At 63.5% G+C, this 57,671-nt stretch carries 50 protein-coding genes, 1 other RNA gene and 1 riboswitch (1 of these 52 running past the window's edge); of the genes, 24 read left to right on the forward strand and 27 right to left on the reverse strand.

Annotated elements, in window-relative coordinates; genetic code table 11:
• The first annotated feature begins 163 nt into the window (after window positions 1-163).
• Complete coding sequence (locus tag BWR02_RS18990) at window positions 164-433, forward strand: hypothetical protein (RefSeq protein WP_139559487.1); 270 nt, start codon at window positions 164-166, stop codon at window positions 431-433.
• Window positions 434-1,131: 698 nt separating this feature from the next.
• On the opposite strand, the gene BWR02_RS18995 is transcribed toward BWR02_RS18990, so the two are convergent.
• Entirely contained in the window at window positions 1,132-2,538 is a 1,407-nt protein-coding gene (locus BWR02_RS18995; RefSeq protein WP_162560243.1) for a PQQ-dependent sugar dehydrogenase, read from the reverse strand.
• A 426-nt stretch (window positions 2,539-2,964) separates the two neighbouring features.
• Between BWR02_RS18995 and BWR02_RS19000 the strand changes: the two genes are divergently transcribed.
• The 13 genes from BWR02_RS19000 (at window position 2,965) to BWR02_RS19065 (ending at window position 17,237) form a co-directional block, all read left to right on the forward strand.
• Entirely contained in the window at window positions 2,965-3,660 is a 696-nt protein-coding gene (locus tag BWR02_RS19000; RefSeq protein WP_139559489.1) for a class I SAM-dependent methyltransferase, read from the forward strand.
• A gap of 47 nt (window positions 3,661-3,707) precedes the next feature.
• Window positions 3,708-5,003, forward strand: coding sequence for an APC family permease (locus BWR02_RS19005; RefSeq protein ID WP_139559490.1), 1,296 nt, complete (start codon window positions 3,708-3,710; stop codon window positions 5,001-5,003).
• 38 nt (window positions 5,004-5,041) lie between these two features.
• On the forward strand, window positions 5,042-6,520 hold the full coding sequence (locus BWR02_RS19010) for a cache domain-containing protein (RefSeq protein ID WP_139559491.1): 1,479 nt from the start codon (window positions 5,042-5,044) through the stop codon (window positions 6,518-6,520).
• A gap of 98 nt (window positions 6,521-6,618) precedes the next feature.
• Window positions 6,619-7,383 (forward strand): MinD/ParA family ATP-binding protein, encoded by a 765-nt coding sequence (locus BWR02_RS19015; protein WP_139559492.1) that lies wholly within the window; start codon window positions 6,619-6,621, stop codon window positions 7,381-7,383.
• Window positions 7,384-7,431: 48 nt separating this feature from the next.
• Entirely contained in the window at window positions 7,432-7,680 is a 249-nt protein-coding gene (locus tag BWR02_RS19020) for a MarR family transcriptional regulator (protein WP_139559493.1), read from the forward strand.
• Between the two features lie 394 nt (window positions 7,681-8,074).
• Window positions 8,075-8,272: a DUF2283 domain-containing protein gene (locus tag BWR02_RS19030; RefSeq protein WP_139559495.1), complete on the forward strand. Its 198-nt coding sequence runs from the start codon at window positions 8,075-8,077 to the stop codon at window positions 8,270-8,272.
• Window positions 8,273-8,485: 213 nt separating this feature from the next.
• On the forward strand, window positions 8,486-9,490 hold the full coding sequence (locus BWR02_RS19035; RefSeq protein ID WP_139559496.1) for a hypothetical protein: 1,005 nt from the start codon (window positions 8,486-8,488) through the stop codon (window positions 9,488-9,490).
• Window positions 9,491-9,964: 474 nt separating this feature from the next.
• Window positions 9,965-10,240 carry a CopG family ribbon-helix-helix protein gene (locus BWR02_RS19040; protein ID WP_139559497.1) on the forward strand — a complete coding sequence of 92 codons (276 nt, stop codon included), beginning with the start codon at window positions 9,965-9,967 and terminating at the stop codon, window positions 10,238-10,240.
• Window positions 10,228-10,521 carry a type II toxin-antitoxin system RelE/ParE family toxin gene (locus BWR02_RS19045; protein WP_139559498.1) on the forward strand — a complete coding sequence of 98 codons (294 nt, stop codon included), beginning with the start codon at window positions 10,228-10,230 and terminating at the stop codon, window positions 10,519-10,521. The genes BWR02_RS19040 and BWR02_RS19045 overlap by 13 nt, the downstream gene beginning before the upstream one ends.
• A gap of 89 nt (window positions 10,522-10,610) precedes the next feature.
• Window positions 10,611-12,632 (forward strand): heavy metal translocating P-type ATPase, encoded by a 2,022-nt coding sequence (locus tag BWR02_RS19050; protein ID WP_236102433.1) that lies wholly within the window; start codon window positions 10,611-10,613, stop codon window positions 12,630-12,632.
• Between the two features lie 425 nt (window positions 12,633-13,057).
• Window positions 13,058-15,901, forward strand: coding sequence for an adenosylcobalamin-dependent ribonucleoside-diphosphate reductase (locus BWR02_RS19055; RefSeq protein WP_139559500.1), 2,844 nt, complete (start codon window positions 13,058-13,060; stop codon window positions 15,899-15,901).
• Window positions 15,902-16,250: 349 nt separating this feature from the next.
• Window positions 16,251-16,613, forward strand: coding sequence for a helix-turn-helix transcriptional regulator (locus tag BWR02_RS19060; RefSeq protein ID WP_139559501.1), 363 nt, complete (start codon window positions 16,251-16,253; stop codon window positions 16,611-16,613).
• Window positions 16,614-16,628: 15 nt separating this feature from the next.
• Entirely contained in the window at window positions 16,629-17,237 is a 609-nt protein-coding gene (locus tag BWR02_RS19065) for an ImmA/IrrE family metallo-endopeptidase (RefSeq protein WP_139559502.1), read from the forward strand.
• A 1,036-nt stretch (window positions 17,238-18,273) separates the two neighbouring features.
• On the opposite strand, the gene BWR02_RS19070 is transcribed toward BWR02_RS19065, so the two are convergent.
• Window positions 18,274-19,986: a carboxylesterase/lipase family protein gene (locus BWR02_RS19070; protein WP_139559503.1), complete on the reverse strand. Its 1,713-nt coding sequence runs from the start codon at window positions 19,984-19,986 to the stop codon at window positions 18,274-18,276.
• A 739-nt stretch (window positions 19,987-20,725) separates the two neighbouring features.
• Here BWR02_RS19070 and BWR02_RS19075 point away from each other — a divergent pair.
• The gene (locus BWR02_RS19075) at window positions 20,726-21,163 is read left to right on the forward strand and encodes an EamA family transporter (RefSeq protein ID WP_139559504.1); all 438 of its coding nucleotides are present in this window, start codon (window positions 20,726-20,728) and stop codon (window positions 21,161-21,163) included.
• A 183-nt stretch (window positions 21,164-21,346) separates the two neighbouring features.
• On the forward strand, window positions 21,347-22,252 hold the full coding sequence (gene nhaR / locus BWR02_RS19080) for a transcriptional activator NhaR (RefSeq protein WP_139559505.1): 906 nt from the start codon (window positions 21,347-21,349) through the stop codon (window positions 22,250-22,252).
• 308 nt (window positions 22,253-22,560) lie between these two features.
• Here nhaR and BWR02_RS19085 read toward each other — a convergent pair whose 3' ends face one another.
• The 5 genes from BWR02_RS19085 to BWR02_RS19105 form a co-directional block, all read right to left on the reverse strand.
• The gene (locus tag BWR02_RS19085) at window positions 22,561-23,046 is read right to left on the reverse strand and encodes a PepSY domain-containing protein (protein WP_139559506.1); all 486 of its coding nucleotides are present in this window, start codon (window positions 23,044-23,046) and stop codon (window positions 22,561-22,563) included.
• Between the two features lie 575 nt (window positions 23,047-23,621).
• Window positions 23,622-25,739: a molybdopterin-containing oxidoreductase family protein gene (locus tag BWR02_RS19090; protein WP_236102435.1), complete on the reverse strand. Its 2,118-nt coding sequence runs from the start codon at window positions 25,737-25,739 to the stop codon at window positions 23,622-23,624.
• A gap of 186 nt (window positions 25,740-25,925) precedes the next feature.
• Window positions 25,926-26,684 carry a 4,5-DOPA-extradiol-dioxygenase gene (gene ygiD, locus BWR02_RS19095; protein ID WP_139559508.1) on the reverse strand — a complete coding sequence of 253 codons (759 nt, stop codon included), beginning with the start codon at window positions 26,682-26,684 and terminating at the stop codon, window positions 25,926-25,928.
• Window positions 26,685-26,751: 67 nt separating this feature from the next.
• Complete coding sequence (locus BWR02_RS19100; protein WP_139559509.1) at window positions 26,752-27,633, reverse strand: pirin family protein; 882 nt, start codon at window positions 27,631-27,633, stop codon at window positions 26,752-26,754.
• 60 nt (window positions 27,634-27,693) lie between these two features.
• Window positions 27,694-28,080: a DoxX family protein gene (locus BWR02_RS19105; protein ID WP_139559510.1), complete on the reverse strand. Its 387-nt coding sequence runs from the start codon at window positions 28,078-28,080 to the stop codon at window positions 27,694-27,696.
• Between the two features lie 103 nt (window positions 28,081-28,183).
• On the opposite strand from BWR02_RS19105, the gene BWR02_RS19110 reads away from it, so the two are divergent.
• Window positions 28,184-29,089, forward strand: a complete 906-nt coding sequence (locus BWR02_RS19110) for a LysR family transcriptional regulator (protein WP_139559511.1) — start codon at window positions 28,184-28,186, stop codon at window positions 29,087-29,089.
• A 181-nt stretch (window positions 29,090-29,270) separates the two neighbouring features.
• On the opposite strand, the gene BWR02_RS19115 is transcribed toward BWR02_RS19110, so the two are convergent.
• Entirely contained in the window at window positions 29,271-30,791 is a 1,521-nt protein-coding gene (locus tag BWR02_RS19115) for a hypothetical protein (RefSeq protein WP_139559512.1), read from the reverse strand.
• Between the two features lie 789 nt (window positions 30,792-31,580).
• Here BWR02_RS19115 and BWR02_RS19120 point away from each other — a divergent pair.
• A complete protein-coding gene (locus BWR02_RS19120; RefSeq protein WP_139559513.1) occupies window positions 31,581-32,687 on the forward strand; it encodes an L-threonylcarbamoyladenylate synthase in 1,107 nt (368 codons plus the stop codon).
• A gap of 137 nt (window positions 32,688-32,824) precedes the next feature.
• Here BWR02_RS19120 and BWR02_RS19125 read toward each other — a convergent pair whose 3' ends face one another.
• The 12 genes from BWR02_RS19125 to BWR02_RS19180 all read right to left on the reverse strand — a co-directional run bounded on the left by BWR02_RS19125 (window position 32,825) and on the right by BWR02_RS19180 (window position 44,821).
• Window positions 32,825-33,124, reverse strand: coding sequence for a formate dehydrogenase subunit delta (locus tag BWR02_RS19125; RefSeq protein WP_129883234.1), 300 nt, complete (start codon window positions 33,122-33,124; stop codon window positions 32,825-32,827).
• The gene (fdhF, locus tag BWR02_RS19130; protein ID WP_139559514.1) at window positions 33,124-35,268 is read right to left on the reverse strand and encodes a formate dehydrogenase subunit alpha; all 2,145 of its coding nucleotides are present in this window, start codon (window positions 35,266-35,268) and stop codon (window positions 33,124-33,126) included. Before fdhF ends, BWR02_RS19125 begins: the two co-directional genes overlap by 1 nt.
• Window positions 35,246-35,977 carry a 2Fe-2S iron-sulfur cluster-binding protein gene (locus BWR02_RS21560; RefSeq protein ID WP_139559515.1) on the reverse strand — a complete coding sequence of 244 codons (732 nt, stop codon included), beginning with the start codon at window positions 35,975-35,977 and terminating at the stop codon, window positions 35,246-35,248. The genes fdhF and BWR02_RS21560 overlap by 23 nt, the downstream gene beginning before the upstream one ends.
• A gap of 302 nt (window positions 35,978-36,279) precedes the next feature.
• Window positions 36,280-36,666 carry a c-type cytochrome gene (locus BWR02_RS19140; RefSeq protein WP_162560244.1) on the reverse strand — a complete coding sequence of 129 codons (387 nt, stop codon included), beginning with the start codon at window positions 36,664-36,666 and terminating at the stop codon, window positions 36,280-36,282.
• A 252-nt stretch (window positions 36,667-36,918) separates the two neighbouring features.
• A complete protein-coding gene (gene metF, locus BWR02_RS19145; RefSeq protein WP_139559517.1) occupies window positions 36,919-37,776 on the reverse strand; it encodes a methylenetetrahydrofolate reductase [NAD(P)H] in 858 nt (285 codons plus the stop codon).
• A gap of 183 nt (window positions 37,777-37,959) precedes the next feature.
• Window positions 37,960-39,378, reverse strand: coding sequence for an adenosylhomocysteinase (gene ahcY / locus BWR02_RS19150; RefSeq protein WP_129883229.1), 1,419 nt, complete (start codon window positions 39,376-39,378; stop codon window positions 37,960-37,962).
• A gap of 51 nt (window positions 39,379-39,429) precedes the next feature.
• Window positions 39,430-39,525: riboswitch (S-adenosyl-L-homocysteine riboswitch) on the reverse strand.
• Between the two features lie 118 nt (window positions 39,526-39,643).
• Window positions 39,644-40,804 carry a methionine adenosyltransferase gene (metK, locus tag BWR02_RS19155; protein ID WP_129883228.1) on the reverse strand — a complete coding sequence of 387 codons (1,161 nt, stop codon included), beginning with the start codon at window positions 40,802-40,804 and terminating at the stop codon, window positions 39,644-39,646.
• Window positions 40,805-40,961: 157 nt separating this feature from the next.
• The gene (locus BWR02_RS19160; RefSeq protein WP_139559518.1) at window positions 40,962-41,474 is read right to left on the reverse strand and encodes a hypothetical protein; all 513 of its coding nucleotides are present in this window, start codon (window positions 41,472-41,474) and stop codon (window positions 40,962-40,964) included.
• Window positions 41,475-41,617: 143 nt separating this feature from the next.
• Complete coding sequence (locus BWR02_RS19165; protein WP_139559519.1) at window positions 41,618-43,459, reverse strand: hypothetical protein; 1,842 nt, start codon at window positions 43,457-43,459, stop codon at window positions 41,618-41,620.
• An 18-nt stretch (window positions 43,460-43,477) separates the two neighbouring features.
• Window positions 43,478-43,897 carry a putative lipoprotein gene (locus BWR02_RS19170; RefSeq protein WP_139559520.1) on the reverse strand — a complete coding sequence of 140 codons (420 nt, stop codon included), beginning with the start codon at window positions 43,895-43,897 and terminating at the stop codon, window positions 43,478-43,480.
• A 29-nt stretch (window positions 43,898-43,926) separates the two neighbouring features.
• Window positions 43,927-44,529, reverse strand: coding sequence for an IMPACT family protein (locus BWR02_RS19175; protein ID WP_139559521.1), 603 nt, complete (start codon window positions 44,527-44,529; stop codon window positions 43,927-43,929).
• Between the two features lie 40 nt (window positions 44,530-44,569).
• On the reverse strand, window positions 44,570-44,821 hold the full coding sequence (locus BWR02_RS19180) for a hypothetical protein (protein WP_139559522.1): 252 nt from the start codon (window positions 44,819-44,821) through the stop codon (window positions 44,570-44,572).
• Between the two features lie 219 nt (window positions 44,822-45,040).
• On the opposite strand from BWR02_RS19180, the gene BWR02_RS19185 reads away from it, so the two are divergent.
• From BWR02_RS19185 to BWR02_RS19195, 3 genes are all read left to right on the forward strand, one after another.
• Window positions 45,041-46,906: an ABC transporter ATP-binding protein gene (locus BWR02_RS19185; RefSeq protein ID WP_328591534.1), complete on the forward strand. Its 1,866-nt coding sequence runs from the start codon at window positions 45,041-45,043 to the stop codon at window positions 46,904-46,906.
• A 3-nt stretch (window positions 46,907-46,909) separates the two neighbouring features.
• Window positions 46,910-47,737 (forward strand): PHP domain-containing protein, encoded by an 828-nt coding sequence (locus tag BWR02_RS19190; RefSeq protein ID WP_139559524.1) that lies wholly within the window; start codon window positions 46,910-46,912, stop codon window positions 47,735-47,737.
• 212 nt (window positions 47,738-47,949) lie between these two features.
• The gene (locus BWR02_RS19195; RefSeq protein WP_139559525.1) at window positions 47,950-48,801 is read left to right on the forward strand and encodes a transglycosylase SLT domain-containing protein; all 852 of its coding nucleotides are present in this window, start codon (window positions 47,950-47,952) and stop codon (window positions 48,799-48,801) included.
• 109 nt (window positions 48,802-48,910) lie between these two features.
• Here BWR02_RS19195 and BWR02_RS19200 read toward each other — a convergent pair whose 3' ends face one another.
• The 6 genes from BWR02_RS19200 to BWR02_RS19225 form a co-directional block, all read right to left on the reverse strand.
• The gene (locus BWR02_RS19200; RefSeq protein ID WP_328591535.1) at window positions 48,911-49,315 is read right to left on the reverse strand and encodes an ExbD/TolR family protein; all 405 of its coding nucleotides are present in this window, start codon (window positions 49,313-49,315) and stop codon (window positions 48,911-48,913) included.
• 7 nt (window positions 49,316-49,322) lie between these two features.
• A complete protein-coding gene (locus tag BWR02_RS19205) occupies window positions 49,323-49,988 on the reverse strand; it encodes a MotA/TolQ/ExbB proton channel family protein (RefSeq protein WP_139559527.1) in 666 nt (221 codons plus the stop codon).
• Window positions 49,989-50,016: 28 nt separating this feature from the next.
• Window positions 50,017-50,721, reverse strand: coding sequence for an energy transducer TonB (locus BWR02_RS19210; protein ID WP_139559528.1), 705 nt, complete (start codon window positions 50,719-50,721; stop codon window positions 50,017-50,019).
• 347 nt (window positions 50,722-51,068) lie between these two features.
• Window positions 51,069-52,322: a glycosyltransferase family 4 protein gene (locus BWR02_RS19215; protein WP_139559529.1), complete on the reverse strand. Its 1,254-nt coding sequence runs from the start codon at window positions 52,320-52,322 to the stop codon at window positions 51,069-51,071.
• 174 nt (window positions 52,323-52,496) lie between these two features.
• Window positions 52,497-52,682: non-coding RNA, 6S RNA (ssrS, locus tag BWR02_RS19220), on the reverse strand.
• Window positions 52,683-52,747: 65 nt separating this feature from the next.
• Window positions 52,748-53,047 carry a cell division protein ZapA gene (locus tag BWR02_RS19225; RefSeq protein ID WP_129883216.1) on the reverse strand — a complete coding sequence of 100 codons (300 nt, stop codon included), beginning with the start codon at window positions 53,045-53,047 and terminating at the stop codon, window positions 52,748-52,750.
• A gap of 223 nt (window positions 53,048-53,270) precedes the next feature.
• On the opposite strand from BWR02_RS19225, the gene BWR02_RS19230 reads away from it, so the two are divergent.
• The 3 genes from BWR02_RS19230 to ubiH are packed head-to-tail and all read left to right on the forward strand — an operon-like array spanning window position 53,271 to window position 56,327.
• Complete coding sequence (locus BWR02_RS19230) at window positions 53,271-53,804, forward strand: UPF0149 family protein (RefSeq protein ID WP_139559530.1); 534 nt, start codon at window positions 53,271-53,273, stop codon at window positions 53,802-53,804.
• A gap of 10 nt (window positions 53,805-53,814) precedes the next feature.
• On the forward strand, window positions 53,815-55,122 hold the full coding sequence (gene pepP, locus BWR02_RS19235) for a Xaa-Pro aminopeptidase (RefSeq protein ID WP_139559536.1): 1,308 nt from the start codon (window positions 53,815-53,817) through the stop codon (window positions 55,120-55,122).
• Window positions 55,119-56,327 (forward strand): 2-octaprenyl-6-methoxyphenyl hydroxylase, encoded by a 1,209-nt coding sequence (gene ubiH / locus BWR02_RS19240; protein WP_139559531.1) that lies wholly within the window; start codon window positions 55,119-55,121, stop codon window positions 56,325-56,327. Before pepP ends, ubiH begins: the two co-directional genes overlap by 4 nt.
• A 52-nt stretch (window positions 56,328-56,379) precedes the next feature.
• On the opposite strand, the gene BWR02_RS19245 is transcribed toward ubiH, so the two are convergent.
• Window positions 56,380-57,671: the 3' portion of a TonB-dependent receptor gene (locus tag BWR02_RS19245; protein ID WP_236102437.1), read on the reverse strand. The gene runs 1,126 nt beyond the window's last position; the window shows 1,292 of its 2,418 coding nt (coding positions 1,127-2,418); its start codon lies off the right edge, out of view — the gene reads right to left on this strand; its stop codon occupies window positions 56,380-56,382.

The following is a 57,671-nucleotide window of genomic DNA, read 5'->3' on the forward strand; positions in this document are numbered from 1 at the left end:
CCAACACACCATGACAGAGCACAGCGTCGGGATGGACCCATTACCCGGACTGACTGCAGACTGAAGAACTCATCTGAGCCGGAGTTCGCCCCCGAAAATTACACCACCTTGACGGACGCTACCTAACAGTCTCAATGGGCGTCTGCTCTCGCTGGGATTCGCGATGCTCATTCCAGCATACGACCTGAGGCCGTTCGAAGAGATGGATCGAAATGACCGGGTGCGGGCCTGCTACCAGCACTGTGCCCTGAAGTGGGTGATGTCCGAGCGGATGACCAACCAGTGGCTCCGTGATCGCTTCCGGCTTGCGGAGGACAAGGCGGCGATTGCCTCACAGGTAATCGCGGCGGCCATCGAGGCGGGGATGATCAAACTAGACGAGAGCCTAGGTACATCGCGAAAGTTCGCTCGTTACCTGCCCTTCTGGGCCTGATCGTCATTTAAGAGCAAACCGGACAGACCACTGCTGCCACGCAATATAGCTCTTACAATCAGTTGCTTGCTTATTTAAGCGTTTCCCAGAAAGGACCGACTGAATGACCTCTTTCACCGAATCCGTAGTCGAGCAGGCCGCGTTGGCGTGGCTGGAGAACGTCGGCTGGCAGGTCCGTAACGGCGCCGAGATCGCCCTCGGCGAACCCCGCCGCTAAGCGTGACGACTATGGACAGGTGTTCGGGGGCAGCGCCTGAGCGACGCATTGGCGCGTCTCAACTCCGCCTCGCCCGCGAAGGCGCGGATCTCATCGTGCGCACCGCGCGCCGCACAGGTTGTGAGTGGACGGCGTGATGGTCGAGTACCGCGACATCGACAGCGACAACCTGCCGCCACCCGCGTGATCGCGCTGGAGATCATGGACGACCTGGAGGCGGCGCTGGAACAGTTCCGTTTGATTGCAGGTGTTCTGAACGGCGGTGTGTCGGACACGCCGCCGGCATGAACCTGGGGATAGGACCTGACCGACGATAAGGCGGGGTCAGAAGAGATAGCTCGGGCCTAACGCGAGCCTATTCCTAACCCGGCCGATCGAGGTGGCTGCAGCGGGATGACCGCGCCCCCGCTCCGGACGCAACGCGGGGGCTTCCTTCCTGTCTCGCGAAAACCCGGCCTGGGCCGGCCCTGCGACGAGCGGGCTAGCGGGTCGACGGCGCCGACAATTTGAACACGACGCCGGTACGCCCAGCCTCGGTCAGCGCGGGAGAAGCGGTCTTGTTCGCCATCACATACAGTTCGCCCTGCGCATCCTGGCCAAAGCCGAAGATGAAGTGCCCTATCGAAAGCCTGCCCTGAATGCGCAGTTCACGAATGGTCCTGGGACTAGCCGGCGGGCCGTCGACCCCTCTGCTGTCGAAATAGAACAGTCGTCCGGCTCCGGTAGAGACACCGACCAGGTCGGCAAAGACATACCGCCCCTGCAGCGCGGGGATCTCGCTACCGCGATAGACAAAACCGCCGATGACCGACAGCCCCTCGCCATGGTCGTATTGGGCCACCGGATCGAGCAGGTCCGGCGCGGGCACGCCGAGACAATTGACGTCGCTGATATAGCTGGGCGTGCCTGGGCGCGGACGGAAAAAGAACGTCCCTTCCTTGAAGCGCCAGCCGTAGTTGCCCCCGCCACGCACGATATCGACCTCTTCGACGCTGCCCTGACCGACGTCGGCGGCGAATAGGCGCCCGTCGAGGCGATCGAAGGAAATCCGGTACGGATTGCGAAAGCCGTAGGCCCATATTTCATCGCAGAACCCGTCCGCACACCCCGCAACGCCCCCTGTCCTGCCCTGGTGCGGCGCATAGGGATTCGACAGGGGCACACTGTATTGCCCGTTGCGGGCTGTCGTTCCGCGCGGGTCGATGCGGAGTATCTTGCCGAGCACCCGGGCCCGGTCCTGACCATTGCCGATGAGCGGATTATGCCCGCGGCCTTGATCGCTCCCTGCCCCGCCATCGCCCAGGGCCACGTACAGCATCCCGTCCGGCCCGAACGCCAGGGCGCCAGCGTTGTGATTGGCCTGAGGCTGGTCGATGCGCAGCAGCACGCGCCGGCTGGCGGGATCGGCCAGCGGCTGCGCCGCGCCGGGGTCGGCCACCTTCCACTCGGTCACGACGCTGCGATGATCCGGCAGGACACTGGGCGCGAGTCCCGAGACGGGGAAATCCGCGGCGACCTCGGGCGCGTAGGGCTCCGACGTGTAGGTGTACAGCAGACCGTTCTGTTGATAATCCGGGTGAAACGTCGCGCCGAGCAGACCGCGCTCGTCGCGCGGATTGAGCGGCACGATCAGGCCGGTCACATCCAGGACGATGTGCTTGGCACCGCTACCGAGGTCAATGGCCCAGAGCTGCCCGACGACATCGGAAACGAACAGGTGGCTCGCATCGCCCGGGGCTGAACTACCGCCGTTGGGCGCAACGAGTTCGGACGCGACCCGTGACAACCTGACCTTCGCGACGGCATCGCGCCCGATCGGCGCCGGAATCGGATCCAGATTGACGGGGTCGGTCGGCAGGCAGACCGCGCCGGACTCGACGGTCACCATCGACGTCATGCACAGCAGTGCGAGCCGTGCCCAAGCGCCTGTTCGAGACCGGCACGATGTCGCCACCGACGTGAGACCGCGCAGCATAGACTGGCCTGATCCAAGCATCGGCATGACCTCCGTTTAGGTGTTGCTGATCCGGCACTCGCGGCACAGTGCCGACCGCGCTCCCGGCTGCCAGAGACCTTCCATCGTCCCGAACGGTGACAGGTTTCCGCGCCCTGCACAAGCCACGCAAGACGCAACGCAGTCCCGTCGGACCACAGGACGTATGCCCGCCTGATATGATGCCTCGATGAAATCGTGAGGACGTGAAGGCAGCCCGTGGCGTCTCGACGCGCGCCGTGCACCTCGCCCGGACCACGCGCTCGGGCGTGCGTGTTCCGATTATCCCCTCCTCCAGCCAGACGAACTTGGAGAACGACGATGTGCGCCAAATCGATGGTGAAGCTTTTGCTGTTGTCGTGTGCCGCGCTGTTGGCCCCGAGCGGACGGACCGAGACGCCCCCGATGCACATGCCCGGTCACGGCACAGCCAATGCCCACATGCATGCGATGGGCTTCGACACCCTGGTCGCTCGCTTCGAGGCGCCCGAGCGCGCCGCCTGGCAGAAGCCGGAAGCCGTGCTGGCGGCGCTGGGCGATGTCAGGGGCAAGACGGTGATCGACATCGGTGCCGGGACCGGTTACTTCAGCTTCCGCGCGGCGGCCGCCGGCGCCCGGGTCATCGCGGCCGATGTCGATCCACGGTTTCAGCACTACATTGAGCAACGCCTCGCGAAAGAGCCCCTCGCGGCGCCGGGTTCGCTAGTCACGCGCCAGCTCGCGTACGATTCCCCGGGCCTCGCGAAGGGCGAAGCCGACCGAGCCTTGATGGTCGACGTGTACCACCACATCGAGGGGCGCGATGCGTATCTCCGGAAATTGCGGGAAGGCCTGAAACCGGACGGTCAGTTGCTGGTCGTCGACTTCAAGAAGGTACCGACGCCCGACGGGCCGCCGGTCGAGATGCGGCTGGAACCCCGGCAGATCGAGCAGGAACTCTCCGCGGCCGGCTTTAGCGACATCACCGTGGACACGGCGACACTGCCCTACCAGTACCTGATCAGCGCGCGGCCTTAGACGGCCGTACCCGCGCCCGGCCGAAAACCCGTCCATTGCGCGAACCCATGCAACCGAGCACCCGCCGGATCGACCTGGCGACCGCGATCGCCGTCGTGATCGCGAACATGATCGGCACGGGTCTGTTCACCTCGCTCGGGTATCAGTTGCTCGAAACGCCCGCGGGCTTCCCGGTGCTCGCGATCTGGCTGCTCGGGGGCCTGCTGGCCTTCCTCGGCGCCGTCTGCTACGCCGAGATCGCCACGCGCTTACCCGCGGGCGGGGGCGAGTACCATTTCCTCACCGAGATCTACCATCCGGCGCTGGGCTTCATGGCCGGCTTCACCAGCGCGACGATCGGCTTCGCGGCGCCGATCGCCGCGGCCTCGCTGGCATTCGCGGGTTATCTGAAAGGCGTGTTCCCCACCCTGCCGGAGAAGGCGGTCGCAACGACGATCATCCTCGCGGTCGCCGGGTTGCATGTCGCGCACTTCTCGGCCGGATTGTCGTTTCAAAAGGCCGTCACGGCGCTGAAGGTCGCCGTGATCGGTCTGTTCGTGCTCGCCGGATTCGCCGCACCGGCCGCGCAACCCGTGTCGTTCAACCCCTTCGACTTCTCCGTTTCCGAGATCTGGAACACGGGGCTGGCCGTCAACCTGGTCTGGGTGTCGTTCGCGTACAGCGGCTGGAACGCGAGTAGCTATCTCGCCGGCGAGATCGTCGACCCGGAGCGGAATGTGTCGCGCAGCCTGCTGTATGGAACAGCGCTCGTGACGGCGCTGTACGTCGGCCTGAACGCCGTCTTCATGCGCGTCGCATCGGTCGATGCACTGCGCGGCGTCAAGGAAGTCGGCCTGGTGGCGGCGATCAGCGTGTTTGGGGAAACCGGTGGCCATTTCATGGGCGCCTTGATCAGCCTGTTGCTGGTCTCGTCGATCAGTTCGATGATCATCGCCGGCCCGCGCGTGGTCCGGGCGCTGAGCGCCGCGATGCCTCCGCTGCGCGCGTTGTCGGTAACCGACGCCGGCGGCAATCCGGTCCGTGCGATCGCCTTCCAGGCCGTACTCGCGATTGTGCTGTTGCACACTGTGCGCTTCGATACGCTGCTGTACTACACCGCCTTTACGTTATCGCTGTTCACCTTGCTGACCGTTGCCGGCGTGATCGTGCTGCGCCGACGCCTTGGGCCGCCCGACACCTACCGCGCCTGGGGCTACCCCTGGTCGCCCATCGCCTTCGTGCTCGGCACCTTGGGTTTCAGCGGCTTCTTCGTCGTGCAGCATCCGCTTGAAAGCCTGGCCGGCCTGTCCACGGCACTGTTGGGTCTGGTCGCCTACGCGTTTTCCGACCGGCGCAACGGCTGACACGTTCTCAGTCTGGCACGCCCAACCATCCCGCAGCCATGCGCTCGATCCGCGTCGTCTTTCCATTGATCCTGACCTTCCAGATGGTCGTGGCGGTCGGCTTGACGGGCACGATCGCCTATCTGAGCCATTTGAAGGAAGCACGCGAGACGGCCGCAGAGATGGTCAATGTGATCGGCAGTACGATGGACGAGCAGTTGTACCAGTACCTCTACATACCGATGACGCTGACGGAGGCCTTCGCCGAGCGGGTCCGCCTGCAGCCGCAGCGCCGCTTCTCCGACATCCAGGATCCCGAGACGCGGCGCCGCGTCATCGACAGCCTGTGGACGCAGTCGCGGCTGGTGCCCTGGGCCAATCTGACGCTGACCAGCCCGACAGGCCAGATGCTGCGAATCGATCGCACCGAAACCGGAACACCGGTGCTGAAGCTATCGGACGCCAGGAAGGGCGGCATGCTGCAGCGGTATCTAATCGACTCGGCCGGCCGCAGCGGCACGCGTCTCGATCACGGCCGCACCGTGTTCGATCCCCTGCAGCAGGACTACTACCGCGATGCGGTGACGCGGCACCAGCGCATCCTGTCACCGATTTATTTCAGCGCCGTGTCGTCGGGTGCGCCGGTCGTCACGATTGCCGACCCCGTCTTCGACGACAGCGGCCATGTGCGTCTGGTCGTCTCGTCCGACATCCACCTCGATGCGATCAACGGCCACCTGCAAGGCCTGACGCTGCCGCCCGATTCGCTGACGTTCATCTTCGATACCACTGGCCGCATCGTCGCCAGCTCGAATTTCGACCGGGAACGTGGCGGCAAGGAACACAAGGCGGAGCGACTCGACGATCTGGCCGCTAGCGACAACCCGGTCGCGCGCGCCAGCGCGAAAGTACTGAGGAAGCGGTTCCCACAGCTGACCGTAAGCCGGGCGACATCGTTCCAGTTCGTTGTCAAAGGTCGGCGCAACTATGTCTATGCCGCCCCCTTGTTCGCGGATTTCGGCCTGAACTGGCAGCTCGCGGTCGTGATCTCGGAATCGGGATTGATCGAGAACCTGATCCGGGGCGTCCGCACTGCGGCCTGGGCCTCGCTCGGACTGCTGTTGATCTCGATCCTCGTCGGATTGCGCACCGCGGGCTGGATGGTGCGACCTATCCTGACGCTGCGCGACGTCGTCAAGGCGGTCGAGAAGGATCAGCTCGACCTGCAAGGCAAACTGCTCCAGAAGCTCCGGGACGACGCGCACCGCCGCAATGAATTCGGCGAGTTGGCCACCGCGGCGCTCGGCATGGTGCAGGAAGTGGAAGCCCGCCACGACTTGCTGGAATCGCAACTGGAACAGTTGCGCGTCGCCGTGGATGCGAGCCAGACCCGTGCCGAGATCGAGCAGGTGACCGGCACCCCCTTCTTCCGCTCGCTGCAGGAACAGGCCCGAGAGCTGCGGGAGCGGAACCGACAGCGCCGGGACGGGCCGGGACGGACGAACGGTGCACGGCCGACCGACGAGGCCGGCAAATGAGGCACGGGGAAGCTCGGGGGCCCAAACCCCGCTGCACGAGGCTGAAGGCGACACCGGCAATCTGATACAGTTCCGGTCTCGATATGGGAGTACGACTCATGGCGCATGTCATCTCCGTCCATTCCTTTCGGGGCGGCACCGGCAAATCCAACATCACGGCGAATCTCGCCGCGCTGCTCGCCAGCACCGGCAAGCGCGTGGGCGTCATCGACACGGATATCCAGTCCCCCGGTATCCACGCGATCTTCGGACTGGAGCCCGGCCAGCAAAAGCACTCTCTGAACGATTTCCTGTGGGGCCGCTGCACGATCGAAGCGGCCACCACCGAGGTCACCGCCGTACTCCGCAACAAGGGCATCGCCAAGGGGCAGATCTATCTGACCCCCGGCAGCATGCAGAGCAGCGACATCACCCGCATGCTCAGCGAAGGCTATGATGTGGGTCTGCTGAACAGCGGCTTCCAGGAGCTCATCGAGCGACTGGAACTGGATCACCTACTGATCGACACGCATCCGGGTGTCAACGAGGAAACCCTGTTGTCGATCGCGATTTCGGATGTCCTGATGCTGATCCTGCGGCCGGACCGCCAGGACTATCAGGGCACAGCCGTCGCGGTCGAACTGGCCCGGCAACTCGACGTGCCGAACCTGTTCCTGATGGTCAACAAGGCGATCACCCCGGCCGATTTCCCGGCGCTGCGCGAGCGGGTCGAATCGACCTACGACACGCCCGTGCTCGGCATTCTGCCGCTCGCGCAGGAAATGGCCGTGCTCGGCAGCAGCGACGTGTTCTGCCTGACGAAACCCGACCACCCGATTTCGGCGACGCTGAAATCGGTGGCGGCCAAGATCGCGGCGGCATGAACGGGCCCGGGCGCCGGTTTAGGCTCGTCGCCACCCCCGCATGACGCCATGGGCGAGCCAGGCCGAGGGCTGAGGCCGAGCGACCTGCTCACCTTCCCGGAGCCGGACCGGCGGGTGCTGATACTGGCAGTCCGCCAGCGCCGCATCAACGCGGAGACGCTGGTGCAGCGTTGCGGACTCACCGCCGAAGCCGCGTCCGAGGTGTTGGAGCGACTGGTGGATCAAGGACTGCTGGAGCGAATGGACGACACGACTCCGGCGACCTACGCGCCGGCCTTCGGCGGGACACGACCCTGATCTCGCGCTGTTGTTCCATGCGCGCGGCTGTTCCATGCGCACAGCGCATGCTACGAATGGTGCGGAGGTAGCGTGCGCCATGCGCACGGATCACAGCAGCGGCCAGGGCAGTCGATATGCCGGTGACGATTCTCTCGGAGCGTGTCTGGTAACCTTGCGACATGAAGGTCACGCGTTACTTCGAAGCCGTCCGTAGTCGCCCGGATCGCGCGAACATCCTGGATGAATGGATAGATCGCGCTATACACTCGCCCATTCGTGAGTCAATTCAATCGGACGGGCGAATTCGGCGTTGGACCTGCATCCCGCAGATGGACGATCGTTATCTGCGTGTGATCTTGCTGGAAGATGGTGAAACCGTTCATAACGCATTCTTTGACAGAAGGTTTACCCCATGAAAGTACGCTACTTTGCCGACACCGACACCTTGCTGATCGAGTTCCGCGACGTACCCGTCGCCGAGACCCGCGACCTGGACGAGGACACGATTCTGGATCTCGACAGCCAGGGCAACATTCGTTCGATTACCGTCGAACATGCGTCGAAACGCGCTGATGCGCCGCAGTTTTCCTACGAGCAGATTGCCGCATAAGTTCGGTCGTTCGAGCGTTGGCCATTCGCTGCCTCGAATCTGATCCTCGGAGCAGGCTGCCCCGGCGGGAAGGACGTCAGGCCGAAGCGGGTTGCGATCGGCATCGCGATGAACCGACATCGAGCAAGTACCACCCAGTTCCTGTGTAAGCCCATGCTCTCCTGGCGCTCAACAAGCGCGGCGCGAATGTTCGGGAATCGAACGGAGGTCTCTGTGAACAATGGGGTCAGCCCGCTATCCGCAGCATCGATTCGCTTCATCGCGCGGTCAGTCTCGCTGACCATAGGGCTCGTGATGCCTTCATGGGCCGATGAGTGGCTTGATTGGACGAAGATCAATGTAAAGGAAAGAATGCGGGATGTTTGCTCAGATTATGAAAAATCGATGTCCGATGGCTTATTCACTTCCGTGAAAGATTATATGAGCGTATGCGACAACCCCATCATCGATGGCACTTGCCGGTTGGCTTTGGAGGGGTTTTGTGTGGAGGGACAGGGTTATGAGTTTCCACTGCAATGGAAACCCACGGTTAAATATACACAGACGATTCGTGAGAGCGGCCTGGATAGCGACCGAAACCTTGTGAACCCCACCCACAAGTTCGGTTTTACCCCGATCATCATTTACCCCGAAGACGTCTTCAACAAGAACCTCGCTGCGAAGTTCGGCATCCCGGCAGACAAGATTTATCAGGACGTCTTCCTCGACGATGCCAAACGCCGGTGGCGGTTCTGCAATAAGGGAACGCCGGGCAACAAACACTTCGCGCAATCCGGCCCAGGCGGATTGCAACCGGGCGATCAGGTCGATCTGTACTCGGCACCGATTTTCGATGCTCAACCCTTACTCGCGCTTAGAACCCACATCTTCGGCGACAAGGACAACCTGAATTACAACATCGAGGTCGTCGACAATCTTTCAACCTATGACTACCCCGGTGCACCCGTCGACTATCAACGAGGCGAGTATAAACCGCGAGCGATACAGGTCAGAGCCTATGACTGGGATGAAGCATTGACCAAGCTGGCTTACAACGGGCTCAAATGCATGAAGCGCCGCGATTTCGAAAAGCATGGCGAGAATTTCTCTGGCTACTATCAGTATGATAACTCGGAGGCCAGAGTCGATGAGCTACGTGAGAAAAAGGTCAAACGTCTGCGCGAAGCATTCACCGCCGAGAATCCGAAAAGCGGTCCTACCGCCGGCCCCGTGAAATAAGCCGACCGCGGGATGCCGCACGGGCAGACAGAGAATGACGCGCCATGGACCGACGGCTGGCTCGGTGACTATGCCCGCCAACTCCGAGCCACATGGTTCCCATTTAGGTCATGTGCGGGGCGCATGCTACGAATGGCGCGGACGTAACGTGCGCCATGCGCACGGATGGCTGGCTTAGGTCACGTTTGCCCTGTCACCGATGGCTTCGACGCTTGCGGCTTCGCCATCCCTGGGCTCCTCAGTTCCGGGGCCCTACCCGGAACGATGGTTTCGGTCACCGGGCAGAGGTAGGGGAATGCCAATGGTGATGCCTTGGGAGAGCCTGGTTGGACGTAACCGACTGGAACGGGGGACTGGGCTGTAGCTTTCGCCTTGCTCCAGTGCACACAGAACAAGTCCGCGATGAAGCCTTGACCCTCGAGCATCGCGAATGCTAGAAGCGCGAGTGAGAAGAACCGTAAATCGGACCAAGCCATGTCAAAGACCGTAAACACGGCCATCGAACTCGACGAAGGGCTGCTCGCACGCCTCACCGCTCTGAGCGCTCTGAAGGAACGCCCCCCCGGCCGCTTGATGGCAGCAGCCATCGAGGAGTACGTCGCACGCGAAGAGCAACATGAACGTGAAAGAGCCGAGGACATGGAGCGCTGGCAGAGCTACGAGCGAACGGGCGTTGCCGTGCCGCATGCGGCAGTCGAGAAATGGCTCAGTTCGTGGGGCAGTGAAGACGAGTTGCCGTGTCCGAAGTAGTCTGGCTGCCCGAGGCGCTCGACGATGTTGCACGGTTGCGTGGTTTCCTGCAGGAGCAGAGCCCGATCGCAGCGAAGCGCGCCGCGCAAACGCTCCTGGAAGGCGCAGACCTGCTTGCGGATCATCCAGAACTGGGCCGCCAGATGGGCGACGGCACGGAAAGGCGGGAACTGTTCCGGCCCTTCGGCACAGGTGGCTATGTGTTGCGCTACCTAATCGCAAATCAGACCGTCTTCATCATTCGCGTGTGGCATACCAAGGAATGGCGAAAGGATCGATGACACCCTTCGAGAACACTCGGAATCCTTGCGCCGCCGACTCCTCCAACTAATGATTGCCGGAAGGACTCTTCAGACAAGGCATGATCCCCTTGGCCACGACGAATGACGCATCCCTGGACCGCGGGACAGCGGCCCCGCCGCCGAAGGCGTCGTCCCCGACCACGAAGTACCGCAAGCGCTTCACACGTCCGGCGACGGCGCTCGGCCTGGCCGTGCTCGCCGGACCGCTGGAACTGGCGATCCCGCCGGTCATCGTCGGCGGTGCGATCGCCGTGGCGGCCTGGCCCACCTGGAAACGCACGCTGCAAAGAGTCGAACGCCAACGCGAGCTCGATGCCGAGGTGCTCGATTCCTTGTGGATCCTCTTCCACACGCTGACCGGCGAGTTGTTCGCACCGGCACTGGCGCTGTGCCTGACCGAGGTCGGGCATACGCTGCGCGACATGACGGCCGATGCCGGGCGCCGTAAGCGGCCGAACCCGGTGCCGAGCCGGCATTATTGGATCGAGCGCAAGGGGCGGCGCCGGCGCGTGCTGACCAAGCATCTGATGCCGGGTGACCAGGTGCTGCTGGGCCCCGGCGATCGCGTGCCGGCCGACGGCACCGTCGTGCTCGGCGAGGCGCTGCTCGACCAGCACGCCTTCGGCGGGAGCGCAAAACTGCGGACCCTCGGTTTTGGCGATGAAGTGTACGCATCGACCGTGCTGGTCGAAGGGCAGATTACCCTGAACGTCCAGCGCACTGGCGCCGACACGCGGGCCGCCGGACTACTGGCCGCGGTCCACGAAAAGTCGCGGAAGCAGACGCGCATCAGCAACTACGTCTCCGAGATCAGCGACCGGGCCGTCTTGCCAGCGTTGGGGGTGAGCCTCGCGCTGTACGCGGCGACCGGCAATCCGACGCAGGCCATCGCGCCGCTGCAACTCGACTTCGCGCTCGGCATCGCGATCAGCGCGCCCGTGCCGGTGCTCGCCTGCCTCCAACATGCGGCGGCCAACGGGGTGCTGATCCGGAGCGGACATGCGCTGGAGCGCCTGGCGACAATCGACGCCATCGTGTTCGACAAGACCGGCACGCTGACCGAAACCGGCGTGAAGGTCAGCGGGTTCGATACCGTGGATTCCGCGGTCAGCGAGGACGAGCTGATCCGGCTCGCCGCCTCGGTGTGCTACTACGTGCTGCGCCCATTCAGCACCGCACTGGCCGATGTCGCCGAGCAGCGGGCCATCAGCCGGACGGCAGTCGAGGCGCGGGATTACTCGGAACTGGGCGCGATCGGTGAGGTCAACGGCCACAGCGTCGCGATCGGCACCTACCACTACCTGCAGGAACACGGCATCACGATCGACGCCGATTACCACCGGCGCCACGACGGTGTGATCCTGAACCGCTCGCAGCGCTATGTCGTCCGGGACGGCGTGCTGCTCGGGACCGTGTTCTACTCGAATGCGATCCGTAAGGAAGCCGCGACGGCGATAGAGACCCTGGGACGACTCGGGATCGCCTGTTATCTGGTCAGTGGCGACTCCCGGAAAGCCACGACCGCGGTCGGCTACCAGCTGGGCTTCCGGCCGGAGCGCACCTTCGCCGAAGCCGATGGGGAACGCAAGCTGGCTGTGCTGCAGAAATTGCGTGAGCGCCACCGGACGATTGCCTTCGTCGGCGACGGCATCAACGACGCCGCCGCCATGAGCCAGGCCGACGTGTCGGCCGCACCGCAGAGCGCGACCGACCTGGCCCGCGAAACCGCCGATGTGGTCCTGCTGGACGACGATTTGCGCGGACTGTCCTTCGCGATCCTGACCGCCCGCCGCGGCATGTCGCTGGTCCGCCAGAACATCACCACAGTGACCGCCGCGAATGTCGCGATCGTGATCGGCGGCGCGCTGCTCGACCTGAGCCCGGTGGTCGCGACGGCGGTGAACAACGGCTCGACGCTGCTGGCCGCGCTGAACGGCCTCCGCCCCTTGCGGGACGGGCCGCGTCAGGACCCAGCCATCGAGCGCACGGTGCTGCGCAGCGAATCGGGCTTACTGGGCATTCCCTGGCGCAAACGCGCCCGCGGCGAGATCAGCGCACTGCTGAATGGGCCCGCCGAGGCGGCGGGGTGAACCTCGGGCGAAGCGCTCGCCCATTCCATCGGCGGCGTTCATCGCTCGGTGCGCCCTTGGCTGCACCCCAGCCGGTTCTGGCACCGGCTGGCCAAGTCAAAGCGTTTAGGCGGGGCTCCGTTTTCCCGTCCGGAAGATGCTGAAACGCTATATGCTGTGATCATCGGCAACACGCGCTACCATCGGTAGACATGGTGTCACCGGCGACCGCTTGCCCGTCTTGCTCGCCGTTTGTTAAGGTCTGCCCATCGCGCCACTCCCCGTGGCGACCGCCAACGGGAATCCGCGTCAGACGCGGGCCGTGCCCGCGAGACGACCCGCCCCTCCCCGGATCATCGAGGCACCGGAGTGTGTCCTGCGCAGTCGAAGGAACTGAACCCAGCCAACAATCGGCCGCCCAAGCACGCGGCCGCGGAATCATTGCCATGAACAACCTCCAACCCATCTCCCGCGACGTTCTGCTCGAAAAGTACGCCAAGCACGGCGAAACCAGCGCCGAGGACGTGTTCGCCCGCGTGGCCCGCGCCATTGCCGCGGTCGAGCCCGAGGCCCGCCGCAGCGCCTTCGAAACGCAATTCCTGAGCGCCCTGCGCCAGGGCTTCATCCCGGCCGGGCGCATCCTGTCCGCCGCCGGCACCGACATCGAAGCCACGCTGATCAACTGCTTCGTGCAGCCGGTCGGCGATTCGGTCTCCTGCTGCGAGGACGGCAAGCCAGGCATCTACACCGCGCTGACCGAATCGGCCGAGACCATGCGCCGCGGCGGCGGGGTCGGCTACGACTTCTCGCGCATCCGCCCGAAAGGCGCCCGGGTCCGCGGCACCGCCAGCAGCGCCAGCGGCCCAGTCAGCTACATGCGGGTGTTCGACCGCTCCTGCGAAACGGTGGAATCGGCCGGCGCCCGGCGCGGCGCACAGATGGGCGTGCTGCGCTGCGACCACCCCGACGTGCTCGACTTCGTGCAGGCCAAGGACACGGCCGGGGAACTCAGCAACTTCAATATCTCGGTGGCCGTGACCGACGCGTTCATGCAGGCCGTCGAGGCCGATGGGTCCTGGGCGCTGGCGCATCCGGCCGAACCCTCGGACGAGCAGAAGGCGGCCGGTGCCGCACTGCGCGAGGACGGGCTGTGGGTCTACCGTTCGGTGCGCGCCCGCGACTTGTGGGACCGCATCATGCGCAGCACCTACGACCATGCCGAGCCCGGCGTGCTGTTCGTCGACCGCGCCAACGACGACAACAACCTGGCCTATTGCGAGCGCTTCGAGGCCACCAATCCCTGCGCCGAGGAATGGCTGCCCGATTACGGCTGCTGCTGCCTGGGCTCGATCGACCTGACGCGGTTTGTGATCGAACCCTTCGAAGCCCGGGCCGAGTTCGATCTCGCCGGCTTCGGCGCCCTGGTCCGCACCGCGGTGCGGATGCTCGACAACGTGCTGGACCTGACCTTCTGGCCGCTGCCGCAGCAGCGCGCAGAGGCCATGGCCAAGCGGCGCATCGGGCTGGGTTTCACCGGCCTGGGCGATGCGCTGCTGATGCTGGGCCTGCGCTACGACACCGATGCGGCCCGCCAACTCGCGGCGCGCGTGGCCGAGGTGATGCGCGATGAGTCCTACCGAGCCTCGGTCGAGCTGGCGCGCGAGAAAGGCACCTTCCCGCTGTTCGAGGCCGAGCCGTATCTGGCCTCCGGTTTCACGTCACGGCTGCCAGACGAGTTGCGCGCGGCGATCCGCCGGGGCGGCATCCGCAACAGCCATTTGCTCGCCATCGCGCCCACCGGCACCATCAGCCTGGCCTTTGCCGACAACGCCTCGAACGGCATCGAGCCGCCGTTCTCGTGGAGCTACACCCGCCGCAAGCGCGCGGCCGACGGCAGTGTCGAGGAATACGCGGTCGAGGACCACGCCTACCGGCTGTACCGCGCCCGGGGAGGCGATGTCGCCCATCTGCCGCCGCACTGGGTGACCGCACTGGAGATCGCCGCGCTGGACCACATGCGCATGCTGGCGGCGGTGCAGCCCTTTATCGACTCGTCGATCTCGAAGACCGTGAACGTCCCGGCCGATTACCCCTATGCCGATTTCCAGGACCTGTACTTCGAAGCCTGGAAAGCCGGACTGAAGGGCCTCGCGACCTACCGGCCGAACGCGGTCGTCGGTCAGGTGCTGGTGGCGGATGGGCCGGAACCCGAGGCGGCTGACTCGGACGACTTCGCCGACACCGATCCCGACCGGCGCCTGCGGCTGGAATCGCTGCCGGAACCGGCCCTGGCTTCGCTGCGCTGGCGCAAGCGACCCCGTCCGGCCGGCGGCAATCCGGCCTGGACCTACATGGTCGACCACCCGCGCGGCAGCTTCGCGCTGTTCGTCGGCCACATCGAGAACGGCGAGAACCATCCGTTCGAGGTCTGGGTCAATGGCGCCGAGCAACCGCGGGGCCTTGGGGCGCTGGCCAAGTCACTGTCGATGGACCTGCGCTCGAACGACCGCGGCTGGCTCAAGGCCAAGCTCGCCAGCCTGATGCGGGCCCAGGGCGACGATGCCTTCGACCTGCCGTTCCCCCCGGACGGCGAGCCGGTCCGCGTGCCCAGCCTGATCGCCGGCTTCGCCCGGCTGGTGCATTACCGCTGCGCGCAGCTCGGCGCGTTCGACCATCCCGGCCCGACGCCGGTGCTCGATGCGCTGATGTCGCCCAAGGAACCCAAGACCGGCACCGACGGCACGCTGTCGTGGACCGTGGACGTGATCAACCCGGCCACTGGCGACGACTGCGTGCTGTTCCTGAAGGAGCTGCAGCTACCCAACGGCCAGCGCCGGCCGTATTCGCTGTGGCTGTCAGGCGAATACCCGCGGCTGTTCGACGGGCTGTGCAAGTCGCTGTCCTTCGATATGCGCGTGGTCGACCCGGCCTGGATCGGCGCCAAGCTGCGCCAGCTGGCCGACTTCCCCGAACCGCGCGGCGACTTCCTGGCCTGGGTGCCCGGCGAGCACCGGCAGCAGAACACGCCCTCGACGATCGCGTACCTTGCGCGGCTGATCCTGCACCGCTACGCGCGGCTGGGGCTATTGGACGAGGACGGTTATCCGATCGAGGAGATGGGGCTACTGCACTTCGAGGCCGACAACGTCGTGCCGCTGCGCCCGGCGACCGCTGGCGCGATGGAAGTGCGGCCCGGAAAGCGCTGCCCCGAGTGCGGCAACTACGCCGTCATCCGCAAGGACGGCTGCAACTTCTGCACGGCGTGCGGGGCGATCGGGGCGTGTGGGTAGGCTGGCCACCCCCCCGCGGCGTGGACTGGCGGGTAGCGGCCTTCTTGCGGGAGCCCACGGCAAGGCGCTACGGAAAAAAGTAACCTGACCCCATTCACCGCCATTCAACCGGTGCGGGATTGCTCACGGCGAGTCTGCCTGAATGCCACAGAGGCAAGCACCTCCACCGCCATCTTGCTTGAGTCGCTGCTGTCTATCCATTTAAGATCATTTAAACAACCGTTTTTGGTTGACAAAAAATCCCGATTCGCTATCATCCACACTCGAGCGCATCAGGTGCGCTGGCTCAAAGCCGAGAACCAAGAGGAGAAATAAACTTCTGGACGTTTACCAACCAGGAGAGACCACCATGAACATTACTGAGTATGGGAAGTTGGTCCGAAAACTTCGGATCGATGCAGAAAGAACGACGAAGAACATGGCAGACGCGCTAGGCGTGACCCCGGCATATTTATCTGCGCTTGAAACCGGAAAAAAGAACATCCCGCCGGCCCTTGTGGGCCGCGTCGCACGCTTTTTTGCTGAAGCAGGGCTACCGAACGGCAACCTTGAGCGGGAGCTGGAGGAGGCAGCATTTATGTCGCAACGCACATTCGAGTTCGCTCCGGAACGTCAGGACCGCGAACTGATAGCGGCTTTTGCGCGGAAGTTCCCCAATATGGGGGACGAACAAAAGAGGAAAGTATTGGAAATGCTGAAGGAATTCACCTGATGGGATGAGCACCAAATGACACAACAAAAGTCCGGTGGCGGAGGCACTGAGCAAGAACCAAAGGGCGTCAAGGTACCAGCCCTGCGGATCACCCAGATCCGTGCGATTGCGGAAAGGGCCCGCGAGTTGTTCGACGTTCAACAAGCTTGGGTTGACGTGATCACACTCTATGAGCGCGATCTGCACCGTGCCGGCGTTGTGTTCGACATTGCTGAGCAAGGCGAGATGGACCAGGATCATGGGCTGACATTCCCTAATCAAGGGGTCATTCAGATCCGGGAAGACGTGTACGAAGGCGCACACGCCAACAACGGGCGCGACCGATACACGATGATCCACGAGCTCGGACACCTTGTACTGCACGACAATGTCGCACTCTCGCGCAGCATAGGACCGCACAAGTGGATAGAGGACAGCGAGTGGCAGGCGGACACCTTCGCCGCCGAATTCTTAATGCCAGTAGATCTGGTTCGGCAGCTTTGTCAGGGGCCAGAGGATGTTGCGCGAATTTTCGGTGTCTCTAGGAAGGCGGCTGAGACCCGATGGCGCAAGCTACAGGAGCAGGGATTGATCAAGGACGATGGAGCGATTCGCAGTCGCCCCATCGCAAGAGTGAACAGGTGAGCCCAAAGGTATCGCAGTACCGATGGTCTCATGGCATGGTGGTGTAGGCACCCCTCTGCCACCCGAACGCACGCTAAACTCTAATCGCAATTTAGTTTAGCACGCCGTTTGGGCCATCTCTATTGCCTGCAAAGCCTTTCTGCATAAGGAGTTCTTATGGCAATCAGAGAGAAACCGGTGTTTGTACACTCCTACCAGCGCTTCCGCTTCGGACGCTGGGAGGATGTGTGCCAGCACTGGCGTAGCTGGCCGAGAGGCTAAATTGAAGAAGGGGCTGGCCACGCGCCAGCCCCGTTCCTTTCACTCACCGCTAAACAGGTTAACCAAATGGCAGAAGACGAAAAGACGAGCGCCCGAGTTGCTTCCAGGGCGGCCAAAATCCTTCGCGACCCTTCAAGTACAAAGAGCGAGAAGAGCGTGGCTGGATCGGCCCTGACCCAGACGAAGAGCAAGCCGAAAGGGAAGACGTGACGCCCCAAATCTGCCCGGGCTCGGAATAGGCCTAGACCGTGCCCACCGGACAAAGCGACCTGATCCGGTGGGCACGACATTCCTAGACTTTAATGGGGTCACACACTGGAAATGGGGTCAGGTTCGGTTTTCCTGAACTTAGTCCCCCGAGAATTAAGACCGAGACCAGCGGCCAGTCCATCTCGCTGATCATCTGACCATGCATCCATCTCACGGCCGGTCGCGATGGCCCACTCACAGCCGGATACCGCTCCATAGCGCTCGTCGGCGCAACCGCGGCTGCAACAAATGCGTTATCGCCGCCCGCTTGGCCGGCTCGGTAAAGAGCAACTCCGGGTCGGGACCGACGCCGATCCGCGTCAGATCCAGGCGATCCGCATCCCAACAGGTTCGAACCGAAGGAAACCGGGGTCACACCACGGATTCGAAGCCAGAAAGGCGGCTCTTCCATCTGATGCGAGTCCGAAGGCTATCTCTGTTCACCCCCCCGAGTGGCCGGTCGCTGTGTGTCAACCTGGGCGCGCTGGCGGCCGCCGCCTCCGCCAGCGCACCCTTATCTCATATCTCACCGCGTCTGCCCGGAAAACTGGAACAGGCTCGCGCCACGGTCGTAGCCGATCTGATCCCAAAAGTCACAATTGGACACGCCATCGCGGTAGCGGCTGATCGTGAGGTTTAACACCTGACGTGCCCCGCTTTGACGGAACGGTAGCCACGGCGTCGCCACCAGAGGCGACGAGGGCTCGTCCGTCGCGGTAAAGCTGGTCCAATAATTGGTCATCGTATCGATCAAGGGGCGCTCGGCGGCGGTGAAATAGTCTCCAGTCGGCACTCGCCCGTTTGGCTTGGCCGGGGTGGTCACCGCGACCGCATTGCGGAATACGTAAGGCAGTTCGAAACTATGGCAGACCCGACCCTCGCCCCCATCGGCCTTCGGCTGGCATCCCGTCGCCGCACCGGGCCAGACGGCGAAAGACGGGCGTCGGGCAAACTTGTAGGCATAGGCTGGACCTGTCGAAGCGGCCAACACATGGCGGTTGGGGCAGACGAAGAGATAGTCCGTTACGATGTTCGCGATCTGCGGGCGGTTGTCGACAGGAATGGGGGCGTACCGCGGCAGCGCCAATATCTGGGAATATTCGGCCGGGAAGATGCGACTCAGGTAAAGTTGGTAGGTCGACGGGGAAAGGGGAGCCGTGAACGGGACGAACAACGTGCCCTCGTCCAGGTTGGTTCCCGCAATAACCGGCTTGGTGATCTGCGCCTCGTTCGGCTGAACCGGAACCAGGGTCCCGTCCACCACCGGCGCCCATGCGAGCAAACCGGTCATGGCGCCACTAAATACCAGATCTGCCGTGGAGACCTCATCCTGCGCTGCGAGAACCTGTTGCCATGTCAGGGCCTTCAGACAGGCAATAGTGCCCGGAGGCTCCGTGGCAGGACAGCCCTGCACGACGCTCGTATTGTCAAAGAGGGTGCGCACCGCCTGGGCCTGATCAGGGTTCTTGAAGGGAATTCCGTAAGGGTTGCTTTCCATGATCGCGCCACGAAATAAGGGCGCGCTCGACGGTGATGCCAGATGGGCTCCGATCGACATGGCTCCAGCGCTCTCGCCGAATAGGGTGATGCGCTCCGGATCGCCGCCAAAGGCAGCGGCATTGTCATGCACCCATCGCATTGCCAACTGCTGGTCCTGGAGGCCGAGATTCGGCGCGATGGCATCTGGGCCGGTGCCTCCGGCCAGAAAGCCCAGGGCACCCAGCCGGTAATTCATCACGACCACCATGGCCTGGCCTTTGGCGGCGAGGCGCGCTCCCATGAATACCGCTTGCGAACTCGCGCCGACATCGAAAGCTCCTCCGTGGATGAACACCATGACGGGTAGCTTTCCGACCGGTGGTGAAGCCGGCAGCCAGACATTCAGGTAGAGACAGTCTTCACCGACCGGCGCATCGGACGGCAGGTTATCCTGGGGACACACGGTGCCCAATTGAGTCGCCCGCACCAGGCCACTGGATGTCGCCGGAACCGACACTGCGAAGCGCTCCGCTGCACCATAGCGCATGCCCAGATAGGCCTTGACAGTCGGTCGATCCGCGCCATCCACCACCGCCTGCGTCAAGCCGCAGAACGTGCCGGTCGTCGTCGAGACAGCCGGCGCATTACAGGCTGGAGGGTCGCTTCCGGGTACTGCCTGTGACGGACCCGAGGGCCCGAACGTCAAGCCCGCGGCAATCATCACACACCGCGCAAAAGCGGCTTCCTTCCTGTTCCACATTACATTCACCCCCGATCTGCAGAGTTTCTGAAGTATTTCGTCCGCCCGGCGTGTCCAGTCACATAGGCTGCGCCAACCCGTAAGCACACACCGATCCGAAGTTGGAGACCGCCAGCCACAAACGGTCGCGTGGCGCTACGCCAACCGTTACGTCTATATCCATGTAAAAGTTGCCGTAATTCTCAGCACTTGGCGGTGTATGGAACTTACGCGCGCAGCAGGGCAAGGTCAACACGGAGTTCCGGACGCGCTCCCTGAACGCCCTCGTCGCCTCTGCGCTCAATGCCCCGGGGGATTCAGAATCCGGTACGAAATCCACTTCGCGCCCAATATTGAACTGCGTAGGAGTCCTAACGGTTGTCGGTGTACCTCAACGCAGCGAACGGCCGCACCACCGCCCTGTGTAACCAGCGCATCGGATAGCCCGCTTCCCGAAAACCTTCGACCAGCCACTACCCGTTGAAGGTCGACTCCACCGTTACGCCCGCCTACTTCGACCGATTGGGCTGCAGTGGATTTAACGTCAGGGTCACATCGTTCACTCTAGCCTCTCCAGTATTCGGCGATCGCCTGCGTCGATCACCATCACGTGGCTGTTTGAATTCAGAGCAATATCCCAGCAATATGCCGGACAGATTCCTCGATTTCCCATTGCCAAAGCCAGTGTCACAACGGCCCCGAGGCGGTGATGAAACGGGACAACTGATGCGCTGCGGTTCGGAATTAGGAGTTCGGCCTGATGTGGTTGATTTATGCTCTCTCGGCTGCCGTGATCTGGGGCATCAGTTATGCCGCCAGCGGACGCGCCATCGCGCGCGGTGTGCCACCGCTCGTGTTTTTCACGCTCTATGCGGCCGTGGCCCTGGCGATGGGCCTGGCTACTCTGCTCGTGACCGGCAGAATCGGCACGCTGTCGCGCATTGGTCAGACCATCGGCGACGACCTGGGATGGCTGGTTCTCGCGGTGACCACTTCGGGCCTCGGCGCGCTGCTGATCTATCTCGCCATCGGCGAGAAAAACGCGACCGTGGCGTCTCTGATCGAAATTTCCTACCCGCTCTTCGTCGCCCTCTTCGCCTGGCTGTTCTTTCAGGAGATTCAGTTTAATCGGCTGACCGTCGCTGGAGCTGCGTTGATCTTGAGCGGCGTGGCCTTGGTCTATCTCGCGAACAGATGATCGGGTCAGGTTAATTGTTCGGTAAGCTCCTGGTTCGTCCCTGGCCTGCCCGGCGTAGCGGAAAAACCTCGCTTAAGCGAACCACCGACCGTTGGTCGGCGTGAGTTGTGGCGGCGCGCACCGCCCGTCCGATACGCGGCGATCGCTTCAGGTAAACTTCGGCCATTCAATTGGGCGGTACTGATGCGGCATATCAACTACACCTACCTCCTTTACTTCTGGACGGTACACAGTGAGGGCTCTGTAAGCCGAGCCGCGGAGGTATTGCATCTGACCCCGCAGACCATCAGCGGCCAGATCAAGCAACTGGAAGAGAGCATCGGTGTTCCGCTGTTTCGGCGTGAAGGCCGCTCGCTGGTGCTCACGGACACCGGGCACTTGGTGGTCCAATTCGCCGACGAGATCTTCACGCTGGGGCGGGAACTCACCCAGGTGCTGCGCTTTGGCGCCAAACCTCGGTCGCCGCGCACTCTGGCGGTCGGGGTGGTGGACTCACTCGCCAAGCTGATCACCTGCGAGATCCTCGCGCCTGCTATGACCCTCGAGGAGCCCGTACGGATCGTCACGCGGGAGGCCACGCTGGAGGAACTGCTCGCTGAGATCTCGGTACACCGCCTCGACATCGTGCTCTCGGACCGCTCCCTGCCTGAACTCAACGTGCGCGCCTTCAGCCACTCACTCGGCCAGAGCAGCGTGGCATTTTTTGCACGAGCCGACCTGGCAGGCGAACTGGCGGGGGATTTTCCCGGCAGCCTCGATGGGGCGCCCTTCCTGCTGCCTGCGGCCCGCGACTCCCTGCGGACACGTCTGGAGGAATGGTTTGCTGATCAGGAACTTCGCCCGTTGATCGCCGCGGAAGTCGACGATAGTGCGCTGATGAAGGCGCTGGGTCAGCAGGGACTGGGAGTCTTTACGGCTCCGGCCGCAATCAGCGAGCGCGTGTGTGAAAACTTCGGGGTCGTGGAAATCGGCCGTACAGCCGATTTGATCGAGCGTTTTTATGCGATAGTCCCTCAGCGCAAGATCGCCCACCCTGCAGTGCTCGCTATAACCGAAAGCGGACGCAGACATCTCGATCCGGCCGACTGAATCCAGGCTTTACAAGCTGTGACTACGGTCTCTACCCCGCCAGTCCCGGAGAACCGCACTCCAGCGACCATCCGGATCGGGAAGAGATCGCATGGTATTCCGCACTCACTCGGCGCGTCGCCTCCATGGCTTCACGTCTTGGATGCATCGCAACAGCGGTGACACGATCGCGCTGCTGCCGACCAACGACTGCGATCCGGTGCTTGATGCTTCCCCTGCGGGCAGCGAGCAAGATTCGCCAATTGGGCGAACGACCGCACCGCCACCCGCGCCAAACCCTGCACGATCACGCGACACGACACATTTCGCTAGTCGCGCAGCACCCGAATGATACGGCCCGTGGCAGAGGCCACGATCACATCGTAGACACCTGCATTCGTGCGAATCTCGACGATGAATCGCCTGCCCCGGTTCCTGCCCGACACGCGCAGTTCTGCTTCCAGCACCTCGCCTGATCCGACTGCACGTTGAGCAGCGTCGATCGCGTCGCCGAGCGACAGCGTGGCCCGATTAAGGCGCGCCGTGACTCTCTGCACGCGTCGTGGACTTCCGAAGGCGTCCGAGTCCACCAGTTGTCCGGTGATCCGGTCGTACTCTGCCTCGATCAGTTGGTTGCCGCTGAGCAGTTGCACCTCGACGTATCGGTTATAACGCTCGGCCACGAAAGCGCGACCGCCGAAGGCTGACTCGGCGGTCGCGATGAAATCCTGCAGCGGCTGCGCCATGGCCGCTCCTGAGCCCAGCACGAGCAGCAGCACCGTCGCGACGATTGATGGGAAAGTACGGATATTCATGGTTCACCTCATTGAATCGGCTGATGATTTTCTGCCAAGCAAGCGCTTCCGGCGGGTATGAAGATAGGCTCGCTCCGAAGACAAAAAAATCAGATCCTTCCGTAGGCAAACTTCGAGATTATCGAAAGGAACCGGCATGTCGGCTGTCGAAGCCGTCAGCAGCGGGGGATTCAATTGGACGCGGCCGAGGCTACCCAAGCCTTGGCGCAGTTCGGACAAGGTGCATCTTTGGGCTGGGACCCGAGGACACATTCGCTCGCAGCGTGGCACTGCTTGCGTGTCGACTCGGGGGCAATGAGCGGTATCGAGGACCCGCTGGATCAACCGCCGGCATGGCCAGCGGCAGTACGAAAACGGGGCAAGCTGTCATCACGCCGTTCTGTTCCACGCATGGCGCACGCGCGGTGCCCCGCAACCGGAGATGACACCCTGAACGGCACGGAAATACCTGGCAAAGGATCGCTGATCCGCCTCTCCCTGCTCAGAGGCGGGGCAGCGGGGCACCGCCCCCTCGTCAGCCGCCATGGGCGGAATAACGTGGGCCAGCATTCATGTCGTGTAGCCGGGGCCTTCCATCACTGCGAAACCTTGCGAATCTCCACCAGATTGTCGGAAAAGGTCGGGGCGTGGCCCATGTCGGCAAACTCGGCCGCGCTGATGCAGTTGACCGTGCCGGCGTTGAGTTGCCGCCAGTACCCCAGCGTCGCTACGACCACGCCCGGATTCACGTCAGCAGTGACATGGGCCAGCGCCTCGAAGGCACCGCGATCGTTGAACACGCGCACGGTGCCACCGTCACGAATGCCGCGCTCGGCGGCATCGGCCGCATTGATCAGCACGAACTGCTCACCCTGAGCCTGCAGTTTGCCGTCCATGTTCGCGTAACAGGAATTGAGGAACGAGTGGCTCTTCGGAGACACGATGGACAGCGGATACTTTCGGGCCAGTTCCGGATTGACTGAAGGATTTTCGCGGGCCGGCACGTAATCCGGCAGGACATCGAGCGCTTCGCCGGGCTGAAATTCCTCGTACATCTGCCGGAACGGCCCCGCGACGAAGTTGTGCGGGTTGTCCAGCAGAAACTCGCACTTGCCCGACGGCGTCGGGAAGTTGCCCTCCCGGTGCGGCGCGCGATCGTCGGGAGTCCCGACCTTCAGCCGCGCGTAGCCCTGTTCGCGCAGCGTACTCAGATCGATGCCGTCGCAGGCTGGTGCGTCCCAGTCCACAAAACGCTCCAGACATTCCGAATCCGACCACTGGAAGTTCGGCTCATCGTAGCCCATGCGAGCGGCCAGACGGCGAAAGATCTCGCTGTTGGGAAGCGCCTCGCCCGGCGACTCGACGCACTTGGCGTTGTACGTCAGGTACAAATGCCCCCACGACAGGATGATGTCTTCCATCTCCGCGCCCATCGAGGCCGGCAACACGATGTCGGCGTAACTGGCCGTGTCGGACAGGAAGTGCTCTGCCGACACCAGGAATAAATCCTCGCGCAGCAGGCCCTGCACGATCTTGTCCGTTTCCGGTGCCTGGGTCACCGGATTCGAGTTCCAGCACATCATCGACAGAATCGGCGGATCAAGCGGCATCTCGCCGGTCAGCGCGCGACCAATCTGCAGGTTGCTGACGACGCGCGTGCCCTTCGGGATCAGGTCGGGGCGGCAGATCACGTCGAACTTGTACGGATGCTCCCAGACCGAGAACTGCGTCATGCCGCCGCCGACATGGCGCCAGGCGCCGGTCAGGGCCGGAATGCAGGTGACCGCCCGGATGGCCTGCCCACCGCCCCGATGACGCTCCAGCGCCACGCCGATCCGGATCGCCGCCGGCTGGACGGTCGCCAGTTCCCGCGCCAGCGTGCGGATGTCATCGGCGGCGACGCCGGTGATCGATTCGGCCCACTCCGGTGTCCGGTCTTTCGCTCGCTCTGCCAGTTCCGCATAACCGACCGTGTAGTGATCGACATAGTCCCGATCAACCAGATCCTGCTCGATGATGGAATGGATCAGGGCCATGGCCAGCGCGCCATCGGTGCCCGGCTTTGGGCAGATATGCCAGTCGGCTTCCTTGGCCGTGCGGGAGGCGTAAGCATCGATAACGACAACCTTGGCGCCGCTCTTCTGGGCGTCCTTGACGATGTGCCAGTGATGAAGGTTGGTGCTGACCGAGTTGCACGCCCAGATCACGATGTAGCGGGAATGAATGTAGCTCTCGGGATCTACGCCCGCGGTCGGGCCGACGGTCAGCAGCCAGGCCGTGGAGGCGCCTTCGCCGCAGAACGTCCGCTCACAGACGGTCGCACCCATACGATTAAAGAAGGCATCGCCCCCGTTCAATCCGTGCACCAGACCCTGATGACCCAGATAGCTGTAGGGAATGATGGCCTGGGGACCGTGCTCGGCGATGATGGCCTTCCAGCGCCCAGTAATCTCGTCCAGGGCTTCGTCCCAGCTGATGCGCTCGAACTGCTTGCTGCCTTTGGGTCCGCTGCGGCGCAGCGGGTACAGCAAGCGATCGGGATGGTAGTGGCGCTTTTCGTAGTCCTTGAGCTTGACGCACAGCCCGCCACGCGTCAGCGGGTGATCGGGATTGCCCTTTACGCCCTTGAGCCGGCCCTCCTCCACCTCGAACACCATCGAGCAGGTATCCGGACAATCGTGCGGACAGCCGCCGAATGCAAACCGAGTCTTCAAGGACGCTGACATACGTTTGGCCCCCAGGGTGGTCAAGAGCGAGTGGAACGGATCGAGGCCGGGTAACCTTCGCACAGTCCACCGCAACGACACAATCGTCACGCCAACGTCCGCCTTTCCGCGTCTGCATCACCCCGAATCGACTGGGACGGCGGGAAAGCCGCACGCAGCACATCGCCCTCCCGCTCAGCCCACCTTGACCGAACGCATCGAAATCGACCCCAAGGTCACTTGCTCGCAGAAAAACTCGATGCGGTCCTGCGGATCCGCCATTCCGAGCACATACAGCAGCGGCAGGAAATGCTCACGAGTCGGCACGGCTTCGTGCGCCGCCGGCGCCAGCGTTTCGTAGCGGATGACCGACTCGAAGTCGCGCGCGAGGATGCGAGTTCGGATTGCGCTGTCGAACGCGACGGCCCAGTCGAAAGCCGAGTCCTGCCAGATGAGCGTGTGCAGGTTGTGCACGATATTCCCGCTCCCGATTACGAGCACCCCTTCGTCGCGCAGCGGCTTCAAGGCCGCACCGAGCGCAAAGTGCCACGCCGTGTCCCGGGTTCGATCGAGGCTGAGTTGGACGACGGGGACATCTGCGTGCGGAAACAGCCGGCACAACACCGACCAGGCCCCATGATCGAGACCGCGTTCGTGATCGGTTCGAATGTCCTGATCGGTCAGTAACTCGCACACGCGCTGCGCCAAGGCCGGCGAACCGGGCGCTGGGTAAACGAAGGCGGAAAGTGCCTCGGGAAAGCCGCGGAAGTCATGGATCGTCGGCGGCTGCTCCATCGCCGTGACCTGAGTTCCTGCCGTCTCCCAGTGCGCGGAAACGCACAGGATGGCTCGCGGTCTCGGCAGGGATACCCCAACCCCAACCCAAGTTCGGCTGAACTCGCTGTCGGCGATCGCATTCATCGGGCTGCCATGGCCGACGAACAGGACGGGCATCCTGCTCGTGGAGTGGTTGCGATCCATCGGCATGGAACGGGGCGCCTGAGCGGTCATCGGGATCCCCTTAGAGCGTTAACGCGGCCGCTCTCGGCGAGCCGAGCGTGCCGTCGCGGTAATCGGCCAGGGCCTGTTCGATCTCGTCGCGGGTGTTCATGACGAACGGCCCGTACTGCACCACCGGCTCGCCGAGAGGCTTTCCGGCGAGTAGCAGGAAGCGCGCCTCTTCCGATCCCGCCTGCAGGCGGACCGTGTCGCCATCGCCGAGAATGCCGGCGGCTCGGTGCGGCAGTACCCGGTCCTCGTCACCCACCACCGCCGTACCCTCGTAAAGGTACACGAACGCATGATGGCCCCCCGGCACCGGCGCGCGGAACTCGGCGCCCGCAGGAAGGATGACGTCGAGATACAGCGGTTCGGTGCTGAGTCCCTGAATTGGGCCGGCAACAGGCTGTCCGCCCTGCTCGAACGTGCCCGCGATCACGCGGACCGTGCCGCCCGCCTGATCCAGCGCGACGACCGGGATGTCCGCTGCGGGGATGTCCCGGTAGGCGGCCGGCTTCATCTTCTCCTGGGCCGGCAGGTTGATCCAGAGCTGAAAGCCCCGCATCCGGCCTGCCGTCTGCTGCGGCATCTCCGAATGAACGATGCCGCGCCCGGCCGTCATCCACTGCACGTCGCCCGGACCGAGGTCGCCGCGATGACCGACATTGTCCTCATGGCGCATATGGCCGTCGAGCATGTAGGTCACCGTTTCGAAGCCGCGGTGCGGGTGTGCCGGGAAGCCGCGGAGGTAATCCTCCGGATCGTCCGAGAAGAATTCGTCCAGCATCAGGAAAGGGTCATGGCGCAAGGTCGGCGACTGCCCCAGGCTGCGCCGCAGTTTGACGCCGGCGCCGTCGGACGCCGCGATGGATGGAACGGTACGTAACAGCGATCGAGTGGTCATAGCCAGGCTCCGGTCAGAATGCGTGATGAGGGCGAGATTCCAAAGTGGGGTCAGCGTGAGTCAGCCGGCACGGCGCGCGTCGAGACTCCAGGGCCCGGCGCCATGCACGAACAGCAACAGGAAACCACCGGCAATCGCGACGTTCTTCAGAAACAGGATCATCTGAATCTGCTCCGAAAACGCGCTGTGGAACAGCACGGCGGCCAGCAGTGCGAATCCCGCCAGAAGTAGCGCGGACGCCCGCGTGTGCCAGCCGAGGATGATTGCCAGCGCCCCGCCGACTTCCAGTGCGATGACCAGCGGCAACCACTGGCCGGACACGCCCGCCGCGGCCATGTAGGCCTGTGTACCGGCGTACTGGCCGACCTTGCCGACACCCGACAACAGAAAGATCGCGGCGAGCGACACGCGACCTGCCAATTCGAGGGCCTGGTTGAGATTTGTCATGGACTTCTCCAGCAGTTGATGAAAGGTGGAGCCATTAAAGAATTGATTACATCGAGAGAAAAGCACAATATTTCGGCTTATCCAATCGATTTTCTCGATAGCCTTGACATCACCGCCGAAGATTTCACTGGAGCAGTGGCGGACCTTCATCGCCGTCGTCGAAGCCGGCGGCTATGCGCAGGCCGCGGCAACGCTGTACAAGAGTCAGTCGACGCTGACCTACGCGGTGCAGAAGCTCGAACGCCTGCTCGGCGTCAAGGCCTTTGAAATCCAGGGCCGCAAGGCAGTCCTGACCTCTGCCGGACAGGTCTTGTACCGCAGGGGCAAGATTCTGATCGAGGAAGCGATGCGCCTGGAACGCGCCGCGGCCAGCCTCGCGTCAGGCTGGGAAGCGGAGATCCGGCTGGCGGTGGAGATCATCTTTCCGACCTGGCTGCTTCTGGACTGTCTCGCGCGTTTTGCCACGGAACACCCGGAAACCCGCATCGAACTCATCGAATCCGTACTGAGTGGAACCGACGAGGCGCTGCTCGAGGGGCGGGTCGATCTGGCCATCGGCTCGTGGATTCCGCCCGGCTTCATCGGCGACCCGATCATGCCGGTGCGTTTTATCGCGGTGGCGCGTCCCGACCATCCCCTGCACCAGCTGGGGCGCCCGCTGACGCTGGAAGACCTGAGCCAACACCGGCATCTGGTGATCCGCGACACGAGCCGGGACCGCTCGCGCACACCGGGATGGCTCAACGAACGACGCCTGACCGTCAGCCACAAGAGCACGTCCATCCGGGCGGCCTGCATGGGACTCGGCTATGCGTGGTATCCGGAAGACATGATCCGGCGGGAGCTGGAGGCCGGTGAACTACAGGCGCTGCCGTTGCGCGAGGGAGCGGAACGCTGGGCGACGCTGTATCTGATGTTTGCCGATCGCGATGCGAGCGGTCCGGGCACGCTGAGGATGGCCGAACTGATCCGGGCCGGCATCGCTGAGCAGTGCCCAAGGCCGAACTGATCGATGGTGCGACGACGTCCCGGACTAAACGGTAAGCGGATGGGCAAAATGCCCTCAATGCGACCAGCCGAGGCCCCGCCGCCCGCGTGCAGGACGGGTAGGCCGCGGCACATGGGCACAGCCAGTGGCCGCACCGCGACAGGGGCCGCGCACGGCCCCTTTTAGGAATGGGCTACCAACCCTAGCGACCTGAGCGTTGAAGTGTCAGCCGAATACCCTGGCCCACCCGGCTGGCGCAGCTCAGGGTGACAAAGCCCCTCCCAACACGCAGACAACTCAACGCACTCTCGGAGGTCGGGTTGAACAAGGGATCGACAAACACGGCCGAACTGACGGCCTCATTGAGGTTCAGCCTGATGGCTCCCGACGACCGCAGGAACACCGCATACAACTCGCCGTTCAACGGATTGCGCGACTGGACCACGGACGGCGAACTCTGGCTGTTCGGGCTGGTATACGTCATGGCCGAAGCACTGTAGCGACGCGAGCCCAGGGGCACACGGGCGAGATTGTCGAAGTTCGGCACGGCACGGAGCAGTTGCAGCGTGTTGTTGAAGACCCAGCTGCTATCCGCGTACTGCTGATCCAGGTTCATGGCCAGGGTAAAGCCGAACCAGGAGCCCTGAGCGCCAGCCATACCCGCGACCCGAAGGTGCTCCGTCACGAATTGCGCGGTCGGCGGATAGGTCTTGTGCGCCGTGTTCAGCACCACTCTGGAGGCCGGGACGAAGTTGGTGGGAATGCCAGCCCCCTGGTACGAAAATGCCGGTAAGCGGGTTTGTGGATCGCGGCTGCTGGCGATCTGATTATTACCGTCCTGGGTCCCCTTTTCGAGATAATAGAGATCGAGGCGCAGGCTTCCGTCCGCATACCAGGCCCCATAGGTTGAGGCAAACTGGGGGCTAGTGATCTGCCAGACATTTCCCGCGACCAAGCATGGAGATCCGCAGGGTGATGGTTTCTCCCGGTCTTCCCCATGCAAAATCTCGGTCAGCCTCTTTACGAAAGCCTTCTTGCCCTCCATGTACGACGCGTAAGATCCCTGCCCTCCGGCCTCCCGGTTTGCGCAGCCGGCTGAAATGTTCGGCAGCAAATCATCCATCATCACGGCGGCATGCTCGCGACTACGGATACTTTCCAGCAGTGCGGCGATCATCTGGTTGACGACCCATTGGCTCTGCAGATTCAACGCAGACCATCGCAAGTCGTTCGCGGCCGACGCGGCATAGAACGTGGACTCGAAGTCGGCTACCGTCGCATCCGTTGACAGGACAGGGTCCGGATCGGTTTTGCTGCAACCGAATCGCGACAGCAGCACCATGTCCTCCGGATCCAGATCCGTGTCCTTGCCGATCACGCGATCCCGCCTTAGAGTGGAAAAACCTGACCCATCGTCGGTGTCATCCCGGAATCGGGATTTCCCACTGTTGAAATCGAATACGACGGGATAATGGCCGGCGTTGAAGTCTTTCATGACGGCCAGCGGGCCGAACTGTGGATCACCCGCCTTTTTCTTGTTGACCATTACATAGCCCATGGCCAAGGCATGCTGTTCCGATCTGGCCCGCTTCGGAGTGGCACCGTTGATGATGCGGCTCCAGTTATGAACATGGTGAGAAAGATTGAAATCGGGGTCTGCCGCGTGGGCGCCCGAACACAAGAGTAAAGACAGCAGCCCTAAGGCCAGTTGAGTGGATCGCATGTGGTCATCCTGTATTGCAACGAGGTGCGCCAGCGGTTGGGCCATGGAGAAACTCTTAATCGATACAGAGCCGCGCAAGACGGCGGAAAACCTGATGCCGCGACTTTAACTCCATTACATCCTGAATAATCGTCTATCCGAGATCAGAGCAGACGGAAGGCACAAACCCAATCACCACTGACGTGAGCCATTATTCCAGACCACTGATAAATGAAAAATCCACAATACTGGGTATCACATAGGACCTAAGACAAAGCCAAAAAAAGCATTGATCAGATGGAAATTAATCCGATCGCAATAGACACCATTACGGGAACAGGATAAGTTTCCGTCACCCCATACCGCGCCTGGAAATAAGGTGCGAGCGAGACAGCAAGGGATCGCGGCCCAGGGCGATTTACCGCCCAAATGCGCACGCATGAACGACCGTGGATAGGTCACCGAGCCGGGCGACTGTCAACCGGTGGCACGCGAAGCATGCCGCACTTCCGCTAGCCGAACGCTATCGACGGGTGATGGAAATCCCATCGCTCCACCTAGCCCAAAGTCGGTAATCCCCGAAGGGAGAAATGTCACGTCGACGTGGTGAAACCGGACATTCTGACGGCAGCCCGTGCCTCCGCCACCTCCGCTCACCGGTGTGTCGCGCGGGCCGCGATACCGGGCCAGCGGCCAGACTGCCCGCTACGCCATCGGTCGCAACGAACACCGAGTCATGCGTCCGACGCCAGCTGTGGGACAATTCACGCAGTCCTCACACCCCTACCGATCCGCACCCCAGTCACGCGCATGCCCACCGAACTGATACACGTCGATCCCCAGCATCCCGCTGTCGAGGGCATTGTCCGAGCGGCGGGGATCATCAAGGCCGGCGGCCTGGTGGCCTTCCCGACCGAGACGGTTTACGGCCTCGGGGCAAACGCGCTGGACGCCACGGCCGTGGCGAGGATCTTCGAGGCGAAGCAACGCCCTTTGACGGATCCGCTGATTGTCCATCTGGCGCAGGTGGCGCAGGTACATGAGGTCGCAGCAAACATCCCGGACATCGTTCACCGGCTCGCAGCGCGCTTCTGGCCCGGGCCGCTGACGCTGATTCTGCACCGCGCTGCGAAGGTACCCGCGAGCGTGTCGGCCGGGCGCGATACCGTAGCCGTGCGGGTACCGGCGCACGCCGTTGCGCATGCCCTGCTCGTAGACTGCGGCCTGCCGATCGCCGCCCCCAGCGCAAACCTGTTCAGTCGCCCGAGTCCCACGACGGCACAGCATGTTCTGGAGGATCTCGACGGGCGGGTCGACCTCGTGCTGGACGGCGGCTCGACCACGATTGGTTTAGAGTCCACGGTCATCGACCTGACGGCGGCCTCGCCTATCCTGCTGCGGCCCGGTGGCCTACCCCCGGAAGCGCTGCGGGAAATTCTGCCCGAACTGCGCATCCCCGAAGCGCCCCGGATCAGCGCCGACGACGAGCACGCAGCGTCGCCGGGAACCCTGCTGAAGCACTACTCGCCCCGCGCGGCGCTGCTGCTGCTACGAGGCGAGGCTGACGCGGCGCAGCGCCTGGCATCGGACATCGTCGAGCAAACACGACAGCGCGGGCGAACGATCGGCCTGCTGATTCCAGCGGAGGAAGCGGGACTCTATGGCGGCTTGAGCGCGGCGTTCGCCTCGTTGGGGGAGTCGGACGATCTGCCGGCGGTTGCTCGCGTACTGTTCACGCGCCTGCGCGACCTCGACAAGCGGAAAGTGGACCTGATCCTGGCACGCGAGCCGGCGGGCGGGGGGTTGGGGCTGGCAATTCGAGATCGGCTGTTCCGCGCCGCCGAGGGTCGCATTATCGACGCGGGGGCATCGCTCGACGTCGCCAAACTGCTGGAAGCCGTCTTGCCAGCGGACTGACCAAGGTGGAATGGAAACTGCGGGCGTAGGGGGCCGATCACCCGGGGCAGGATGAGACCCGTCTGAAGACTTGTAACAGCGAAAAGCGCGGCAACCCGGATCAGTGACGATCCGAGCGGCCGCGGAGTGTGCTCAATTCAGGCCTTTGGCGGCCCGTAATAGCCCTTCTTGTCGTGCTCTGTTTCAACCAGCAGTCTTGCGCCTTCAAGCACTTGCGGCACCAGACCGTCGCCGCCGCTCGCGATGTAGTCCAGCAAATCCTGGCGCATGCGCGGATCCCAATAGGTTCGCAAGTGGTTGCGTATGCCTTCGGCCCGCCTTTCCGGCGGGTAGGGTGCGAAAAAATCGCCGATCTGGTTGGCCATCGTCAGCAGGCGCTGCAAATCGAGTACCGTCTCGCCCATTTGTCCCGGACCCGGTTTGACCGCGGCGCCCATTAGCTGACCGCCTCCGCCACCTCATCCTCGCGCGCCTCGGCTTTGGCGCATGTGGGTGGCACATCGACACGGGCGACTTCAACGGCGGTGACTTTGTATTCCGGGCAGTTCGTCGCCCAATCCGACAAATCCGACGTCACAGCATTCGCCTTCGATGTCGCATGATGGAAGGTCGTATACACGATGCCCGGGTTGACTCGCGTGGAGAGTTTGGCGCGAAGCCGCGTCTGTCCGAAGCGGCTGGTCACGGTGACCCAATCGCCATCGCGCAGGCCGCGGGCCTGCGCATCGGCGGCATTGATTTCGAGCCGGTCCTCGGGATGCCAGCGCGAATTCGCCGTGCGACGGGTCTGGGTGCCGACGTTGTACTGGCTCAGTATGCGGCCGGTGGTCAGCAACAACGGGAAGCGGTCGTTCGTGCGCTCGGCGGTCGGCACGAATTCGGTCAGCATGAAGGTGCCGCGACCGTTCGCGCGCGGGAAGGTCTTGGTGTGCAGCACTTCGGTCCCCTCGGGGGCATTCTCGTCACAGGGCCACTGCGCCGAACCTATCCGTTCCAGCAGGTCGAAGCTGAGGCCCTTGTAGGCTGGTGACAGCCGCGCCAGTTCGTCGAGAATTTCCCCGGCATGCGCGTACTGCGCCGGGTAGCCCATCGCATTCATCAGGCGCACCACGATTTCCCAGTCCTGGTAGCCCGCGAGCGGCTCGACGACCTTGCGCACCCGGTTCACGCGTCGCTCGGCGCTCGTGAAGGTCCCTTCCTTTTCCAGCGACGAACTGCCCGGCAGGAATACATGGGCATAGTTCGATGTTTCGTTCAGGAAAAGGTCCTGCAGCACGACGCATTCCATCTGCCGCATAGCCTCGACGATATGGTGCCGGTTCGGATCGCTCTGCACCGGGTCTTCGCCCATGATGTACATACCGCGAAAATGGCCGGTCAGCGCCGCATCGAACATGTTCGGCAGACGCAAGCCAGGCTCGGCGTCCAGCGGCACGCCCCATTCGTGCTCGAATGAACCGCGTACCTCGGGGTCGGTCACGAAGCGGTAGCCGCTGAACACGTGAGGCCAGCTGCCGAGGCAGCTGCCGCCCTGAACGTTGCCCTGGCCCCGCAGCGGATTGACGCCAACCCCTTCCCGGCCCAGCATGCCGCAGGCGAGGGACAGATTACCCAGGCACATAACGCCCGTGGAGCCCTGCGAGTGTTCGGTCACACCCAGCCCGTAATAGATCGCGCTGTTCGGCCCGCCGGCATAGAGGCGCGCCGCCTGCCGGATGGCCTCCGGCGCGACGCCCGCGACCGGGCCGATGACTTCCGGCGCATAGCGGTCGCTGCCGACCAGCCCCATCCACAGCTCGAACTCGTTCCATTCGCAGCGCTCGCGCACGAACGCCTCGTTGTAAAGGCGTTCGTGCACGATGACATGGCCCAGGCTGTTCAGGATCGCCACGTTGTTGCCCGGCCGCAGCGGCAGATGCACCGTCGCTTCGCAATGCGCGGATTTGACCGTCTCGGTTCGCCGCGGATCGATCACGATGAGCTTGGCGCCCTGGCGGATCCGCCGCTTCATCAGCGAGCCGAACACGGGATGGCCTTCGGTCGGATTGGCGCCGACGACCATGATCACGTCGGCCTGCAGGATCGAGTCGAAATGCTGGCTGGCCGCGCCCCATCCGACGGTTGCCGACAGCCCGAACTGCGTCGGCGAGTGGCAAATCCTCGCGCAGTTGTCGATGTTGTTGTTCCCGAAAACGGCGCGTGCCAGCTTTTGCACCAGGAATATCTCTTCGTTGGTGCAACGCGAACTGGACACCGCACCGATCGACTTCGTGCCGTAGGTGCTCTGGATACGCCGGAATTCCGCGGCGGCGTGATTGAGGGCGGTGTCCCAATCGACTTCCTGCCATGGCTCTTCGATCGAACGACGGATCAGGGGCGTCCGCACCCGGTCGGGATGGTTGTAGTAGTCGTAGGCGAAGCGCCCCTTGATGCAGCTATGACCGTGATTGGCCTTGCCCTCCTTCCAGGGAATCATCCGCACGATGCGGCCGGCCCGGGTTTCCGCCTTGAAGCCGCAACCTACGCCACAATAGGCGCACGTGGTGACGACGCTGCGCTCAGGCTTCAGTGGATTGGGCATGACGGTACTCTCCTTCGAAAAGACTCTTTTCAACGAGCGCCTGGGTCGGGCAAGTTTGCACGCAGGCACCGCAGCTGACGCACTCGGAATCGAAAAAGGGCTGATCCTGGCCCGCCGCCACCTTCGACTCGAAACCGCGTCCGTCGATGGTCAGGGCAAAGGTCCCCTGTATCTCCTCGCAAGCCCGTACACAGCGACTGCAGACGATGCACTTGGCGGGATCGAAGAGAAAGTACGGGTTGGACTCATCGACCGGACTGGCCTGATGGTTCTCACCCGTGCCGTAGGGATGAGAGGTCACGCCCAGCCGCTGCAAGGTTTCGTGAAATTCACTCCACCCGCCCGGGATGTCCTCGGCAGGGAAGTCGGACAGGTACAGCTCCATGACGCCTCGGCGCAACGCCGCCAGCTTCTCCGATTCGGTCCGCACCGCCATGCCCTCCTCCACCAGCGTCGTGCAACTGGCGGGAAACCCCTTCCGGCCTTCGACTTCAACCAGGCACACCCGGCAACTACCGAAAGGTTCGAGGGTATCGCTGGCGCACAGCTTGGGCACCGCATGGCCGGCGCGGGCGGCCGCCAGCATCACTGAACTTCCCACCGGTACCGTGACGGAAACGCCATCGATGGTCAGCGTAACGTCGGGTCCATCCCGAGGAGGGGTTCCCAGATCGACGCCATCACGAAGATCTCGAAGCTCAGCCCACATGCGCAAATCTCCCGCGAATTGCCTAATTATTATCAGACTCTATAGCTAGGTCTTTGCCCGATATGTTGGCCCGAGACGGGGACTTCGTCAACACCTCGACGACACCCTCTGCCGCAAGGCAAGAAGGACCGCCCCCCCCTCAATGGCGAACCCGAGCGGGAATTACGGCGTGATGCGGAGCGTCGTCGGAGAGGAAGAGTCGGGGGCAAGGGCCGCGATGCTCGGCCGAGGGCGAGACCGATGGCTCATGTCAAAGCGGCGGGGATCTGCGGAAATCAGCTAACGAAACAGCAAGGCGCCGCTCAGCCCGGATAGGCGTTGGCCCTGCTGCCGGGCTGAACCGGCTGGACGTTGTGCGACTGTTCGTCGATTGCCCGTATGCGCGTCTCCATGTAGAGCAGCGCGTCGTTGATGCCCTCTTCGGTCAACCGGCTGTCGGTAGGCGGGCTCAGATAGCCCTGCGCGGCGTGTTGCCGCAACACCGATTCCCAGTCGAAGACGCGGTCATCCCAGGCTTCGATCTCGTCGAGCGGGGGGGCTTCGAGGTTCGCGCCGTCATGACAGGAGGCACACGCGCCCTGGTAGATGTGCAGGCCTCGGCGGTAATCCGGAGGCCGCACCACCACCGGTGCAGGCGGCTCGGCCGGAGGCGGACTGGAGCAGCCCACTGCCACCAGCGGGAGAAGCACAAGTAACCATCGCCACATCGGGTCGCGGTCAAGCGCTTCCGATGAACGGGGCGTGCTGTCGCTCACCATCGGGACCCCGGGTCGATAGCGACCCAGCGGAGCGAAATCCGCCTCACCGCGAACCCGCGAGAACGACCGCTCAGACCGTACCGACCGGGAATGACTGAAATCATCGAACTGTTCCGCGCGTTCGGTCAGCCTCGGCCAGTGGCGGAAGCACCTTTGACCTCGTGCGCCGAAATGCCGAAAGCTTCAGGCAGCGGCAATGCCCAGATTGTCCCAGATCGCGAGGCTGGCCTCGGACTGGTTCAAGGTATAGAAATGCAGGCCCGGGGCTCCGCCATCGAGCAGCGCTCGACAGAGATCCGTCACGACTTCGATACCGAAGGCACGGATCGCCGGGCGATCGTCGCCGAAGCCTTCGAGCCGCTTGCGGATCCAGCGCGGGATATCGGCACCGCACAACTCCGAGAAACGCGCCAATTGGGTGTAGTTGGTGATCGGCATGATCCCGGGCACGATCGGGATATCGATCCCGCCCTTGCGGCAATCGTCCACGAATCGAAAGTAAGCCGCGGGGTTGTAGAAATACTGTGTGATCGCGCTGTTCGCGCCCGCTTCGACCTTGCGCTTGAAGTTGCGGATGTCGAGTTCGATGTTCGGCGCCTGCGGGTGACACTCGGGATACGCCGCAACCTCGATGTTGAAATGATCCCCGGTTTCCTGGCGAATGAAGGCGACCAACTCGGAGGCGTAGCGAAACTCGCCGGCCGACAACATACCGGAGGGCAGGTCGCCGCGCAGCGCGACGATGTGGCGAATACCCTGAACGCGGTAACGGTCCAGCACTTCGCGAATGTTCTCGCGGGTCGACGCGACGCAGGAAAGGTGCGGGGCGCATTCGATGCCGGTGCGGCCCTGTATCTCGACGACGGTCTCGAAAGTGCGTTCGCGTGTCGAACCGCCGGCGCCAAAGGTCACCGAGCAGAAGCGTGGACGGAGCCGGGCCAGTTTGTCGACCGTCACCCGCAACGCGCTCGCCGACTCCTCACTCTTCGGCGGAAAGAACTCGAAACTGTAAAGCTTGCCGTTCGTGGTATGCGATGCCATCGGTACACTCGGAAACTGTGGCTGGCATGCGACTGCTCAACGACGAACCGAGGAGCCACCGCACTCAGCCGGCCCGCGGCAGCGACGGGCAAGATGCCTGTCGCCGCAACGGAAGATGAAGAAGTGCGTCGAGAGGACGACCTTAGCCGTCTCGTCGACGCGAATCCGGCGCGGAAGACCGGATTAGTAGCGGTAGTGATCCGGCTTGTACGGACCGTCGGCCGGGACGCCGATGTAGGCCGCCTGCTCTGCGGACAGCACCGTCAGATCGGCGCCGATCTTTTCCAGATGCAGGCGCGCGACCTTCTCGTCGAGGTGCTTCGGCAGTACGTAGACCTTGTTCTCGTAACGCTCGCCGTGGCAGAACAGCTCAATCTGGGCCAAGGTCTGGTTCGTGAAGCTGTTCGACATCACGAAGCTCGGGTGGCCGGTCGCGCAACCCAGGTTGACCAGGCGACCCTCGGCCAGCAGGATGATGCGCTTGCCGTCCGGGAAGATGATGTGGTCGACCTGGGGCTTGATATTCTCCCAGCGATACTGGCGCAGGCTGGCAACCTCGATCTCGGAATCGAAGTGACCGATGTTGCAGACGATGGCCTGGTTCCTCATCGCCGCCATGTGGTCATGCGCGATCACGTTGACGTTGCCGGTCGCGGTCACGAAGATGTCGGCCTTCGAGCAGGCATCGTCCATGGTCACGACGCGATAGCCTTCCATCGCGGCCTGCAGCGCACAGATCGGGTCGATTTCCGTGATCCACACGGTGGCGCCCAGTCCCCGGAGCGACTGCGCACAGCCCTTGCCGACGTCACCATAACCCGCCACGACGGCAACCTTGCCCGCGATCATCACGTCGGTCGCGCGCTTGATGCCGTCCACCAGCGATTCGCGACAACCGTACAGGTTGTCGAACTTCGACTTCGTGACCGAGTCGTTGACGTTGATGGCCGGGAACGGCAAACGGCCTTCGGCCTGCATCTGGTACAGACGGTGCACGCCCGTCGTCGTTTCTTCGGTGACACCCTGGATCCCGGACAACATCTTGCTGTACCAGCCCGGATGGCTCTGCAGGCGCTTGCGGATCGCGGCAAACAGCACGCGCTCCTCGTCGCAGGTCGGGTTGTCGAGAACGGAGCGATCGCTCTCGGCCTTGGAACCGAGCACGACCAGCATCGTGGCATCGCCGCCGTCGTCGAGGATCATGTTCGGGCCGGCATCACCCGCCCACTCCAGGATGCGGTGCGTGAATTCCCAGTACTCCTCGAGCGACTCCCCCTTGTAGGCGAAGACCGGAATGCCGGCCGCGGCGATTGCAGCCGCCGCGTGATCCTGCGTCGAAAAGATGTTACAGCTTGCCCAGCGGACTTCAGCCCCCAGGGCGACCAGCGTTTCGATCAGGACCGCGGTCTGGATGGTCATATGCAAGCTACCGGTGATCCGCGCACCCTTCAGCGGTTGAGCGGCGCGGTATTCTTCACGCACCGCCATCAAGCCGGGCATTTCGGTCTCGGCGATTGCGATTTCCTTGCGACCCCAGTCCGCCAGCGACATATCGGCGACGTGGAAATCCTTGAAGGACGGATTAGCGACTACAGCGTTCATAGGCATGTGCTCCCAGTGATTTAGCCGGGGTCCGACGATGGGACCCACTAAACAAACCGAGCGCCGTTGTCCGTTCCGTCGTGTTGGCCGAGCCTAGCATCGATGCTCATCTTGCGATGGACCGATGTCGCAGCGCTCCTCAGCATTCACGACACCATCGAGAACCCGATGGCGGGGTATTCTTGGTGTAACCAGTGATTGTGTCGGGGAAGCCCCGATCAGCGAGGGACGGCATCGAAGCCGCCCCTCGCGCTCCAGCAGGACGTCAGAGACCCGCCGCCTCGCGCAGCAATTCGGCCTTGTCCGTTTTCTCCCAGCTGAAGCTGGCCTCTGTCCGGCCGAAGTGGCCATAGGACGCCGTCGGAAGGTAGATCGGCCGCAGCAGATCCAGCATCGCGATCAGGCCCTTCGGGCGCATGTCGAAATGCTCCCGGACGATCTTGCTCAGCTTGTCTTCGGGAATCTTGCCGGTGCCGAAGGTCTCGATGGTCACCGAGGTCGGCTCGGCGACGCCGATGGCATAGGACACCTGGATCTCACAGCGATCAGCCAGGCCGGCAGCCACGATATTCTTGGCCACGTAGCGGGCCATGTAAGCCGCCGAACGGTCGACCTTGGACGGGTCCTTGCCGCTGAACGCACCGCCCCCGTGGCGCGCCATGCCGCCATAGGTATCGACGATGATCTTGCGCCCGGTCAGTCCGCAGTCGCCAACCGGACCGCCAACGATGAACTGGCCGGTCGGGTTGATGAAATACTTGGTGTCCTTGTGCAGCCATTCGGACGGCAGCACGTGGAGGATGATCTCCTCCATGACCGCCTCGCGGATGTCCTTCTGGCTGACTTCCGGCGAATGCTGCGTCGACAGGACGACGGCATCGATGGCCACCGGCTTGTGGTTCTCGTAGCGGAACGTGACCTGACTCTTCGCGTCCGGGCGCAGCCACGGCAACACCTTCCTCTTGCGGACTTCGGCCTGACGCTGCACGAGCCGGTGCGAGTACGTGATGGGCGCCGGCATCAGCACGTCGGTCTCATTCGTCGCATAGCCGAACATCAGACCCTGGTCGCCTGCGCCCTGCTCGTGATCGGCCTTCTCGTCGACGCCCATCGCGATATCGGGCGACTGTTTGCCGATCGCCGTCAACACCGCACAGGTCTGCCAGTCGAAACCGATCTCGGGATTGTCGTAACCGATGTCGTGGACGACCTTGCGCACCAGTTCTTCGGTGTCCACCCAGGCGGTCGTGGTCACTTCCCCGGCCAGGACCACCATCCCGGTCTTGACCATCGTTTCAACGGCCACGCGGGATTTCGGGTCCTGACGCAACAGCTCGTCGAGTACCGCATCCGAAACCTGATCGGCGACTTTGTCGGGATGACCTTCCGCAACCGACTCGGAGGTGAAAATAAAGTCTTGACTCACGTCGATTTATCCCTACGTAACGTTTGAATAGCCAGGTAAAGTACAACTTTCGCCAGCGCAACGCAAATTTTGACGCGCGGTCTGCGGATGTGGTGCCGGGCGCCGGCAGTGCCTGTTGCGGGCGGGAAACCCTGATCGACCGGCAGCCCTCCCGCCGCTACCCGCCACCATCCAATAGACGTGGGCGGGGCACGAAGCCGAGCCAGGCATCGAGACCCAGCAGCAGCAGAGCGATTGGGAGGGTCAACAGCAACAGGGCCAGGGCCAGCGTCAAGCCGCTCTCGGAACCGATGGGCTGGCCACCGCGATAATGCAGCACGACGCCGTACAAACCTGCAAGCATCAGGGTTGCGACGGCGATCGCAAAAAGAAACACATAGCGGTCGTCCAGTTGAAAGCTTTGGTGAACGATGTCATTCAACAGCGTGACGCCCAGGGGAAGGTAGGCCAGGGTCGCCGGCAAAGCGAGCGGATACGCCTTGCGAAACGGCAAGGCAAGCCCGACCGCCTTTCTGGCCACAACGACAAGACACCAGCCAAAGCCCAGGGCTGCCACGAGATAGGTCGCGAGGATCACCACGACGTCCATCAGACCCAACGAGCCCGAGCCGGTCAACAGCGCGAGGGTAGCGGACAGCAATGCGTGAGACTTGAAGAAGAACGGGTTCATGGCATCCGGCCAGCCTGTCGCCAAAAGCCGGCATGATCGTGCACCCAGCCCGAGCCTGCAAGCGGCGGGGCACCCGCCGGGGTCACCGAAGATACAGGACGTGCCGCACAGCCGTGAGGGACCGGCACGGGCGCTACTCCACCTTACGGCACAGGCAGCCGGCGAGACTCGAACGAGCCCTTGCGAATGTTGAAGAACGCCAACTCGGGAAGACTGAACAGCACACCGCGGAGCCCTTCGCTGACACGTTCGCCCTTGTCGAACGCGGCGGTGACGACCCCGCCTCCCGCATTCAGCAGGCCGTAGCCGAGGTTCAGGGAGCCCAGCAAGGGGCGCAGCCACGGCCAGTCCTCGGTGAAGAACAGAAACCGCGTATCTCCGGGGCGCGGCTCATAGAGCGCGGACGTCGCGGTCGTCGCCTCGGCCAGGCGGATCCACAGCGGGTTCCCGCGTGCAGAGAAAGCGGCCAGCGCGCGATTGCGGTAGGACGGCAGCATGAACCGCCGGTCCGGAGCAAGCCGCCTGGCGAGCTTCTCGTACAGCAGAAACGGGATGAAGGCCAAGTCCGCAACGGGGTCCACATTGCCTCCGAGCAGGCGCTCCTGGTCGCGGTCCGTCGGGAGCGCGGAACTGAGCGCTCGAACGAGCTCGGTTGCGCAGTTACGTCGAATCAGATGGTAGCCGTAGACCGCTTTCATCTTGTCCCGAAAGACGCGATGCTGCTGCTCGGCAAACCCAACCCGCCGGTCCGCCAGAGGTCGAGGACTGGCGATCAGGGGTATCGCGCCTCCGACGGGCCCGGCGGCGGACGGCACCATCCTCTCGGCCGGATAGGCGCGGCGCCGCCCGGTCCGGACCTCATGCCGCACCGCATCGAGCCGCGCCGCGGCATTCTCGAGCACGTTCAGCGAGGCTTCATCCGCTTCATCGAGTGCAAAATACTCGCGGCGAGCGGCGGCGAATTGCTGCCGCAGATTGGCCTCGGCCAGCGGTAGTACGGCCGTCTCGGGACTCGCGGGCAATTCCGGAAAATCAAGACCGTACCAGGGATTCAGTAACAGGAGGCGGTTCTGCATCAGCGAACGTTGCACGGCGGCCAGGCGGGCCAGCGCCAGCAGCAGCGCGCCGCCGGCATCGATCCGTGCGGAACCCAGCAGCGACACACTCGAAGCCTCGAGCGCCCGCGCCAGCTCACGCAGCCGTTCCCGTTCGCCCGGCTTCAGCCCGGCGCGGACATCATCACCGGCCCCGTCCAGGAGTGCCTGCGGGTGCAGCGACCACGCACCCTTCAGCACCTGCAGAGCCACCCATTGCGATGCCAGGTTCCGGTAATGTCCCTCGAAGGTATCGGGATAAGGAGCGTGACGCTCGGGATCGACGTGCCATGGCCCGACGTCCGGTACGCCGTGGTCCAGGGAGCGGATGCGAGCCTCCAGCGCCCTTCCTTCCTGCGACAGGTAATGCGGGCCGCGCTGCTCGGCGATCCGGGTATGCAAGGAGTCGAACTCGGCGCTGGCGCCGGCTCGGAACAAGCCGACTCGCGCCAGCGCGGGGGCATGGCCGGACTCGACGCTTGTCAGCAGCGCCGCATCCCGATCCAGAGCCTCCAGGAAATCCAGATGCCCGTGCTGCACCAGATACAAATGCACGAACCGGTCCCGCACGCGCTCGACATCCGCCGGGGAGAACGGCAACCGGGCCACATGAATGTTGCGATTGTCCCGGTCGTTGTAGGTCGTTCTGAAGCGGGACCAGTCATCGCGCGCCAGAACGAGTAGCCCTTCGTCTTCGTGCTGGTAGTGGAACACCTCCTCACCGACCCGCAGGGCAACGTGACCACCGCTGGATGTGCCGACGTTCGACTCGATATAGAGGAAATCCACGACGTCCGCTTCGGCAGCCGACGTCAGGGCCAGGAGCAGCAGTGCCGAGGCCCCTGCCGCTCCGGAGATCACGGCGACGCGAGAGGTACCGCGTGCCCGCACGCTGTCGCGGACACTTGCTCAGTAGCGGTAGCCGTTCTCGATCCATGAACGGGCTTCCGAGCGCGAGCCCAGGACCCCGGTCAGGAAGGCCTGTCGGCCGATGGCCTCCTTGGCCACACCCGCCTTCTTCAAACCCTGACCAATGCCGTAGTAGGTCGCCTTCTCGCTGGCCCAGTCGCTGATACCACGTTGCCCCGCGATGCGTCCCAACGCCGCCATGTAGCTGGCGGAGGTGAAATTGGAACCGACCACCGAAAGGGTCATGTTGGCGATGTCATCCCGATAGGGGATCTTCGCCTTGCCCACACCGTCCTTCGGACTCGACGACTCTGAACTCGACCCCAGCGATTCGGACGATTCACTGATCGACCATGAGATCGAACAGCCGGCGACACACAGTGAACACAGCAAGACTGCGAAACGTACGACAGGTCGCATTGCAATATCTCCCTTGGGAAGTTCTCGGCTCAGGCCGGCTCGGCCACGGTCAGTTTGAAATCGTCGCGCGTCGCGCTGCGCAGGGCCTCGGCCAGCCGGTCCAGGTCATCTTCGGCGACGCGGGCGCGCAGGCACACTCCCGCCGCGTCGAAAGATTCCTGGCGTTCCTGAGCACACAAGGCATCCAACAGATGGTACAGGCTGCCCAGATGCGCGAAGGGCACGTGGATCTCCACCGCGCGCCGCGGCCACTCCGTGTGCTTCGGCGCCTGTCGCAGCACTTCCGCGGCGGCTCCGCCATAAGCCCGAACCAGTCCACCAGCGCCGAGCTTCGTGCCACCGAAATAGCGCACGACCCCGACCACGACATGGTCCAGTCCCTGCCCTTCGATCGCCCGGTAAATTGGCTGCCCGGCCGTACCGCTGGGCTCGCCGGCATCGGAGAAACGGTAGCCCTGCCCGATGCGATAAGCCCAGCACAGGTGTGAAGCGTCCGGGTAACGCGCCGCCAACCCGCCCAGATACTGCAGCGCCGCTTCCGTCGCATCGGCCCGCGCGGCAAACGCGAGAAAAATCGAACCCTTGACGTCGTCGCGGTGCTCAGCCGGGGCGGCGAGGGTCAGGTAGCTCACGGCTCGTTCCCCTTCGGACGGGGGTACCCCCGCGCCCGCGTCAGACAAAAAAGGACTTGATCGACGACTCGATGAGGCTCCACGGCAGAATCAAGGGCTTCTTGTCGATCATGATCGACATCTGTGCCCCCTCGATGCGATAGCGCCCCTGCAGGCCCTTGCCGGCAAACCGCCCTTCCATTTCATCGCCGGCAAACTCGAAGCCGTTGCTACCGGCGGTCTTGCGGGCCTTCTCGATGACCACGCTCGGCTCTTTGGACAACGCCACCTGATACGTCTTGATCTTGCTCATTCACGCTTCTCACAGGAAACAGCACAACTTTCATTAGCATAAACTGGACTTCCAGCGCGCGCCATGCCCGGCTGAGATGACATGGCCCCGACCACGCCTGTGATAGACTCCAAAAGAGACACCGTGGCTCGCCGCGGCACACCGCCCCGACTGCGGGGACGCGATGACCACATCATCGAATCGCCCCCCACCTATCCCCCGACGGCCGGCCAAACCGCTTTGACCAGACCTCACGCGCCAGTAGCTGAGCCAACGCCCTCCCGCATCGACTGGGCTTACATCCGCGGAATCGCGCTGACGAACCGGCGCCGCCTGATCGCAGCCCACGTGATCGCCCTGGCGGGTGCCACCGTCAGCGTGCCGCTCCCGTTGTTGATGCCGCTGCTGGTCGATGAAGTCCTGCTCGGCAAGCCGGGCGTCGCGATCGGCACGGTGGACGCGTTGTTTCCGTCGAGCTGGCATGGGCCGATCCTGTACATCGGCGTCATCATGGGCGCGACGCTGCTGCTGCGCCTGATCAGCGCCGCGCTCGCAGTCTGGCAGGGCCGCCATTTCAGCCAGATCGGCAAGGACATCATCTACCGCATACGGCGCAGACTGCTCGACCGCCTGGAGCGGGTTTCCATGGCGGAATACGAGGGGCTTGGCAGCGGCGCCGTCGGAGCCTTGCTGGTCACCGACCTGGACAGCCTGGACGCGTTCGTCGCCGGCACACTGTCCCGTTTCGTCGTCGCGGTATGCTCGCTGACCGGCACCGCCGCGATACTGCTGTGGATGCATTGGCCGCTGGCCCTGTTCATCCTGCTGCTGAATCCCGCGGTGATCTACTTCACCAGCGTGCTCGGCAAGCGGGTCAAGCAACTCAAAAAGCGTGAGAACGCGGCGATCAGCGCCTTTCAGGGCGCACTGACCGAGACGCTGGACGCCATCCATCAGATTCGCGCAAGCAACCGCGATGCCTACTACTTCGGGCAACTGGCGGAGGCGGCAGGACGCGTGAAGACCGCGTCGGCGGCATACGCATGGAAAAGCGATGCCGCCAGCCGGATGAGTTCCCTGGTCTTCCTGTTCGGCTTCGACGTTTTCCGCGCGCTTGCGATGGGGATGGTGATCTTTTCCGACCTCAGTATCGGCAAGATGATCGCCGTCTTCGGCTATCTCTGGTTCATGATGGGGCCGGTACAGGAGATCCTCGGTATTCAGTACGCACTCTTCGGGGCCAGGGCCGCCCTGGACCGCATCAACCGGCTGTTCGAGCTGACGCCGGAACCGCGCTACCCCCACCTCCACAACCCGTTCGCGAATCGCCGGAGCGTGGCAGTCGCCGTCGATCGACTGCATTTCCAATACCCGACGGGCGGGGAGGAAATCCTGCGCGGCATCAGCTTGCATCTCGAACCCGGCGAACATGTGGCGGTCGTCGGTGCCAGCGGCGGCGGCAAGTCCACGCTGGTCCAGGTGCTGATCGGCCTGTATCCGCCGACCGGCGGCACGATCGCGTTCGATGGCGTCCCGATGGAGCAGATCGGGATGGACGTGGTGCGGGAACATGTCGTGACCGTGCTGCAGCACCCCGTCATCTTTAACGATACGCTGCGCGCCAATCTGACGCTCGGCCGTCCGGCCTCCGATGCGGCACTGTGGGACGCCCTGACGATGGCCCAGCTCGGCGATACCGCACGGGACTTTCCGCAGGGCCTCGAAACCGTGCTCGGACGCTTCGGGATGCGACTGTCGGGTGGCCAGCGGCAACGTCTGGCCATTGCACGCATGATTCTCGCCGAACCGCAGGTCGTCATACTGGACGAGGCCACCTCCGCCCTCGACCACGACACGGAGGCCCGCCTCTATGCCGCCCTCGCGCCTTTTCTGAGTGGACGCACGACCTTGATCGTCGCGCACCGACTCAGCGCGATCCGCCAGGCGTCACGCGTGGTGGTCTTCGAGGACGGGCAGATCATCGAGCAAGGCAGCCACGAGCACTTGTTGGCGCGTCAGGGATTGTATGCGAGGCTCTATCGCGATCATCTTGCCACCACACGCCCTGCGTCAGCCCAACCCATCGCGCAGCGCGCACCCGACTGAACCATGCCGGAATTCGACCTACACAGCCACTCCACCGCGTCGGATGGGACTCTCGCGCCGCGGGAACTGGTAGCCCAGGCCGCTGCAGCCGGAATCTCCCGCCTCGCGCTGAGCGATCACGATACGACGCAGGGACTGCCTGAAGCGGCTGCAGCCGCAGCGGAACATGGTCTCGAACTGATCCCGGCGGTCGAGGTCTCGACGCAGTGGCGCGGTCACTCAGTACATGTCGTGGGCGTGCACATCGACCCGGACCACGAAGGCCTGGCGGCTGCGCTGAGGGCCCTACGCGACACACGGACGCAGCGGGCCGAACGGATCGCCGAGGCGCTGGAACGCGGCGGCTTTCCCAATGCACTGGAGGCGACGCGCAAACTCGCCGGCGATGGCATGATCACGCGGACCCATTTTGCCCAGCACATTGTCCAGAGCGGACGCGCAAAGACCGTCAAGGCCGTTTTCGAGCGTTTTCTGACACCCGGCAAGCCCGGGTATGTGGCGACCTGCTGGCCGGAACTTGCCGATGCCGTCGACTGGATCAACCGCTCCGGCGGCCAGGCAATCCTGGCCCACCCTCAGCGCTACAAGCTCTCCGCGACGGCCCGCCGGGAATTGGCAGCGCATTTCAAGGAGGCAGGGGGCACGGGCATAGAGGTCGTCGCCGGCACCGGCCACGCCCCGGATATCAAGACCAATGCGGAACTCGCGCGGCGGTTTGGGCTACTGGCTTCGGCCGGGTCCGATTTTCACAGCAACGAACACTGCTGGCTGAAGCTGGGGCGCCTGCCCGCGCTACCGCCGGATCTGATACCAATCTGGGCGCGCTGGTAACGAGATACCGAACCGTGGTCTGCCGCTGTCACTGTAAAGCGCTCTTGACGAGCGAGACCGAACAGGGCGCACTCTCGCGCCGCACAACCCGTTGATCCTGCCCACACCAGGACAAAAACCTGTCAACGTCGCTTACAGTTCGAGACGATTTGCGCCGGGACCGCAATTTGCTTATAAGCTTTCGGTTAGCGTCGTTTACGCCGAGAGGGACCATGATCCACAAACTTCTGCTGCTCGCCGGCCTGCTGGGTGCCCCCATGCTTTCGGCGATCGCCGCCAGCCCCACCAGCGATGCGGTGCACTGGCGCCGGGAAGCGCAACGCTTTCAACAAGGCAACGGCGTGCCCCAGGATTACCGCAAGGCCTATCAGCATTACTGCAAGGCCGCCCTGGCCGGCGACCCGGAGTCTGCCTTGAACCTCGGCTGGCTCCATCTGAATGGCCAGGGAGTCCTGCGGCATCCGGGGCGGGCGCGAAACTGGTTTGAGCAGGCGCGGCAGTTGGGCGACCGCTATGGCGAGCGCATGGCTTTCCGGCTGCGCAGCGTCGCTCTCGAGAGCGATCCGGGCTGCCGCCCGGCGGTGCCGTCCACGGTGACGGCCTCTATCCGCCTCGGCGCACCGCATGTCATCCGGCCATCGAACAAACAACTCGAACTGCTGGTGCAGCAGATCGCAGCTCCTTACGCGATCGATCCACAGCTGGTGCTGGCCGTCATGCAAGCCGAGTCCGGCTTCAATCCGGGCGCCCTGTCACCGAAGAACGCGCAGGGTTTGATGCAACTGATCCCTGCAACGGCGCAGCGTTTCGGCGTCAAGAACGCATGGGATCCCGCCGAGAACATTCGCGGCGGAGCAGCCTACCTGCACTGGCTGATACGGCATTTTTCCGGCAAGGTCGAATGGGTGTTGGCCGCTTACAACGCCGGCGAACACAGTGTCGAGCGCTACAAGGGCGTGCCGCCCTACGCGGAGACGCAGGCTTACGTGCAGAAGATCCTGTCCCGCTACGGCAAACTGACGCACCCCGTACCGCCCGAGCGGCCGCGTAAAGCCATGCTGTAGGCGCGCAGCTACCGCCACCACCGACGCACCCCCTATTTTTCAGGCATCTCGTGCGCGGTGCGCACCAAATCTACCGATCGGTCTGGCCACTAACGCAGGCAGCGTTCCGTCATTCTTGCGTCGTCACGAAGGCAAGTTTCGTAATGCCGGCGCGTTGAGTGGCTGCCATGACTTTCGCTACGTGTCCGTAGCTGGCAGCCTGATCGGCATGGAGGTGGAAATGGGCCTCGGGGTTCTGTGCGACTGCGGCGCGCAGGCTCTCCTCCAGTTGCGCCGGGTCGGCGATCGGCAGTTGGTCGAGGGTGATCTTGCCCTCCGAGTCGACGCCAATGTTGATCGTCTTCGGCTCGTTGTTCGGCGCCACCGCCGCCGTCTTAGGCAGATGCACACCAACCGTCTGGGTCAGCAAGGGCGCAGTCACCAGGAAGACGACCAGCAACACCAACATTACGTCGACCAGCGGCGTGACATTGATCTCACTCATCGCCTCCGACTCGTCGCTGCCGAGCTTCATCGCCATCTCAGGCACCCCCACCCGAACGGCCGTTGGCCGTGAGGCGCAACAAGTCGTCAGCGAAATGTTCGAGCACCGCCCGGTTGACCTTCCCGCGACGGAGGAAAAAGTTGTAAGCCAGCACCGCCGGCACCGCAACGGCAATACCGATCGCCGTGGCTATCAGCGCCTCACCGATCGGGCCGGCGACGACGTCGAGACTGGCTGACCCGGCCTTGCTGATGTCCTGCAGCGCCCGCATGATGCCCCACACGGTCCCGAACAGACCGACGAACGGCGCGGTACTCCCGATGCTGGCCAGCACGGTCAGGCCACTCTCCATCAGACGGACCTCTCTGACCATTTGCTGTTTCAACGCCCGCTCCAGCAAGGCGTCGGGGTCACCGCGGTCTTCCAGCGACTTGCGGGCCGGTTGCCGCAGCGAAGCCAGGCGCGCGAAGCCAGCCTGCGCCAGCCGCGCGAGCGCTCCCCCGTAGTGTCCACTGAGCCGCTCTGCCGCGGTCAGGTCGGCTGCCTGCCAGAAGGCGGCCTGAAAGGCGCCATTGCTGGACCTGAGCCGCCAGAACTGCCACGACTTGAACACGATGATGGTCCAGGTCGCGATCGAAAAGACGATCAGGATCCACAGCGTGGCGTTGATGATCAGCGTATGTGAATACTCGAGGGACAACATGACTCTCCTAGTCCGGCGTCAAGGCCGGTCACTTCAACTTCCATACGATCGGAAACTGCACCCAACTGGCAATCGCCTGGTCACCGCGCTTGGCCGGCACGAACCGCCAGCCCCGCACGGCGGCCACCGCCGCCTCGTCGAGCACATCGTGGCCACTGCTGCCGGCCAGCTGCACCTGACCGGCCGACCCGTTCGGCAGCACATAGACGCGCAGGCGCGACACGCCTTCCCAGTTCCGCGCTCGCGCAACGGCCGGGTACGGCGGTCTCGGGTTGTGCAGATGATCGGCCCGGGCGGTGGTGGTCTTTTCGCCTCCCCCACCTGAGGCGGCCTTCTCCGCGCTACGCGCGCCGCCACCGCTGGCGGCGGGCTTGGCCGGAGCGCGGGCCGATGCAGCCGGAGCACTCTCCTTGTGCGACGCCGCGTCGTTGCCCAGTGATTCGCGCAGTTGCTTCAGACGCTGCGCCAGATCATCCGTTTCCGTCGATGCCGCAGCTTTCGCGGGCTTGGCCTTGGGCGGTGGCGTCTCGACCCTTTTCGGCGGGGTCTCGACGTTCTTGGGATGCGGCTTCGCGATCGGTTTGGCAACCGGCTTCGGCTCCGGCTTGCGTGGCTTTGGCTCGCTCTTGGCGGGCGCGGGCGCCGGCGGCGCGGGAGTGGCTTCAGTCTGCCGCTCCGAGACCAACTCGACATCCACTGTCTGCGGCACTATCGCCGGCGTCACCTCGTCCATGGGCCGCTGGCGACTCCACCACCACCCCCAGGCGTGAAGCCCCGAAACCAGCAGCAGCGCCAGCGCATAACCGCCGGCCAATCGAGTGAATTCGCGTTCGGGGGGAGGCAAAACTCGGCTCTCTGAAAGGTGCATCCCTGTACCTATACCAACGCGGACGGCGCGTTACGCCGCATCAGCGTCGATCATGCGGGCCGCGGCAACCGCCGGAATGCCGGTCGCTCGCAACCTCATTGTAAACCACTGTCATTTGGAGGAAAACCTTCGCGGGGGCGAACACGACGACGCCACCCAGCGTCCCGAATGATCTGCCGCCCGCACCCGTAGCGAATCGCGCGAGTCCGCGGTCAAACGCGGATCCAGCGCCGGTAAGCGGCAGCCACCTGTTCGGCGAGGATCGGGTAACTCCGCCGACGGCGCACGTAATCGGGTCCGCGGACCGCCATCTCTGCGGCGGCGGCGGGATCGGACAACAGCCGCATCACCGCACCAGCAAACGGTTCGACTTCGAAGGGCACGCAGAACCCGGCCTGGCTCTCGTTGACGACAACCGACTGGTCCGGCTGATCGTTGGCGACAACCGCCTTTCCCATGGCCAGGTATTCGACCAGCTTGGTCGGCGAACAGGAATCGAGCAGCGGATCGGGCGCGAAGATCGACACCGCGACCTCGGCCGTCGCCATCCAGGACTGCCCCTCCGCAGGGCTGACCCAACCGGTAATCATGACGTCGTCGGCGACTCCGACATCGACAGCGCGCTGCCTCAGCCAGCGCTGATCCTCCTCCTCGGGCGCATCGCCGACGATCAGCAGCATCGCGTCGGGAAAACGCGTCCGCACCTCGGCCAACACCTCAAACAGGAAATCGATCCGACGCAGCCGATCGCAGGTACCGAGATAAGCGATGACCCGTTTACCGGCCAGGCGTGCCCGATCGATCGGTACGGCGGCGGGATGCGCAAACCGCTCCGGGTCGATCCCCATGGGCACCGGCATCATTTTTTCCGGATCGACACCCAGACGGGCCACATCCTCGCGCATCCGATCGCTCTGCACGAAAACGAAGTCGCTCCGCGGCAGCACCACACGGTACAGCAGCCAAGCGCCTAACCTGCCACGTGCCCAGAGAAACAGAAATCGGACCAGACCGAGCTTCAACCCCAGATCCGCCGCGGTCCGCTGGGCGGCCTCGTACAACGGAAACGACATCCAGTAGAAAAAGGGGATGCCTAGGCGACGTGCAACGACGAGGCCGGTCAACGCGACGAAGACCTGATCGCGGACCTGAATCGCATCAAAGCGGCCCTTGCGTAGCCGCAAAAGGCTGCGAGTCGCTCCGAAGAACGCAGTCAGCTGGCTGCGGATACGGCTGTCGTAGCGCGGCAGGACCTCGAGGGTGCCGCCGGTCCATTCCGGAAGATTCCCGGCATCGGCACCGGGCGCCAACTGGGCCACCAAATGGCTGTGAATACCAACGGACGGCAAAGCCTTGCCGAACAGTACGGCGATGTCGGCCCGGTAGGTCGGATAACCGTCGGCGATGGCCTTGTAGATCCACAAGGGGCGTGACGAAGACTCGGACGATGTCGATGGTGAGCTCATGTCGCCAGTGAATTTTCGCGGCAAAACCGAGAGCGCCTCGGCCAGACAGTACGGCTGCGAAGCGGGAGCATCGACCCGGGCGGCCGAGCGATGGCAGCAAGTTGGGTTAGCCGGACGGCAGAAACCCGGCTTTCAGCCGCAGCTTCAGTCAAGATGCAGTGGATTGTGATAGACGTACCCCCCACCTGCGCCGTAGATCACTTCTGCCCTTGAACCAGGAGGTTCAGGTGGGAGCGCCGTCTGTCGAATCAGGCTTTCCGCATGGAAGCGGACATGCACACATCGGTCAAATCGGAAATCCCTGGGTTTTAGATTAGGCTCAAGGAGTAACCCAGTGAGCTTCGAACGCTGCAGGGGATACGGTTGCTATTCTTGCAGCCTTGCGCACTGCCTGCAAGGGGAACGGCATCACCCGTGTGCTCACGCTAGTCGGAGGCATGCCCACCATCAAGCCGCTCCCGCATCGCCGACAATCGCCCGGCAAGGTTCTGGCTGCTTCCACTGCTATCGTGGCTGCGCTGCAGAAACTCGTGAGCGATGTTGAGCGCCGCCATCACGGCAATGCGTTCGGTGCCGATCACGCGACCGGTGTCCCGGATGATCCGCATCTTCTCGTCCAGATAGCGCGCGGCGATCAGCAACTCGTGCTGCTCTTCGGGCGAGCAGGCCACGGGATACTCTTTTCCGAGAATCTGGACCTTGATCGGCGGATTGGATTCAGACATGATCAAACACTTCGCTGGTAAATCGTTACGGTTGCTGAAACGAGGGACGGCGGTCTTTCGAAACGGATTCGCTCCGAAGCGTGCGAGGTTGGCTGCCGTCCTTGCGCCGGCGTCACCTCAGGCCGCGGAAAATTCCCATAAATTCCGCGAACCACCTGTTTTTGGAGTACCCATGTCGCGAATGGTAGGATAGGAAAAACCGTGCCTCGATACAAGTTGACGGATGGCTGAATCCCTTTCTTACGGCGCTATGCGACACCTCACTGCGAGCGACAGCCTCGACGCCAGCGTGGCCGAACTGCATGGTGCGATGACCGGTCTCCTGTGTGCCGACATCCACTCGACCTTCGAGCAATGGGTGGCCGCATTCTTTCCCGACACCGAAGTTCCGTTCGATCAAGGTGCGGCCGCTTCGCTCCGGACGCTGTTTGCGACGACCCAGCAGGGACTGGCGACTGGCGACCTAGACTTCGAACCCCTGTTACCGGATGACGAAGAGCCGCTATCCGAGCGCGCCGAGGCTCTCGGACACTGGTGCCTCGGCTTCCTGTTCGGCCTGGGCCAGACCACCGGACAGCGCGCCTGGAGCAGCGAATCCGAAGAACTACTGAAGGACTTTGCCGACATCTCCCGACTCGAAGCCGCGGAGGACACCGACGACGATAACGACTTTGTCGAAATCGCCGAGTTCGTCCGCATCGGCGTGCAACTGATCCGCCACGAATGCGAAGGCCCCGCGAGCGCGCGCATCCACTGACCCCCCGATGATCCCCCGGAACGAATTCAAGCAGCGCCGCAAGCGTCTGATGCGACTCATGCCCAAAGGCAGCGTCGCCATCATCGCCAGCGCGGCACCGAGCATCCGCAATCGCGACGTCGAATACCCTTTTCGCCAGGACAGCGATTTCTACTACCTGACCGGTTTCAACGAACACGATTCGATCGCCGTTCTGGCGCCCGGCCGCAAGCAGGGCGAGTACGTCGTGTTCTGCCGCGAACATGACGAAAAACTCGCCGTCTGGGTCGGCCGCAACGCCGGACTGGAAGGCGCGCGCGAAGGCTATGGTGCCGACGAAGCGCTCCCGATCGGGGAATTGCAGAAAGCCCTGCCGGATCTGATCGAGAACCGCGAGCGCGTCTACTTTGCGATCGGGCGGGACGACGACCTCGACCGCCATGTCATGGCCGCCGTGAACGCCGTGCGTGCCAAGGCACGGGCCGGCGTCCGAGCACCGTTCGAGTTCGTCGCGCTCGAACACCTGCTGCACGAACTCCGGCTGGTCAAGAGCACGGCCGAGATCAAGACCATGCGTCGTGCCGCCGAAGTCTCGGTCGCGGCCCACAAACGTGCGATGCGGGCCTGCCGTCCCGGCCGCTACGAGTATGAAATCGAGGCGGAACTGGTGCATGAGTTCACCCGACACGGCCTGCGCTCGCAAGCCTATCCGTGCATAGTTGCCGGCGGTGAAAATGCCTGCGTGCTGCATTACACCGACAACCGCGACCCGCTGCGCGACGGCGATCTGCTGCTGATCGACGCCGGCGCAGAGCACGACAATTACGCGGCGGACATCACGCGCACGTTTCCGGTCAACGGTCGCTTCAGCGACCCGCAGCGGAGCTTGTACGAACTCGTGCTGGAAGCACAAATGGCCGCCATCAAGTCCGTCAAACCGGGCAATCACTGGAACGACCCGCATGACACCGCGGTCCGGGTGCTCACCAAGGGACTCGTTTCCCTGGGCCTGCTGGAGGGCAAGGTCAACGCTCTGATCAAGGATGAGGCCTACAAGCGGTTCTACATGCACCGGACAGGACACTGGCTGGGCATGGACGTGCACGATGTCGGCGATTACCGCACGGACGACGCGTGGCGACCCTTCGAGCCCGGCATGGTCCTGACCGTCGAGCCGGGCCTCTACGTTCCGGCCGACTGTACCGACGTCGACCCGCGCTGGCGGGGCATCGGCATTCGCATCGAAGACGACGTGCTCGTGACCGAGAAGGGGCACGAGGTGCTGACGGGCGCGGCGCCGAAGGCCGTCGACGAGATTGAAGCCTTTATGCACTCATGAACGGCTTCGACTACGACCTGGTCATCATCGGCGGCGGGCTCGTCGGCAGCAGCCTGGCGCTGGCCTTGCGAAACGCGCCCCTCCGCATCGCCATCGTCGATGCCCAGAGCGAAGCCCAGCGGCGGGCCTCACCGGCCGGAGCACGCGCCCTGGCGCTCGCCGAGGGGTCGGTGCAAATCCTCCAGCGCCTCGGCGTCTGGGCTGCCATCGAACCGGACGCAACGCCGATCCGGCATATCCACGTGTCCGATCGCGGCCACTTCGGAAAGACCCGCCTGGACGCCGAACGCGAGGGCGTCAAGGCCTTGGGCCATGTCGCCACTGCCCGTGCGATCGAAGAGGCGGTCATCGGGGCCTTGCACGACGCGCCGGCCGACCTGCTCGAGCAGGCCCGGCTGATCGGCCTCAAGGCCGGCGACGACCGAATCTGCGTAACGCTCCGACAGGGCGACGACACCCTGAACCTGACGACGCGGCTGGTCGTCGGCGCCGACGGCGGGGATTCCAGCGTACGCAAGTTGCTGGATATCGGCAGCACGGCTCGAGACTATGGCCAGACGGCAATCGTGCTGGAAGTCGCCACGGAGCGAGACCACCGCAACACGGCCTACGAGCGTTTCACGGCCTCGGGTCCGCTGGCCATGCTGCCCATCGACCGCAAGCGCTGCTCCGTCGTCTGGACGCTTAGCCATCACGATGCGGAGGACGTACGGAGTCTGCCGGAAGCACAGTTCCTGGCCACGCTGCAGGAAACCTTCGGCCATTGGGTCGGCCGCTTGAGCATCGCCACGCCGCGCCAGGCCTTTCCCCTGAAGTTGATCCGCGCCGACCGGATGACCGACCGGCGGGTGGTCCTGATCGGCAATGCCGTCCACCAACTGCATCCGGTCGCCGGACAGGGCTTCAACCTGGGGTTGCGCGATGCTGCGCAACTGGCGGAGGGACTGATCGGCCGGACCGAATTCGGCGAGGACATCGGCAGCGCCGGCTTCCTGGAGGCCTATGCCGCCTCACGCAGCCGCGACTTACAGAACGTCGTATTCTTTACCGACAGCCTGGTGCGACTGTTCTCGAATCGTTTCGCCCCCCTCGCACTGGCTCGCAACCTGGGCCTGGTTGCCCTGGATTGCTGGCCAGCCGCCAAACAGCGACTGGCCAGCCACGCGATGGGCCTGGCGCGGCGTATTCCCCGCATGCCATCCTGACTGACCACTGATCGAGGGGCGACCCGGGGGCCGCCCTTTCGATGATCCGCCTCTAGAACGAAATCGAGATGGTGCCGCGAAAGAGTCGCGGCTCGACCGGGTGGATCAGCTTGCCTTCGACGCCTTCCGGCGGCTGATTTGGCAACCGGTACTGGTAGTAGTAGGCGATGTCGTTGGCCTTCGAGTCGAACAGGTTGAACACACCCAGTTCGAGCTTCAGATTGTCCCGCTGCCATCCCAGATTCCAGTTGACCAGTGTGGTACTGCCCATGTAGGCCGTACCTGCCTCGTTCAGCGGCACATTGCTGAAATGCCGCAACCGCGCCGTCGAAAAGAAGCCGTAGGGCATCAACACCGTCGCGCCGCTGGTGATGACCTGACCGACCGAATTCGGGATATTGTTCTCGCTACTCGGGAGCGTCGTGAAATAGGACTTCGTGAAGGCAAAGTCGGCGTCCAGCATCAGCCAGTCGTAGGGTTGATAGTAGTTGGCCCACTCGACGCCCATCCGATCACCCGGATCGCTCGGCTCGGTCGTGCCCTCGTCGCCGACGAAGACCAGTTCCGAATCGCTGTGCAGGTACCAGAACGCGAGCGTCGAGTTCAAGCCTTCGACGTACTGCGTGCGCAGACCGACTTCTGCGCCCTTCGCGCGCGATAACGGCGTGACGGGATGCGTCGGATCGCCGCTGACCGGATTGACCCGGGCGGTCGTGCCGCGCGCATCGTTCGAATGGAAGCCATAACCGCCGTTGATGTAGAACTCGGTCTCGGCCCACGGACCGAAGATCAGGCTGGCCTTGGGGCTCATCAAACTCGCCGCACGCTCGCCATTGTTTTCCGGCGTCAGCCGACTGTCCACATTGAAGTTGTAGATATCCTCACGGACACCGGCGATTGTCCGAAACCAGTTCGTCCAGCGGTTCTCGCTCTTCAGATAGATCCCGACGCTGATCTGGTTAACGTTATCGTTGCTGGTGGTGCTGAACACGTCCCGGAACTGGGTATTCGCAAGCCCCAGTCCGCCGATCTGGTCGTTCCGCACCTGGATGCCGACCGTGTTGTCCATGTCCGTTCCAAACAGCTTGTTGAACCAGGTCTGCGAGGCGTTGCCGCCGTAGATCATCCGGTGTTCCTTCTGGAGGATCTGGTCGCCCTGCACCGGGTAGTTCAGAAAGAACGTGAAGTCGGAGTACAGGTCGAGATCGTAGTAGACCGTGTAGAGATTGGCCTCATTGCGATACCCGTCGCCACTGCTCCAGACGTTCGCCGCCAGGCTGTAACGGTTCGAGTTGCCGCCGTCGGTCGGATTCAGGGTCCCGTAGAGATCGATCAGGTTGGCCT

Source organism: Methylotetracoccus oryzae, assembly GCF_006175985.1.
In the GTDB taxonomy this organism is placed as follows: Bacteria; Pseudomonadota; Gammaproteobacteria; order Methylococcales; family Methylococcaceae; genus Methylotetracoccus; species Methylotetracoccus oryzae.

Coding starts and splice junctions, on each gene's coding strand:
- BWR02_RS18990 (WP_139559487.1), top strand. CDS start 164: ATGCTCATTCCAGCATACGACCTGAGGCCGTTCGAAGAGATGGATCGA.
- BWR02_RS18995 (WP_162560243.1), bottom strand. CDS start 2,538: ATGGTGACCGTCGAGTCCGGCGCGGTCTGCCTGCCGACCGACCCCGTC.
- BWR02_RS19000 (WP_139559489.1), top strand. CDS start 2,965: ATGTGCGCCAAATCGATGGTGAAGCTTTTGCTGTTGTCGTGTGCCGCG.
- BWR02_RS19005 (WP_139559490.1), top strand. CDS start 3,708: ATGCAACCGAGCACCCGCCGGATCGACCTGGCGACCGCGATCGCCGTC.
- BWR02_RS19010 (WP_139559491.1), top strand. CDS start 5,042: ATGCGCTCGATCCGCGTCGTCTTTCCATTGATCCTGACCTTCCAGATG.
- BWR02_RS19015 (WP_139559492.1), top strand. CDS start 6,619: ATGGCGCATGTCATCTCCGTCCATTCCTTTCGGGGCGGCACCGGCAAA.
- BWR02_RS19020 (WP_139559493.1), top strand. CDS start 7,432: ATGGGCGAGCCAGGCCGAGGGCTGAGGCCGAGCGACCTGCTCACCTTC.
- BWR02_RS19030 (WP_139559495.1), top strand. CDS start 8,075: ATGAAAGTACGCTACTTTGCCGACACCGACACCTTGCTGATCGAGTTC.
- BWR02_RS19040 (WP_139559497.1), top strand. CDS start 9,965: ATGTCAAAGACCGTAAACACGGCCATCGAACTCGACGAAGGGCTGCTC.
- BWR02_RS19055 (WP_139559500.1), top strand. CDS start 13,058: ATGAACAACCTCCAACCCATCTCCCGCGACGTTCTGCTCGAAAAGTAC.
- BWR02_RS19060 (WP_139559501.1), top strand. CDS start 16,251: ATGAACATTACTGAGTATGGGAAGTTGGTCCGAAAACTTCGGATCGAT.
- BWR02_RS19065 (WP_139559502.1), top strand. CDS start 16,629: ATGACACAACAAAAGTCCGGTGGCGGAGGCACTGAGCAAGAACCAAAG.
- BWR02_RS19070 (WP_139559503.1), bottom strand. CDS start 19,986: ATGTGGAACAGGAAGGAAGCCGCTTTTGCGCGGTGTGTGATGATTGCC.
- BWR02_RS19075 (WP_139559504.1), top strand. CDS start 20,726: ATGTGGTTGATTTATGCTCTCTCGGCTGCCGTGATCTGGGGCATCAGT.
- nhaR (WP_139559505.1), top strand. CDS start 21,347: ATGCGGCATATCAACTACACCTACCTCCTTTACTTCTGGACGGTACAC.
- BWR02_RS19085 (WP_139559506.1), bottom strand. CDS start 23,046: ATGAATATCCGTACTTTCCCATCAATCGTCGCGACGGTGCTGCTGCTC.
- ygiD (WP_139559508.1), bottom strand. CDS start 26,684: ATGCCCGTCCTGTTCGTCGGCCATGGCAGCCCGATGAATGCGATCGCC.
- BWR02_RS19100 (WP_139559509.1), bottom strand. CDS start 27,633: ATGACCACTCGATCGCTGTTACGTACCGTTCCATCCATCGCGGCGTCC.
- BWR02_RS19105 (WP_139559510.1), bottom strand. CDS start 28,080: ATGACAAATCTCAACCAGGCCCTCGAATTGGCAGGTCGCGTGTCGCTC.
- BWR02_RS19115 (WP_139559512.1), bottom strand. CDS start 30,791: ATGCGATCCACTCAACTGGCCTTAGGGCTGCTGTCTTTACTCTTGTGT.
- BWR02_RS19120 (WP_139559513.1), top strand. CDS start 31,581: ATGCCCACCGAACTGATACACGTCGATCCCCAGCATCCCGCTGTCGAG.
- BWR02_RS19125 (WP_129883234.1), bottom strand. CDS start 33,124: ATGGGCGCCGCGGTCAAACCGGGTCCGGGACAAATGGGCGAGACGGTA.
- fdhF (WP_139559514.1), bottom strand. CDS start 35,268: ATGCCCAATCCACTGAAGCCTGAGCGCAGCGTCGTCACCACGTGCGCC.
- BWR02_RS21560 (WP_139559515.1), bottom strand. CDS start 35,977: ATGTGGGCTGAGCTTCGAGATCTTCGTGATGGCGTCGATCTGGGAACC.
- metF (WP_139559517.1), bottom strand. CDS start 37,776: ATGGCATCGCATACCACGAACGGCAAGCTTTACAGTTTCGAGTTCTTT.
- ahcY (WP_129883229.1), bottom strand. CDS start 39,378: ATGAACGCTGTAGTCGCTAATCCGTCCTTCAAGGATTTCCACGTCGCC.
- BWR02_RS19160 (WP_139559518.1), bottom strand. CDS start 41,474: ATGAACCCGTTCTTCTTCAAGTCTCACGCATTGCTGTCCGCTACCCTC.
- BWR02_RS19170 (WP_139559520.1), bottom strand. CDS start 43,897: ATGCGACCTGTCGTACGTTTCGCAGTCTTGCTGTGTTCACTGTGTGTC.
- BWR02_RS19180 (WP_139559522.1), bottom strand. CDS start 44,821: ATGAGCAAGATCAAGACGTATCAGGTGGCGTTGTCCAAAGAGCCGAGC.
- BWR02_RS19190 (WP_139559524.1), top strand. CDS start 46,910: ATGCCGGAATTCGACCTACACAGCCACTCCACCGCGTCGGATGGGACT.
- BWR02_RS19195 (WP_139559525.1), top strand. CDS start 47,950: ATGATCCACAAACTTCTGCTGCTCGCCGGCCTGCTGGGTGCCCCCATG.
- BWR02_RS19200 (WP_328591535.1), bottom strand. CDS start 49,315: ATGAAGCTCGGCAGCGACGAGTCGGAGGCGATGAGTGAGATCAATGTC.
- BWR02_RS19205 (WP_139559527.1), bottom strand. CDS start 49,988: ATGTTGTCCCTCGAGTATTCACATACGCTGATCATCAACGCCACGCTG.
- BWR02_RS19210 (WP_139559528.1), bottom strand. CDS start 50,721: ATGGACGAGGTGACGCCGGCGATAGTGCCGCAGACAGTGGATGTCGAG.
- BWR02_RS19215 (WP_139559529.1), bottom strand. CDS start 52,322: ATGAGCTCACCATCGACATCGTCCGAGTCTTCGTCACGCCCCTTGTGG.
- BWR02_RS19225 (WP_129883216.1), bottom strand. CDS start 53,047: ATGTCTGAATCCAATCCGCCGATCAAGGTCCAGATTCTCGGAAAAGAG.
- BWR02_RS19230 (WP_139559530.1), top strand. CDS start 53,271: ATGGCTGAATCCCTTTCTTACGGCGCTATGCGACACCTCACTGCGAGC.
- ubiH (WP_139559531.1), top strand. CDS start 55,119: ATGAACGGCTTCGACTACGACCTGGTCATCATCGGCGGCGGGCTCGTC.